This window comes from Halocynthiibacter sp. C4 (assembly GCF_028823805.1).
Taxonomy (GTDB): Bacteria; Pseudomonadota; Alphaproteobacteria; order Rhodobacterales; family Rhodobacteraceae; genus Falsihalocynthiibacter; species Falsihalocynthiibacter halioticoli.
Map to the genome: position 1 here is coordinate 57,672 of NZ_JAPEIE010000001.1, position 56,454 is coordinate 114,125.

The following is a 56,454-nucleotide window of genomic DNA, read 5'->3' on the forward strand; positions in this document are numbered from 1 at the left end:
ACGCCACCTGAAAGCTCTTGTGTTCTCAGTGTTTCTGTTTTGGTGATGGCGTAGGTTAAGTCAGTTTCGGAGGCGTGTTTGGCGCTGCCGATTTGCGATACGAAGTTCGTCGCGAGGTTTGCGAAGCTGGTCGAGCCGCTGCTCATACTACCGGAAGCGATAAGCGTAGAATTTCGAAGAGCGCCAAGCATGCGATTGATGGTATCGGCGTTCCCCACGTCACCTTGAGAAACTGCGCCGATGCCGTCGCGAATCCTCCAAATTGCCCCTCCGGCCTCTGGGATTACTGCGGAGGAAACTGAAATGCGTTGAGAGATTGCGATTTCGTTCAAAGGATCGAAGCTGGCGCCGCCGTCGGTGAATAGACCGCCAGTTGAAGTAGGGTCTAATGCGGGGTCCGAAAATCGCTCGATAATATTACGGGCAATGGAGTCAATTTCGGATTGTGCACTAACGAGCGTGTTGTCTCGAGCCTGAAACAGAGCAGAAAGAGAACCACCCTTGATGGCATTACGTTCCGCGTTTGTATTGATCGGCGTTCCGTTGAGGCTTAGCCCTGAAAGCGCGCCTGAACTGATGGTCATCTCGGGAACAATGGTCGGGGTTGAAGAGAATTCGAATGTTCCGGCTCTGCCATCAACGAGGATCGCGCCCATCTCCGTGAACAAAGCGACTGTCCCGTTGTCTCGTTCAGCAAGCTTTAAGGGGACAATGCTTGAAATCGCGTCAATCGCAACTTGTCGTTGATCAACGAGAGCATTGACGTCTCTATTCGTATTTGAGTGATTTTGAATTTGTTGGTTCAGATATTCGATGTGCTTAAGGCTCTTATTAAGGAAGGAGACTTGTTCGAAAATCTGATTGTCAGCTTGGACACGGAGGTTTTGGATATCGTCTGATATCGCGTTGAACTTACCGGCCAAGTCTTGCGATGCAGTGAGGACATTTTGAAGGCGGACTGTGGAATCCGGCCTGCTGCTGGCTTCAATCAGCGCGTTTTCAAATTGACTGATTGTCGCGCTGAGCGAACCTGCGTCGCCTGGGATTCCGATTGCGCTCTCAAGTTGGCCAAGAAAACCGCTCATTGTTGACGCGCTTCCCTGTTCGGATTGAGCAGAGCGGCGGTCAGCAATGAGGACGGGATCCGCGTGTCTCGTTGTGCCAACGACCGTAACGCCCGCTCCGTTTCTGCCAAGAGTTTGGGAGGAGAGTTCCAGTTCGCGACGGCCATAGCCTTCGGTCATCGCATTTGCGATGTTAGAAGACACGACCTGCGCTGATCGGGCTGAAGCGTTCAACCCGGTCATTGCATTTGCGAGGCTAGATGAAAGGCTCATGGTAAATGCCTAGGCGCTAGCTGGATTTATCGTTTGATGTTGGTTGTTTCTTGCAACATCTCATCGACTGTTTGGATAACCTTGGCATTGGAAGAATAGGCGCGTTGCGTTTGAATTAGGTTGGTCAGTTCGCCAGCGACATCGGTCGTTGACCCCTCACGCGCAAAACCAGAGACCTCGCCCGTTGGACCGTCGCCCGCATCCCAGAGAAAGAAGGATCCGGAGTTTGGAGAGACCTGAAATGCCTGATTGTTGAGTGAAACGAGTGCATTCGGGTTGGCAACATCAACCAGCGGAACTTGATAAATCGTGCGCGTGAAGCCTGTGTCATACGTGGCGTTGATATAGCCGTTCGGATCAATTTCCACTGACGTGAGATTTCCAACAGGTGATCCGTCTTTCGTAATCGATGTTGGCGCGAAGTTATCAGACAGTTGGGTAAGACCATTTGGATCGCCCAATGCACCGATCGCCATTTCTAGAGGGCCGCCGGCAACCGTAAGAGAGAGATTGCCTGTTGCGGGATCGTATGCGCCGCCGCTGACTACAGCTACGGATTGGAGTGTGCCGCCATTTGCGCGACTGTCGTCGAAAGTTAGAGTGTATTCGCCAATCGTTGCGCCACCTAAGGCTGAGTCTGTGATCCTCATTGTCCATTCGTTGGACGAGCCAGAAGCGGGAACGGTTGGAGAGAACGTAATGCCAAGTGTTTCCGAGGTCCCGAGGTTTCCGAAATATTCAACGGAAAGAGGCAGCGTATCGCCCGAAGCACCAACCTCTGTTTCTGTGGCAGGAAGATTGACACCAAGGTTAAGGGCTGTGGTTGGATCACCGGCGGTTTGGTTTACGTTGATGACAACGGGTTCCAAACCTCCTGGAGTGTCGCGAGCGAAGGTTGGAATTGCGCCGTCTGCGTCAGCAGGCCAGCCAAGTAGCACAAGACCGGACTCCGTTTTGAGAACACCGTTTGCATCGGTGCGGAAAGAACCTGTTGTCGTCATCATCATCGGTTCTTCACCAGTGGAGGACAGCGACACTTCGGTCGTTACTGGAAGCATACCGCGCCCTGAAACTGCGATGTCTAGCGGATGGCTCGTTGCCACAAGGGGGCCACGCTCGTCGATCAGACGATTGGTCGTGGCGCGTACGCCGCCGGCGGAATAGGAACCAGAGCCCGCGATACCGTTGATTACGAATGATTGGAAATCGGCCGTCGCGCGTTTGTACCCAAAGGTACCGGAGTTAGCGATGTTATCGGAAATAGTAGCCAGCCGAGTCGCGTTGGCGCTAAGGCCAGCGACTCCTGCGCTGAGTGAGGAAGAAATAGTCATTGTACTGCGCCTTTCTGCTGCATCGACTAGGTGTCAAATGCGATCATTACCGGCGCGGGTTTAACATGCCCCTAACACATAAAATTCGAACTACTTTAGCAGTTTTTCCGAGCGAAGAAGAATAACTTCCACCCGATTATTCCTTATATCCAACGGGTTAACTGTTGTTGGCTTCTGCGATCCAAATCCTGTTATACGTTGAATTCGTTCTTGCGAAGTTCCGAATTTTTCAAGCATTCGACGGGTCCGCATTGATCGGTCGGCCGAGATGTCCCAAGTTTGTTTTTCGCGCGCGACGATTGGCGGTGTCCGCAAATGTCCGTTTATTGCGATCTGGTTGGTCGTCAGGGAAAAGACGCGCGAGATACTGTTTACTAGCTCCTGCATTACCTCTGTGGGGGTGTCAGTTCCGTATTCGAAGAGGGGCGCTCCTCGAATATCGAACAGCTCGACAATTAAGCCTTCGTCGGAAATTTTTGAGACTATGTGGCGCTTGGTGTGATCAGACAATAGGCTTTCGCCTCCGGACCCAAGCAGTGTTTTCTGCACTTCTTGGAGTTTCTTATCTTCGGTCGCTTTTGCGCCACTTGCTTCGGTTTTGTCCGGCCCAGGCTTCGAGACTTCTCCCTGATCGACGCCATTGTTTCCGAGCGAGGGCTTAAGTTCCTCGGGTAACGGGTTGCTGGCGCCAACCCCGTTGTGGGGTAAGGTTTCCTCTGGAAAAGGGCTGTCGCCGCCAAAGAAACTGCCGCCACCACCGGAATTTCGGTTGATCGTGATCGTTGGGTTGAAATAATCCGCAATCGCTTTGCGTTGCTTTTCAGTAGTGGCGCCAAGGAGCCACATAAGAAGGAAGAAGGCCATCATGGCGGTTACGAAATCCGCGTAGGCAACTTTCCACGCGCCTCCGTGATGGCCCGCGGCGATTACTTTCTTTCGCTTTATTATGATCGGTCTTTTGTTGTCTCCAACATCAGCCATTGCATCACCCGTTTGTTCACCCAAGCCCGTTTTAGCGGGTGAAGGTGAAGGCGTGCTTAATCTTTCAAATTCAAGCTATTTTGCTTCGTGTTTCGAAGAGATAGCAGTGCCTGCGGCCCATCCAGATGACCAAGCCCATTGGAAATTAAATCCGCCAAGCCAGCCAGTCACATCAACAACTTCACCGATGAAATAAAGGCCCGGTTGCGTCTTACATTCGAGTGATTGGGAGTTGAGGTCAGCGGTGCTGACTCCTCCGAGCGTGACCTCTGCGGTTCTGTATCCTTCGGTTCCTGTAGGGAAAAGCTGCCATGCTGTCAGGGTGTCGACAATTTCTCGTAGCGTCTTGTCACTTTGGTCCGCAAGGTTTCCATGCAGTTTGAGTTTGTCAGAGAAGTAGGCGGCAAGTTTCGCAGGCAAAAGCATTGCCAAGCCGTTGGCCATTGATTTGCGCCCATGCTCCCCACGCAAGTCTCTTAGGCGGGCAAACAAATCTTCTTCAGGTAACAACTGTACTTCGATTGGATCTGTTTCGCGCCAGTAGCTGCTGGCTTGCAAAATCGATGGGCCCGAGAGCCCTCGGTGTGTAAATAGAAGTCCCTCACTAAAGCCGGTTTTATTCGCAGTTACGCGCGCAGGGACAGAGACCCCCGGGAGATCGGAAAGCTCTTTCTTTACGTCATCGCCGAATGTAAGCGGTACGAGGGCGGGGCGTGTTTCAACGAGCGATAAGCCGAATTGAGACGCTACTGAATAGCCAAATCCAGTGGCTCCCATTTTCGGAATAGATTTCCCGCCAGTTGCAACCACGAGGTTTCTAGCCGCCAATTCCCGGCCATCTACGTTCACTTGGAACAAGCCATTGCTGTGGCTAACCGATGCGACTTTTGCGTTGAGCTGAAGCTCAGCGCCTGTCGCTTTCATCTCCGCAAGCAATAGTGCGATAATTTCCTTGGCGCTGTTGTCGCAGAAAAGTTGTCCGAGCGTTTTCTCATGCCAAGCAATGTTGTGTCGGTTCACAAGGTCGATGAAATCCCATTGGCTATAGCGGCTTAATGCGGATTTAACGAAATGTGGGTTCTCGGAAATGAAGTTTTCCGGACTACAATAGAGGTTGGTGAAGTTACAACGCCCCCCTCCGGAAATACGAATTTTCTCGCCGGGCGATTTGGCATGATCCAGCAGCAAGACCTTTCCGCCGGATTTCGCGGCTTCTGCGGCACACATCATTCCGGCAGCACCGGCTCCAATAATGATTGCATGGTAAGGGTGTTGTTTGTTCATACCTTGCTGAACCATAGTCGTAATGAATGTGCAAGCTTCGGGGCGTTTTGCTTGAGTGCAGTAGTGGAAAAGTAAAAAGCGGACCAAATTGGCCCGCTTTTGCTTTGCAATCGACTAAATTGTCGAAAGAAAAGATTAATCGTCGTCGTCGTTTGCCGCTGCGATAGCAAGAACAGCAAGAATACCGAGGCCGATCAGAACGCCCTGACCGGAAAGGCTGCTGCTGTTTTCTTCAACAACAACTGGCATCGGCTCTTCTTCAACAACAACTGGTGTACCAGCAAATGCGGAAGTTGCGGAAAGTGCGAGAACCGCAGTAAGTGTAGCAAATTTTTTCATCGTAAACTCCTAGTTTGGATTTAAACTGATGTGAATCCTATTTCGTAGAAAGCATCAGGTAAATGAAAAACGGGCCAGAAAAGGCCCGTTTAACTTGATAGTCGGTGACTCTCGGTCACACATTGGTTGCCCAATGTGGATTAATCGTCGTCGCTGTCAGAAGCTGCTGCGATAGCAAGAACAGCGAGGATGCCGAGACCGATCAGAACGCCCTGACCGGAGAGGCTGCTGCTTTTTTCTTCAACAACAACTGGCATTGGCTCTTCTTCAACAACAACTGGTGTACCAGCGAAAGCGGAAGTTGCAGTGAGAGCAACAACAGATGCGAGAGTAGCAAATTTTTTCATTTTTTAGCTCCATTAATGTGCACGTACGCGAATTTTCGTTTAGCCATTATAAAAGGGACCGTAAAGAAATTAAAAAAAAATTATTCGATTATCCGTTGTAGTGACACGTAACCAACAGTTTTAGAGACAAACTGGCGCGATTGGCGCACGATTCCGCGTGAATCTACCCAATAATCGTTGCTGAACTTTGATTCGGAGTTCGAACATTTTTCCCGAAAGTGCTCTGTTTTATAGGATTTTCCGAATACGGGCGTGTCCTCGCTACCTAGTGAACTCCAAGTGCAACTAAACTCTGAGCCAACAATATTTTCATCATCAACAAGATAGTAGTTAATCCGCTGTTTGGTTCCTGTGTTGCGAACAGTAGATGGAACTTTGGCTGCAACCAGATCGTCACCAAATGAAAATGTAGCGGTTATAAAACCATTCTTCTGTACAATCACTGAGTCTATGCTGGACCGCCAAGTTTCATATGGCGCGTTAACTTCTTCGATACCAAGAAAACCGTTGCCCTTGGTGTTTTCGATAAGAGCGAAACTGAGCGGTTTGTCGTAGTTCTCTAGCCATTTCTGAGCAGCAGCGAGGTCAGCTTGAGCTTGCTGCCCTGCTTCTGTGCCGTCACTAGGGTTGATTTTTTCGACATAGGATTTGCCGAGTTCAAACAAAGTCGAGGATATGGTGACTTCGTCCTTGGCAGAGCCGCAGCTTACGAGCGTGGCGAGGCCGAGAATACCGACAAAATATGATTTCGAATTCATCGCCAGAACCTTCCCCAAGTTTCTTCGAGGTTTTCGGCGTGGTTGTCACGCACCTTGTCGTAAAGCCGCTGATCGACACGCAGGCGCGCGGCGCTGTTGCGCGAAGTTGATTGAAGCGCGACAGTTTGTGTGCTTCGTGTAGGCTTGCCGGTGATCCAGTGATACGGCACCTCAAGAACAATACCTTTATTATAGGTACCGTCGCCAGTCGGGTCGTTCTCGCTTTCATTTGTGCGCGAGATAAAGGCCCCGATGCGCCAGCCGGATGCAAACTCGCGGTTGATCGCAAATGTTGCACCATAATCGCCGGCAAGGTAACGCCCAGCGTCAACTCTGAAGTCGAACCCGTTACTTGCTTGATAGTAAGCAGAGACATGTCCGGTGAATGTTTCGTAGTCTTGGAAGCCGAGATAGGAGTCGTAATCACGCTGCTTGACGTAGTTCAGTTCAGCGCCGAACGCATAAGGTGTATCAACCGGTTTCCAAAGAAGCTCGGATGCAATGCCGCCAAACATAGGCTCGAGATATCCAACAGAGATCCGACCGTAGACGTCATTCTGTGGCTCGAAGTAATAGTCCATCGTTAGGTTAGTAAGCGAAACGGGGCTAAAGGCGTCATAGAGTTTCGCGTTGCTCCGTACTGGCGGCAGGTCGGTTGCTACCGGCTGAGGGTCGCCGTCGCCGATCGATCCCACGACCTGAGCATTGATGCCGCCAGAAACTTCCCAACCTCTTGAAATTTCATACTTTGACGTCAAACGCCCACCAATCCCCCACTCCACAGGTTCGTTTGGTTGGAAAATGTCAAAGCGAACGTAAGGCGCGAGGCCCCAAGTGAATTTCGGATAGGTGCCTTCAAAGTAAATAATGTCATCGGAAGGCGGGCCGGCTTCTTCAAATGCAACGGACTGAAGCATTTGATCTTGGCCAGGTGGCCGCGAGACAAAGTTCTCAAGGTCACTTCGGTCAATTACAACGGCAGTGGGGGCAAGCCCGTTGGCTACTGGAATAATGCGGAATGTTTTAACCGACGGCGGCATTGTTTGAGACAATGCCCGTGCGGACCGACCAACTGCTTGCGCGCTCGACATAAAGCTGCGGTTGCGAATGCGCGCTTCTACAACCGTTCCGTCAATATCGAGCCCTTCAAGAACAATGCGATCTGCTTCCATGAACTTCGCTGTGTTCTCGACCAAAAGCTCTTTCACGCCGGCTTGTTCAAGCCAAACCGTTGAATATTGCTCTGGATCAGCAGCGTAAGGAGGACGGGGCTTAACAGCACGCGGCGCGCTTCCAAGTCCAGTGGAGATGATCGGTTTCTTTGGATTAAACCGGAATGTAAGCTGCGCGGCCAACTCCGAGCCATAAAGCGAATAGGCACCAAGTGTGACATACTCATTAAAGGCGTATTCAGCGCCGAAGTTGAACGGGGATTTATGCTCGAATGCGTCTAAACTTTCTGTTTCCAGAATGTGCGCATCAGAGGAATATTCCGCCTTAAGCGTAAGCTTATCGATAGGGCGCCATTCGATACCCGCAAAGCCGGCCATTGAACCACGGAAAAGATCGCGCTCGTCAACTCCGTTCGAAGATCGGCTGTCAAATCCATCGCTAAAGGAGTTGTACGATCCAAGTCGTCCCCACCCGATACCGGCGGTCGCGCGGAACTCTGGCGTGAAGTTTTTGGTCGCGGCGATGAACTCGCTGGAATAATATCCGGTTCCGGAAATATCAGTGAGGCCGATTGTAACCGCAGGAACGAACTGGCTTTCCTTCAGCACATTGAAGCGCAAATCAAAGCTACGATCAAAATAGTCGGTGCCGTCAAGCCAATGATTGTAGCGGGAATAGCGTAGCGTAGCCGACACGCGATCATGAAGCTGGAAGGTTTGGTTGAAGCGCGAAATCCCTGCAAAATAGGACGCGGTTACAGCAAGCTCCGCATCTTCCATTGCTTCACCAGACGGCATGTGGATCATGCCCGCCATACCATCGAGATTGTAAGACGGATCTGCCAATGCGGTTGTTGTGGTCAGGGCTGCGATGGCAACGCCAACGAATGCGCCCGCACTCACGGGGCGTTTAATACATGGGATCGAAATGCGATCCACGCATGCGGAAACTTTGTACTGTCTGCTCACGAAGTCCTACCATCGGCCGTTTTCTTACATAGAACACGCAGGATTCCGCCTCGCAAGTTTGAATTAAACGCGCGCCAAAAGATGCATGAAACCGTTCTTTTTCGGCCACGTTTGCGAAAGACGGAATTTAGGCGGTATCAGCTTTGGTCGCGTGCAGCTTCGACCATATCGATGAGTGTAGGGAGTTGGACCATACCAGGGACAAGTTCGTCACCGATCACAAACGAAGGTGTGCCGCTAAATCCGAGCGACTGCGCCAAGCGATGAGATGTTGCGATGTGTTCGTCAATCTCGGGGGCTTCCATATCGGTGCGCAGCTGATCAACGTCCAAACCTGCGGATTTGGCGATCTTGAAAACGGATTTCTCGTCAAGGCGGCCCTTGGCTGTCATCAGAGCGGTATGGAATTCTTCGTATTTTCCTTGAACGCGCGACGCAAGTGCCGCCCGCGAGGCAACCACAGACCCTTCGCCCAAAATCGGCCATTCGCGATAAACAATGCGAACGTTGGAGTCTTCTTCGATCAAGGCAGTGACCTCTTCGCCAGCGCGTTTGCAATAGGGGCAATTGTAATCAAAGAACTCGATTACGGTTACATCACCGTCCGGATTGCCGAGTACGGGCGCGTTCGGGTCTGTTTCAAGCAGGACGCGCTGTTGGCTCAGGATATCCTTAGCCTGTTCGGCTTGCGCGGCTTCTTCTCGTTCCTGAAGGATTGCCACAGCTTCCATGACGATCTCTGGATTGGACCGGATCGTTTCCAGAACCAACTCTCGCAATTCTTCTTCACTCCACTCTGCTTGCGCAGGTACGGCGGCCGCAGAAAGGGCCAGAACTAGGGCGGCAAAGGAGTGGCGAAGCATGTTGAGATCCTATGAGAAGCGCAGTTGCTCCCCGTTAAAGGCGTTTCGAAGACGATGTGCAAGTGCAACGGGCGCTTTGTTGCACAAGAGATTGTGAATACGGGGCGGATTTGTCGCCTTTTGAAAGCAATTGTTGCAGCGTATCACACCGACCTGATTTGCTTCTTTCTGTAAATGCAATGAGACTGTCGGCAAAGGCATAACGGGGTTTGTATGCGCGCTTTACTTGATAAACGAGAAGCTCAAGGTTTGTTGGCGGCTGGGGCGATGGCTCTTGTGTCTCTGAGCAGCTTTTCTGCCGACGCGGCGCAAAGCGATGTTTACACATCCCCATCGCTCAAGGGCGCCCTGATAACCGCACAGGATGGCATCGCTCCTGGAGCAACGACGGTCTCCGCTGGGTTACACCTTGAAATGGCCGAGGGTTGGAAAACTTACTGGCGCAGTCCGGGTGAGGTGGGCTTGCCGCCGGAGCTTGATTGGTCGGCGTCGGAGAATGTTGCCGACGTTGAGTTTCAATATCCTGCACCAACACGTTTTCGCGCCTTTGGGATCGAGAATTTCGGTTACAGCCACGAAGTTGTGTTTCCGCTCCAGATTACTTTGGAAGACGCTGGAAAGCCCGCGCGCCTATCGGCGGATGTGGAACTTCTCGTATGTGCGGACACATGTATCCCGGATTCATTCTCTGTTTCGCTCGATTTGCCAGAGGGTGTAGGCATTGATGCAGATGCGGCGGGGCTGATCGGTACATATGCCGCGAAAGTGCCGCTTGAGGGCGAAGGCGTGCAGAATATGACTGCGGCTATTGCTGACGACGTTCTGACCGTGGCCTTTCAAACAAATAACCCAATGCAGGACATTGACGTATTCCCTGAATACGGTGAAATTTCAGCGTTTGGCGCGCCTGATATCCGCGTTGATGATAACAGCAAAGAAGTTTGGGCTGCATTTCCTGTTCTGGGGCTTGATGAGGCCGCAACAGAGCTGCGTCTGACTGTTACCGGATCTGAAACGGCAATCTCTTTTCCTGTCGAACTTTCGGATAATCCTGCCACGCCTCCTTTTGACATCGCGCCCGCAGCGCAAGGATCGTCCGTGATTTTGATGGTGTTTGTCGCGCTGTTGGGCGGACTTATCCTGAATGTGATGCCCTGTGTTTTGCCGGTCTTGTCGATCAAGCTCGCATCGGCTCTCAAGATGCGAGACAAATCGCCAGCCCGCGTGCGCGGCGGGTTTCTTGCCACGACGCTCGGCGTTTTGGCCTTCATGTGGAGCTTGGCGATTGTGTTGGTCGCAATGCGCGCGATGGGGCAAACTGTTGGGTGGGGGCTGCAATTCCAAAGTCCGGTTTTCCTGACGATCATGCTCTTTGTGCTGGGTCTGTTTGCGGCGAATATGGTGGGTCTGTTTGAGATACAGCTGCCACAAAGCTGGACAACCAGAATGGCCGCGTCGCCAAATTCCGGCTATTTTGGAGATTTCGCAACAGGTGCGCTGGCGGCTGTTTTGGCAACACCGTGCTCCGCTCCGTTCCTTGGTACAGCAGTAGCTTTTGCTCTCGCTGGCAATGTCTCCGATGTCTTTCTGATCTTCACCGCGCTGGGCGTTGGGCTTTCTATGCCATATCTGCTTTTTGCCGTGAACCCAGCCCTAATCAAAGCGCTCCCCAAGCCAGGTGCCTGGATGGATAAGGTTAAGGTTTTCCTCGGCCTGCTGCTCGCGGGAACGGCTGTCTGGTTGGGGACTGTGCTTTATGGCGTAGTTGGGTTAGTGCCGACTTTGATTGTTGCCGTAGCCATCGGGCTCGCGATTGTGATTGTCGCCGCTCCCGTAAAAATTGCCGGTCTTCTCAAGACAGGCGCAGTCGCGGCACTGTTTGCAGTGTCTATTGTTGTACCGCAAACCATGGCACCGGCAGCGGCCACCACCGTTCAAGCATCATATTGGCAGCCGTTTGACCGCGCCGAAATTCCAAAACTCGTTGCTGATGGGAAAACTGTTTTCGTCGATGTGACGGCGGACTGGTGCCTGACATGTAAAGCGAACAAAAAGATTGTTCTGGAGCGGCAGGATATCTCTGACGCATTGGGCGCGGAAAATGTTGTGGCCCTCATCGCGGATTGGACGCGCCAAGATGAAGATATCGCAAAATACCTGCGGTCGAACGGCCGATATGGTGTGCCGTTCAACATTGTCTATGGTCCACATGCTCCCGACGGCATTCCTTTGCCAGAAATTTTGACGCCTAACCTTGTTCGCGACGCCTTGAGCGAAGCCGCAGGAAGTTAATGGCAGTTTCGGAGTCTCGTCGTTTCTGTGCTTCGTCTGGCACAGTTTGTGAACAACTTGCCGCATTCTCTGTGAAATAGCGCGTTTGAGGCGTTTTTCAGGCTCTCCCCCTAGAATTACGGGCTGTGCATCGCTATTGGCTCTCCGATACGCGAGAACAGGGCCGATACGGCCCGCAAAGGCCGGAGAGACTAATGACCGCTGACTTCATGACCAACGCGCGCCGAGACTGGCTCGGCAATGTTCGCCCTGATCTGATGGCGGGCCTTGTTGTTGCCCTTGCCCTTATTCCCGAAGCGATTGCGTTTTCGATCATTGCGGGCGTTGATCCCAAGGTTGGACTCTACGCGAGTTTCTCAATTGCGGTGATTACGGCGCTGACGGGCGGACGCCCTGGGATGATCTCGGCGGCAACAGCGGCGACAGCGGTTCTCATGGTCACACTCGTGAAAGACCACGGGCTTCAATATCTTCTGGCCGCAACGGTTCTAGCTGGACTTCTGCAAATTCTCGCTGGTTTCTTGAAACTCGGAAGCGTGATGCGGTTTGTCTCCCGCTCGGTGATGACGGGCTTCGTGAACGCGCTTGCGATCCTTATTTTTCTTGCTCAATTGCCAGAGCTTAATCCGGCGACCCTCGGCGTTAACACAATGACCTACATCATGGTCGCGGGCGGATTGGCGATTATTTACTTGTTCCCCTACATCACGACGGCAGTTCCCTCACCGCTCGTTACCATTGTTGTTCTGACAACGCTCGCGCTGGTGCTTGACATCGACGTGCGTACTGTGGGCGATATGGGGGCTCTTCCAGATACACTTCCAGTGTTCCTGATCCCTGACATTCCGCTCAATTTTGAAACGCTTCAAATCATCCTGCCTGTGTCTGCAGCGATCGCTGTTGTTGGCCTACTCGAGAGCCTGATGACAGCGCAGTTGGTTGACGATCTCACAGACACCGTAAGCGATAAGAACCAAGAGTGTATCGGCCAAGGTCTTGCCAATACTGCGACCGGTTTTATCGGCGGTATGGCGGGTTGTGCGATGATCGGTCAGTCAATGATCAACGTAAAATCTGGTGGTCGCGGACGGCTTTCTTGCTTCGCGGCTGGTGTATTTCTCTTGTTCCTGATTGTTGTTCTTGGCGATTGGGTTGCGAAAATTCCAATGCCTGCGCTCGTGGCGATTATGATCATGGTGTCCATCGGGACATTCAGCTGGTCGAGTCTCAAGAACCTGCGCGAGCACCCCAAGGCAAGCTCCATCGTGATGGTCGCGACTGTCGTCGTAACTGTCTACACCCACAACCTCGCGCTTGGCGTACTGACGGGCGTGCTGCTGTCGGGTATCTTCTTTGCTTGGAAAATCGCGGCTGTGTTCCGCGTGACGTCCAAGCTTTCTGAGGATGGCCGCGCGCGTGATTATCTGGTCGAAGGGCAGCTTTTCTTTGCCACGGCGCCGGACCTTTCCTCTGCATTTGACTTTGGCGAGGCACTTGACCGTGTGACAATTGACGTCAGCCGCGCGCACATTTGGGATATTTCATCGGTCGGCGCTTTGGATATGGTAGTGCTCAAGTTCCGCCGTGAAGGCGCAGATGTCGAGATTATCGGCATGAACGAAGCGAGCGAAACCCTGATGGGGCGTTTGGCGGAACATGACAAACCCGGCGCGCTTGAGCGCTTGATGGGCCACTAGGGAGGCAGAAGATGTCTAAGATTATCGCACTTGTCGACGGCTCCGTTTATTCGGAAAGCGTTTGTGATCATGCTGCTTGGGTGGCGCTGCGTAAGGGCTCCACTGTGGAGTTGCTGCATGTCATCGGGCGCCGCGAAGGGTCCACAAGCAACCTTTCTGGCAACATCGGCCTTGGTGCTCGTAGCAAGCTGATGGAAGAACTGGCCGATCTGGATGCCAAGAAAGCCAAGCTTAGCATGGAGCATGGCCGCGCGATCCTAGAGGACGCCGAGAAGCGTATCCGCGAAGATGGCGTGACCGAAGTTGTGACACGCCTTCGCAACGGTGATCTTGTCGAAGAGATGCGCAAGGCAGAAGCGGATGCGGATGTCGTTATCGTTGGAAAGCGTGGCGAAGCGGCGGATTTCGCCAAAATGCACCTCGGCTCCAACCTTGAGCGCGCAGTACGGGCATCAACCAAACCTGTCCTTGTGACCACACGAGAGTTCCGCCCGATCAACAAATTCATGATCGCTTATGACGGCAGCGCCAGCGCGGAGAAAGCTCTTAAGCATGTGGCGCAGAGCAAGGTTTTTGCCGGTTTGGAATGTCTTCTCCTGTTCGCAGGAACAGATACCGAAGCCAACCGCGCCACACTTGAGAAGGGCAAAGCAGAGCTTGAAAAGGCGGGATATACGGTTGATGCGCAATTGCGTGACGAGCAACCTGAGGTCGCAATCCAAGAGGCGATTGGTACGCAAGGCGTAGACATGCTTTTGATGGGGGCATACCGTCATTCTCGGTTCCGGAATCTGTTTATTGGTTCCACCACATCGGAGATGATCCGTTCCTGTCACCTGCCTATGCTTTTGTTCCGCTAAGTCAAATTCACAAGAACATATCGAGTGGCCTACGGGGCGCTCTATTGCGCAGGCCATAAAAATTGCGCCAAGCCCCTTTAACCTAAGGCGCTAGTGCGTTATGAGGCCGCGTCTTTCATGACTCAAACGAAGGAGTCCCTCATGGGCTATAAAATCGTCGTCGTCGGCGCGACCGGAAATGTTGGCCGCGAAATGCTGAACATTCTGGCCGAGCGTCAGTTCCCTGTAGATGAGATCGCTGTGCTTGCAAGCCGCAAATCTCTTGGTACGGAGGTGAGCTTTGGCGACACGACGCTCAAGACGAAGGATCTCGACACGTTCGATTTTGAAGGTTGGGATATTGCGCTCTTTGCTGTCGGCTCCGAAGCAACCAAGACTTATGCGCCCAAAGCGGCTGCATCTGGATGTTTGGTGATCGATAACTCGTCGCTCTATCGCTACGACCCGCAAATCCCTCTGATTGTTCCAGAAGTGAACCCTGATGCGATTGACGAATATCGCAACAAGATGATCATCGCGAACCCGAACTGTTCGACCGCTCAGATGGTTGTTGCGCTTAAGCCGCTGCATGACCGCGCCAAGATCAAGCGCGTTGTTGTTTCGACTTATCAGTCGGTGTCCGGCTCGGGCAAAGATGCGATTGATGAGCTTTGGAACCAGACCAAGGGCATGTATGTGCCGGGTCAGGAAGTCGAACCCAAAGTTTATCCGAAGCAGATTGCCTTCAACGTGATCCCGCATATCGACGTTTTCCTTGAAGACGGTTCCACCAAGGAAGAGTGGAAGATGGTTGCGGAAACCAAGAAGATCATCGACCCAGCCATCAAGGTAACTGCAACTTGCGTGCGCGTTCCTGTTTTCGTGGGCCACTCCGAAGCACTCAATATTGAGTTTGAGGATTTCATCGACGAAGATGAAGTTCGCGATATTCTTCGTGAAGCACCAGGTATTATGGTTGTCGATAAGCGCGAAGATGGTGGCTATGTGACGCCGGTTGAATGTGTTGGCGATTTCGCGACATTCATTTCGCGTATCCGCCAAGACAGCACAATCGACAACGGCATCAACCTCTGGTGCGTGTCCGATAACCTTCGCAAAGGCGCTGCATTGAACGCGGTTCAGATCGCCGAGCTTTACGGTCGTCGCGTCTTGCAAAAGGGATAAGCCCCGTTTGACCTAAAATTTTAAAGGCCTCGCAACCACGCGGGGCCTTTTTCGTTTGGGTGTCGGTGGCCTCTGTGCGGCAACGATGCTTAGCAATACAAGCGCGACACCGGTGATTTGAGTGAATGTCAGGTTTTGCCCAAGGACGACCCACCCCAAGGCAACCGCCGAAACTGGGCTAAGAAAGCCAAGTACAGAGATTGCTGCCGGTGGGATGACTTCGATACCCTGAAACCAAAGAACATAGGAAAGTGCGGCGCCAACAACGCAAAGATAACCTATACCAACGAGGTTCGCGTGGCTAAGGGTTGGTAAGCCTCCCTCGATCCAAATGGATAATGGCGCCAGTAAGAGCCCGCCTGCAGTTAATTGCCATGCCGTGAAAGTCAGGTTTGATACAGGCGGTTTCCATTTGCGGGTAAGCACCGTCCCTAGTGCCATCGATAGGGCGCCGAGTACGCCTGCTGCTACACCAAGGGTATTTGCCTCTGCGTTGGGCGATAATACGATGAGCGCAACGCCCGTGATCCCGACGAAGCTTGCGACAAGCGCATAAGCCTTGATCGGTTCGTTAATGATGAGGCGCGCGGCGAGTATGACAAACAGAGCTTGAACGGCACCTAAAGTCGCAGCGACTCCGCCGGGAAGAAGTTGCGCTGTAAAGAACAGGCAGGTCCAGAAGAGCGAGAAGTTGAGCGCACCGAGGATTAGCATTCTCCAGAGCCAGACGCCGGTCGGTATTTTGCGGACGATGATAAGTAGGGCCACACCGGCGGGGAGTGCGCGGAATAAGGCGATGCTTACGGGGTGCACGTCTTGGAGGAATTCCGTCGTTACCAAGTAGCTGCTGCCCCAGATGATAGGTGCAAGCGCCGCCAGAACTGTGATCCACCGCGGGTGTTGAAAAGGATTTTGCATCGTGTCCTCAAATATCTCTACGTCGAGATAAATGGATATAGTTTGACCTCGAGATAAATACAAGAGATAATCGATGCATGGATGATATTGACCGAATTGCCGCGCAGTGGCGCCGAGAGCGACCAGACCTGGATGTAGAGCCAATGATCTTAATCGGGCGACTGAGCAGGATCGCCGCGATCTTCTCGGCTGAAATGGGAAAAACCTTTGCAAAATATGACCTTAACGGCGCGACTTTCGATGTGTTGGCGACGTTGCGAAGAGCAGGGGAACCTTACAGTCTGACGCCGAACGAGCTGTTGGCGAATATGATGATCTCCTCCGGAACACTGACCAACCGTATCGATCAGTTGGTGAAAATGGGCCTCGTTGAACGGGTCAAAAACCCGAAAGACGGTCGGAGTGTTGTGGTGAGAATCACCCCCTCGGGATTCGCCAGAATCGACCGAGTCGTGACCGAACATGTGGCAACTCAAGCCCGGATTCTCGCGCGATTTCCGGCCGAAAACAGGGTCGAAATGAATTTTTTATTGACCGAGCTGTTGGACGGATTGTCGCAGGGCGATGAAACTAGTTAACTAATTGTTAATTAACGATTTTTTAGGAATTTCAGGCAATATGGCAAGCCTGTGTTTTCTTTGCGAATTAATCGCCATAATTGTGTCTCAATTGTGATGATCCCGCCATAATTGTGGACAATTTCAAATCCGGACTATACCGTTAGCTTATTCGAGTTGCCCAAAAGGGATCGGGATTATCCCTCTGAGTTCTCGAAAAATGTCTAGTCCTGAGTAACACTGGTTTAGCAAGAAAAATCCCGAACTTGAACCAATGATCAACTCTAGGAGATACAAGATGACATTCGCTAACCTTCAAGAAAAAGCTCGCCAAGGCCGCAAAGACGCACTCGCAAAGCGTGAAGAAAATCGCGCTCGCCGCAAATCTCTGGCAATGTTCTTTTCCAACCGTCAGTCCAAAGTTGACGACAGCATCGAAGTACCAGCACCTGTAGCTGCTGAACTGGATACGAATATCGCCGCCTAAACTACGTTAAGTGTAAGCGACGGTTTGTGTTTTACGAGTTGGTTAAGACGCGGGCGTCGGAAGATTACATTATACCGAGGCAAATTCACCGGTATCTTTATTGTAATACTCCAGCCCGCCTTTGCCGATATCGTGCCAAAGTCCATGCAAACTGAGCTTCTGCTGATCAACGGCATCTTTAACAAATGGGAACGACATCAAGTTTTCGAGCGAAACAAGCACAGCTTCTTTCTCAAGCGCACGAACCCGATCTGTTTCTTGTTCTAGCTGAGAGACGCGCTCAAACCCAGGACGAAGGATATCCATCCAACGACCGACAAAGCTTGATTTTTCTTCCAATTCCGGAGCTTTACCAGAACACATATCGTGGCAACCCTTCACACCACCACACCCAGAGTGCCCAAGCACAACGAGGTTGGTAACGTGTAGCGCGGTAACCGCATATTCAATCGCAGCGGAGGTTCCGTGAATATCGCCATCAGGCTTACAAGGTGGCACCAAGTTAGCAATATTACGGTGAATGAAGAATTCGCCTTGGTCGGCTCCAAAGATCGACGTCACATGGACCCGACTATCACAACAAGAGATAATCATCGCACGCGGTCTTTGACCCTCGTCGGCAAGTCTTTGATACCAAACACTGTTTTCGGCATATGTGGTGGCTTTCCACCCATTGTACCGCTTAACAAGATATGAAGGCAAAGGCATCGCGTGTTTCATAAGAGCTCCTGTATCCGTCGTCTTGTACGTTCTAGGGCGCATTTGTCAGAAATTCGAGAGAAATCTGACGCCGTCGTAAAGGCTTTATAAGGATCGTGGCGCAAAATTGTAATCGCCGTGGGGGCATAAAGAAATAACCGGAGGGTGTGGTTTTGGTGGAAACAGTCGATATTCGACCCGATGAGGACGTACGACTTAATCCAGAGAGGCTGACGGAGTTGTTCAATCAGTTGGGCAATCGTGGAGCTGCGGATGTGGTTTGTCGCGCTATGGAAGAGCTGGCAGCAAGGCTCACAAAAATAGAGAAGAGCTTTTGGCAGGGTGAATATCAGGCCGTCAGCAAGGGCGCGCGTAGCCTGATCGCAATTGCAGAGCAAATTGGCCTCAACGGTCTGGCGCAAGTTGCGCGACATGTTTCTGTGACTGCGCGGACCGAAGACAAAACAGCGACGGCGGCAACAGTCGCGCGGCTTCTACGTATGGGTGATCGTTCGCTTTCAGCTGTTTGGAATACACAAAACCTGAGCGGTTAGGCGCTTTGGCTTGCGGCTCGGCGTAGGCGCGGTAGTCTGTGGCTTGAATTGATCAAACCACAGGCTCGAAATGACTCTCAAATTTGCGCAAAACAAAACAAACGCTACTCCAATTCACGTTGTAGAATCTGACGGGCTTTCCAACTTTGTTGAGGGCCTGTCTGAAAGTGCGCGGAACTGGGTGGCTTCACAGGAGTTTCGTGCAGGGCTGGGGCATTTCGTAATTGTTCCAAACGCTGATGGTGGCATTGACTCTGTCATTGCCGGGTACGGAAATGAAACTGCCCGAAAAAGAGGGCGGTTTCATCTCGCTACGGTCGCTGCGGCGCTGCCTGAAGGGAATTATGAGCTCGAAACACTTCCTGCGAGTTTCGATCTAGAGACGGAGCTTCTGGGGTGGTTGCTATCTGGCTACAGTTTTGATCGCTATAAAACCCGTCCTGCCCACAAAGCATCAATCGTTGCGCCCGCAAATTGCGATGCGGCTAAGCTTGAGGCGATTGCAGCAGGCGAAGCCTTAACCCGAGACCTTATTAATACACCGACCTCCGATATGGGGCCGCCCCAACTGCAAGAAGCGTTTGAAACGCTTGCGGCACAACACGGCGCAGAAACCGTCGTGCGTGTGGGGCAAGACTTGCTCGATCAGAATTTTCCGATGATCCATACGGTCGGCCGCGCGTCTGCACAGGAGCCGCGTTTGCTAGAGATGCGTTGGGGATCAAAAGGGCCGAAACTTACTCTTGTTGGTAAGGGCGTGTGCTTTGATACCGGCGGGCTAAACATCAAACCCGGCGCTTCAATGGGGCTTATGAAGAAAGACATGGGCGGCTCAGCGGCGGTGCTCGGGCTTGCGCATATGATTATGTCACTCGGCCTGCCGCTACAGCTTAGGGTTCTGGTGCCGGCGGTAGAAAATGCAATTGATGGCTCGGCGTTCCGGCCGCAAGACGTGCTTACTTCGCGCAAGGGCCTGACCGTAGAAATCAACAATACCGATGCAGAAGGGCGACTTGTGCTTGCCGATGCGCTGGCCTTGGCGGACGAGGAAGAAACTGACCTTATCGTATCTATGGCAACGCTCACGGGCGCCGCACGGGTCGCGGTTGGTCCAGACTTAGCGCCATATTATGTGGATGCTCAGGCAGATGCGTCAGCGCTCGAAGAAGCGGCAACAACGGTTGCGGACCCTGTTTGGCGTATGCCGTTTCATGACCCGTATGAGGCTATGATCGAACCGTCGATCGCGGACTTGGATAACGCTCCCAAAGGCGGCTTTGCGGGTTCGATTACTGCGGCTTTGTTTTTGCGCCGCTTCGTAACCGAGAATGCGCGGTACATGCATTTTGATATTTATGGGTGGCAGCCAAAACCGGCTCCGACGCGGCCAGTTGGTGGCGTGGGGCAAGGAACACGCGCTTTGCTTGAGGCGCTCCCAGAACTGTTGGATATGTAGTGGACCGGCGGGGGTATTTCGCGAACGAGCGTGTTGCGCATCCTGATGCAGAAGACGCTCCTGAAGCTGCGACCGTACAAACACCGATCTTGCGGCAATGCCGTGTTCCCGTAGCTGATGTTTGTGCAAGTTCCGGCGGTGCGCGCGACACGCAATTGCTTTATGGCGAGCAATTTGAAGTTCTTGAAACGATGCATGGCTGGAGCTTCGGCCGAACGCGCAAAGATGGTTATGTTGGCTACGTCGAAGCGGACAACCTCGGCCCTTCAAGCGAAGCGACACATTCAGTTTGCGCGCGTGCGACGCATCTCTATCCAAAGCCGGATATGAAGCAGAAAGAAGTCGCAACGCTATCACTGGGCTCGTTGCTCTCTGTTCTGTCTGAAGAGGGTAGCTTTGCGCAGCTTGCCAGTGGCGCATACATCCCGCTTCAGCATATTCGCCAAGTTAAGAGCGTAAACAATGACCCTGCCAGTGTCGCCAGCCAATTGCTCGGAGCGCCGTACCTTTGGGGCGGTTCAAGTGCATTCGGCATTGATTGCTCTGGTTTGGTTCAAATGGCCTTGATGCAATCTGGCCTAAACTGTCCGCGAGACAGTGATCAGCAAATGGCGTTAGGCCACTCTATCTTAGGCGAAGAAGCTATGATGCGCGGCGATCTTGTGTTCTGGAAGGGCCATGTTGGTATGATGCTAGATGAGGCAAGGCTGATCCATGCCAATGCACATCATATGGCTGTCGAAGTTGAGGCGTTTGCCGAGGCTCGTAAGCGTATCGGAGCAAAGGAATTTGGCGAAGTTCTTGATATTAGGCGCTTAGGTGACTGATCTGATTAGTTTTTTGTCAAGAATGCGCAGCACGGTTTTCAGATCATGGCCGCGTTTTAGGATCTGCCCGTCCATCCCGATAATGGCGTAAAGCCCTTGTTTCTGGCGAAGTTTAGGCCGTTTTTCGATGCGATAGATAGGGTTTTCAGCGCTTCGACGGAAGACTGAAAACACGGCAACATCCTTCAGATGTGAAATCCCGTAATCGCGCCATTCGCCCGCTGCCACCATGCGCCCATATAGAGAAAGAATTATTGCCAGCTCTGTTCTATGGAACGCAACCTGCTGAGGCAGGTTATTTGGAGTAGGAAATTGCGCTGGTGGTTCTAGTGTCATTCTTTGAGATTGCGCCCAAGTCCGGCGAAAATCAAGCACTGCCCAAAGATTGCCTTTAAATGGTTCTCGTTTTGCCGCGACCCTTCCCCTTTCCGACCTCGTTTCGTGCATAGAAACAAAGTGCGAGCAAGCGCTGCCTCCGGTGGTGTGGCAATATCCCCCACCTACCTCCACATCGCCGGAGTCGGTTGCTCGAAGGTCTGAACCCCGCGGGTTGGCGGGTTTTTTGTTGGCCCTCTTCCAGAAACTTATTCGAATTTGCGATGCGGGCTTGAAACTGCGTCTCCAATACCTGACGCTGAGCTCAGATATTTTGGAGGATCAAATTATGCGAACACGTGCTGCTGTCGCGCTTGAGGCGGGTAAACCGCTTGAAGTTATGGAGGTAAACCTTGAGGGACCAAAGGCTGGCGAGGTGTTGGTCGAGATCAAGGCAACGGGTATTTGCCATACAGATGAATTTACATTGTCGGGCGCAGACCCTGAGGGAATGTTCCCTGCAATTCTTGGTCACGAAGGTGCAGGCGTTGTTGTGGAATGCGGCCCTGGCGTAACAAGTTTGAAGCCGGGTGATCACGTTATTCCGCTTTATACGCCAGAGTGCCGAGAGTGTGAGTATTGCCTTAATCCCAAGACCAACCTGTGCCAATCGATCCGTAGCACACAGGGCCAAGGCCTGATGCCTGACGGAACAAGCCGTTTCTCGATGCTCGATGGTACGCCGATCCTGCACTATATGGGATGCTCAACCTTCGCCAATCACACGGTGCTGCCCGAGATTGCGCTTGCTAAGGTTCGCAAGGATGCTCCGTTTGACAAGATTTGCTATATCGGTTGCGGTGTAACCACGGGCATTGGCGCAGTAATCAACACCGCAAAGGTCGAGATTGGAAGTCGCGCAATTGTATTCGGTCTTGGTGGTATTGGCCTAAATGTCATTCAAGGTCTGCGACTCGCCGGAGCGGATCAGATCGTCGGCGTTGATCTGAACGATTCCAAAGTCCCGATGGCAAAGCAATTCGGTATGACAGACTTTGTTAACCCAACTGAGGTGTCTGGCGATCTGGTTGGCCATCTCGTCGAGCTAACCGGTGGTGGCGCAGACTATACGTTCGATGCAACCGGCAATGTTGACGTCATGCGCACAGCGCTTGAATCAGCTCATAAGGGCTGGGGCGAGAGCGTGATTATTGGTGTAGCCCCAGCAGGAGCGGAAATTTCTACGCGGCCGTTCCAGTTGGTAACAGGTCGCGTTTGGCGCGGTACGGCGTTTGGCGGTGCCTCTGGTCGTACTGACGTTCCTAAAATTGTTGATTGGTATATGGACGGTAAAATCGAGATTGACCCGATGATCACGCACACCATGCCGCTTGATGACATCAACAAAGGGTTCGACCTTATGCATGCCGGCAAGTCGATCCGTTCGGTTGTTCTGTACTGATTAAGGTATTGCTCGCGGCGGATTAGCTTTCGCCGTGGGCGCCATAACGTGCGAGGAACATGTCAACCGCACCATTCACAACCTTGTCGCGTTCTTCATGGTTGAAGGACGCTTGCACCCCGCACAAGAGCCGCGGGAAAACGAATGACTTGTTGAGTTCCAGAAATTGCTCTGCGGCAAAGGGGATGTCGTCGATCTCCAAATCGCCCCGATCGCAAGCAACTTGCAGATAGGTCGATAGCCTTTCGCGGGCCAAAGCAGGACCGGATTCATAGAATTGCCTGCCGATTGCAGGGAAGCGGCTGTTTTCCGAGACACAGATTTTAAAAATCGCAATGCCGAAATCGGAGGTCACGAAAGACAGGACTCTGTTTCCGACTTCTGTCAGGACAGCACGAGGTGGCGAAGCGAAGTCAACAACGTGCTCCGCAATTTCTGCCTGACGCAGACATTCGATCTCTGCGATCTTTGCAAACAGCAGCCGTTTGTCCGGAAAATAGCTATAGAGCGTGGCCTTTGAGACGCCAGCTTCCCGCGCAATATCATCAACGCTGGCGCCTTCGAAACCATCACGAAGAAAGACGGTTTTTGCGCCTTCTAGGACTTGATCGAATTTGCGACCGCGTTTGATCACGTCGGTGAGCGCTGTCATTGGGTTCTCCTGCGAGTGCTTCGTCAAAGATAAACCACTCGGTTTAGTTTTTGCAAGGCGAACCCAATTTGATTTGCCGGTCTGTGGCTATCCGGCGTCTTGCTCACAGGCACTTGCCGCCGTCAGATCAGAACAGCCACGAGTGCTGACGCTGTCATCTGCGGGGAAGGTAATTGTGCTGAAATTGAAGGGAATGCCATTTGCGAAAGCTGGCGCAGCCAGAGATGCAAAGAGGATTACGGCAGTTGTTTTTGCAAGCGAAGTCATAGTTCTCTCCTGAAACTAAACTGAACAGTTCAGATATCTAAACTATTCAGTTTAGTTTGCAAGTTGAATCTGCACCGCATCAATGAATAACTGGTTTCGATAGGCGATTGCTTGCGTTGATACCTGTGGCAAGATAGCCCTGAAAGGTAACGGAAAGACAAAAACAGGGTGGGTGCGCGATGAAAATGGTTTCTGAAAACAAGTGCTTTGGCGGCGTGCAGGGTGTTTATTCCGCGCCATCAGCGGCCTGTGGCGTTGACATGACGTTTGGCCTGTTTCTGCCTCAGGAAGCAGAGGACGGCCCTGTGCCGCTATTGTGGTTTTTGGCTGGCCTTACATGTACCCACGAAAATGCAATGACAAAAGCCGGAGCTCAGGTTTGGGCAGCCGAGCAAGGTATTGGACTGGTCTTCCCTGATACTTCTCCGCGCGGAGAGGGTGTCCCGAATGACGAGGCCTATGACCTTGGTCAGGGTGCCGGGTTCTATGTAAATGCAACGCGAGACCCGTGGGCGAAGAACTTCCAGATGTGGGACTATATTTCAGATGAGTTACCCAAGCTTCTTGCAGCAAATTTCGCAATTGATGCGGAGCGCCAGGCGTTAACCGGCCATTCGATGGGCGGCCATGGTGCGCTAACCTTGGCGATGAATTTCCCTGAGCGCTATCGTTCCGTTTCGGCGTTTGCGCCAATCGCCAACCCGACTGAGTCTGATTGGGGCATCAAACAGTTGAGCGCTTATATCGGTGAGAATAAATCCGATTGGAGTGCGCATGACGCTAGTTTGCTGATGCGTGAACGCGGGTTTGACGGCCCTGTACTGATCGATCAGGGAACAGAAGATCAGTTTTGGGATTTGCTCCGCCCAGAGGCTTTGGCGTCGGCGATGGTTGACCGCAGGCAAGATGGCCAGTTCCGTCTTCAAGAAGGGTATGACCACAGCTATTTCATGATCTCGAGCTTCATCGAAGATCACATAACAATGCACGCGGAAGCGCTCTATTCATGACGAAAATATACGTGGATGCGGACGCTTGTCCCGTTAAGGCCGAGATCGAAAAGGTTGCGACGCGGCACAAGATCCCCGTTCTTATGGTGTGCAACGGCGGTTTGCGGCCTTCGAATAATCCATTTGTAGAACTGGTGATTGTACCAGAAGGGCCGGATGTGGCCGATATGTGGATCGCAGACCGTGCCACACAGGGGGATGTCGTAATAACGAATGATATTCCGCTTGCCGATAAGTGCATCAAGGCGCAGGCGCGGGTGCTTCGTCATAATGGAGAAACACTCTCGGAAAAGAATATCGGCGCGCAATTGGCAACCCGTGATTTGATGCAGGACCTGCGCGCGGCTGACCCATTTCGTCAAGGCGGCGGAAAGCCATTTGCCAAATCGGATCGCTCCCGTTTTCTAAACGCGTTGGAGCGCGAACTTCAGGCGCTTAAGCGACAGAGCTAAAACAGAACAAAACTGGAAAGGATTGAAATGCCAGTTGAAGCGGTAATCTACGACATCGGTAATGTCCTCATCGAATGGCAGCCCGAGCGCCACTACGACAAGACAATCGGCGAAAAGCGGCGGCGTGAGATGTTTGAGGCGGTGGACCTACATGCCATGAATGACGAGATCGACCGTGGCGCGGCTTTTAAAGAGCGCATCTATGAGGAAGCGGAGAAACACCCGCAGTTCCGCGCCGAAATTCGCGACTGGTATGATAGCTGGATTGAAATGGCGAGCCCTGCGATCCCGCATTCGGTTAAGCTGCTGCGCACACTGCGTTCAAAGGATATACCGGTTTTTGCCCTCTCGAACTTTGGCGTTGATAGCTTTGCCTACGCAGAGACAAAGTATCCGTTCTTGGGCGAATTCGATCGCCGCTATATCTCTGGCCACATGAAACGGATCAAGCCAGAACCGGAAATCTATGAGATGGTTGAACAGGATTGTGGCATCGATCCAGCTGGCCTTTTGTTTGTTGACGACAGGCAGGACAATATCGACATGGCACGGGCAAGAGGCTGGCAGGCACACCTGTTTGAGGGGCCTCAGGGATGGGCAGATGAGCTTGTTCGTCAGGGCTTGTTGAATGCCGAAGAGGCTAGCGCCTAGTCTCGGCTCTGCCCTGTACGGGCAGATTTACGCCCAATAAATGTCCAGATCAAAAGATAGCTTTGTTGCGTGGGGGCGATACGCCAATTGTGTGGTGTATGGTAGTTTATGTGACGAGGAGCCCTTGAATGGTGTTTGCTGTTTTTCTGCTGATTGTGGTTCTCATCACTGTACCCATTGTTCTTGAACGGCAAAGACAGCCCATCACCCGCGCCATGCGCGCAGAGGCACCTGGGCGGTTTGCCACGCTGTCTAATGGCGTAACCCATTACCAATGGGCGGGAACGTCATCCGGCAGGCACGTCGTTTGTATTCACGGGCTCACTACGCCAGCATTCGTTTGGACAGCGCTCGTCAAAGCATTTGCGCTAATGGGCTTTCGTGTCCTGACGTACGATCTTTATGGTCGTGGGTTCTCTGCGCGGCCAGAGGGCGAGCAGAATGCAGAATTCTTCCGAACGCAGCTCCGTGAACTGATTGAGGACCAGAAGGTTGACGATGATGTGATCCTCGTTGGTTACTCAATGGGGGGTATGATCGCCACGGATTATGCCGCGAACTTCCCTGATAAAGTAGAGCGCATTATTTTGGTTGCGAGTGCGGGCCTTGGCCAGAGGATAAAGCCTCTGGTTCGGTTGATGATTCATATTCCCGTTGTCGGCGACGGGCTTATGTATGCGTTTGGCGGAGTGCTTTTTGGCAAATTCGAAGCCCCTCTCGCCGCTGCGCAAGAGGCCAAACCAGAACTGAAGCCTTGGAATCTCCCAAGAGCGCAGGGGCAGGGATACCTGCCCGCTGTTCTGTCGAGTTATCGGCATATGCTCCCGCAAGATCAGCTCGATCTACATCGCAAGATTGCAGAGCATAAAATTCCTGTCTTGGCCATTTGGGCAGAGGATGACAGCACAATCCCGCTTTCGGCGATGGGGCGGCTTGCCGAGGTCAATCGCGAGGCGAGGCAGGATGTTGTTGCTGATGCAGGACATGGGCTGCCCTATACGAATAGCAAAGACATTGTGCCGATTGTGCAGGAATACCTTCGCAACGTCGTTTAGGCAGTGACCACGCGGTTTTCCTTGATCGGGAGATGCACAATCGCAGAAAACGCACCGACCGCGATGCCGATCCACCAAACAGCGGTGTAATCACCGAAGATATCGTACATCCGCCCTCCGAGCCAAACGCCAAGGAAGCCGCCCAATTGGTGGCTGAAGAAGACGATTCCATAGAGTGTACCCATGTAGCGAAGCCCGAAAATATGGGCGACAAGGCCGGATGTCAGTGGGACTGTCGCGAGCCACAGGCTGCCCATTGCGATAGAGAAGATGATAACGGTGGTTGGTGTGATCGGCAGCAAGATAAACATCGACGCCACGATTGTGCGAGCGGCGTAAATTCCAGCGAGGAGGTATTTCTTGGTGAAGTGCTTACCCGCCCAACCTGCCAGCAGTGTGCCCGCAACATTGGCAAGCCCGATCAAGGAAATCGAAATTGCGCCAAGCGCAGAAGTCGTTGTTATACCAAGCGTATGTAACGTGCCGCCAACGGCGATAGGCCCACACATTTCAGTAATGAGCGCGGGGAAGTGGGCGGTGATAAACGCCAGTTGGTAGCCGCAGGAAAAGAAGCCAAGAAAGATAAGAGTAAACGACGGATCGCGAGCAGCTTTGACGAGGACTTCGCCAAGACTCTCTTCCAATTCCTGCCGAGTTGCGGGCTTTGGAGACCGCATAAAAGGAAGCAAGAGAAGCGTGGCCAGAATTGCAACGGCGAAAATTATGAATACCGATTGCCACGGCATTGAGCGTAAAAGGTACTCTGCAACGGGCGCTCCAAGAACCTGCCCGGCGGAGCCAGCTGCGGTTGCGATAGCCAGAGACATGGAGCGGTTCTCGTCGCTGGATGCGCGGCCAACGACCGCAAGGATGATGCCAAATCCAGTTCCGGCAACTCCAAATCCGATCAAGATTTCAAGGGTTTGATGCGCCAATGGTGTAACGGCATAGGCGCTCCCAACAAGTCCTGCCGCATAAATCAGCGCGCCAGCGACAATTGCGCGTCGGTCGCCGAACTTCTCGGCCAAGGCGCCAAATATCGGCTGCCCGATCCCCCAAGCCAGATTCTGAATTGCGATCGCAAGAGAAAACTCCGCCCGCGCCCAGCCAAATTCTTCGGCAATCGGAATTTGAAACACGCCAAAACTGGCACGTACTGCAAAGCTTACGAGGATAAGGATACAGCCGGTTATAAGCACCGGAGTGATCAGTGGCGCGCGTGTGTCTTGCATAGAAGTCTCCTAATGCCGTTAAACGACTTCGCAAGCACACCCGTCAGTTCATTTATTGTGCCAATACAGTTCAGCTTTTCTTATGGTTCAAGGAGATTTATGGGAAGGCATGGAGCAAACAATTCAATCCATATACGCCGCCCGCGTTGAAAGCGGAGAAATCCACAGCGATCCCAACCAGCTGGCAATTCTGCCCGATTTGGAGCGGCTTCGAAGCGATGTCTTGGAGAATTCGAAAGGCAAAGGGCTTTTCTCGGGGTTGTTTGGCAAGCGCGCTGAAACGCCGCGTGGCCTGTATCTTTGGGGCGGTGTCGGGCGTGGCAAGTCGATGTTGATGGATTTGTTCGTCTCATCGCTTCCTGAGGATCGAATTCGGCGCGTTCATTTTCACGCCTTCATGCAGGAAATACAAAACGCCCTTCATATCGCCCGAAAAGAGGGTGCTGAGGATGCGTTGCTGCCTGTGGCCAAAGACGTTGCTGAAGGTTTGCAAGTCTTGGCGCTTGATGAAATGCAGATCACGGATATTGCGGATGCGATGATTGTCGGGCGCCTTTTCGCGCTACTGGATGAAGCTGGTGTGGCCATCATTACTACGTCAAACCGCCCGCCGGATGACCTCTATAAGAACGGCTTGAACAGAGACCTGTTTCTCCCGTTTATCGCGCACATCAAAGAGCGGCTCGACGTGATTGAATTGGCCAGCGCGACTGATTACCGACAGGACCGTCTTGCCGGCGAGCAGGTCTATTTCACACCTTTGGACGCCGCGGCGCGCGAAGAGATTGATCGGATCTGGGAGCGCTTGACAGGCGGTGAATCTGAGCATCTCACGCTAACCGTAAAATCACGCTCGGTCGAGATTTCGAAATTCCACAATGGCGTTGCCCGTATGGGGTTCTATGACCTTTGCGGAAAGTTTCTTGGCCCCGCGGACTATCTTGCAATTGCCGAGGCCGTTCGGGTGCTGATCCTTGAAAACATTCCCACGCTTGGACGATCGAATTTCAACGAGGCAAAGCGGTTTGTGACCCTGATTGATACGCTCTACGAGGCCAAAACGCGGCTGATTTGCTCTGCTGCGGCGCAACCCGAAATGCTATATGTCGAAGGTGAGGGAACCTTCGAGTTCGAGCGCACAGCAAGCCGTTTGCGAGAGATGCAGGACGCGAACTGGGGTAAGGACGCCTAGCCGTTTTCTCGCAGAATTGCACCTGCAAGATAAAGCGAACCACAGATTAGAATACGAGCGTTTGGCTCATCTTGGAGGATGCTTTGAATAGCGTCTTTCGGATTGGATGCGATCAAAGCAGACATCCCGACGTCTTTAGCAAAACCGGCTGTTTCCTCGGCGGTTAGTGTTGCTGCTTCGCCTGGGATAGATACGGCAAACAGACGCTCAACATGACCGGAAAGTGGGCGCAGATACCCGCCAATGTCTTTTGTGTTGAGCATTCCACAAATCAAATAGGTTGGGCGGTTTGGCAAAGCGGCAAGCGTCTTGGCGATGGCATGTCCTGCCGCTGGATTGTGACCGCCATCTAGCCACAGCTCACTTCCCTGAGCGGCCTCTACCAATGGTCCAGTTTTCAGACGTTGCATTCGCGCGGGCCAAGTTGCCTTTGTAACTGCTGCTTCGCAAGCGGCTTCATCAAACCCGAGCGTGCGCAAACTTGCGATAGCGATCCCGGCGTTTTCAATCTGGTGGTGCCCCGGAAGGGTTGGCAAAGGCAAATCCAACAAGCCGGTCTCGTCTTGATAGATAAGTCGCCCGCGCTCCTCAGATACATGCCAATGCTGACCGAAAACGCTTAAGGGAACGCCAAGACGATGTGCTTTGTGTTCAATAACTTCGAGCGCTTCATCTTGTTGACGGCCAACCACACAAGGAACGCCGCGCTTAAGAATTCCTGCTTTTTCGCCAGCAATTTCCAGCAAAGTTTCGCCAAGGAATTGCGTGTGGTCGATAGAGACAGGTGTGATGACTGTAAGCGCGGGATTGCCGACAACATTGGTCGCGTCTAAACGCCCGCCAAGCCCGACTTCCAAAAGTGTATAGTCTGCATCCGTACGCGCAAACGCGAGAAGAGCGGCAGCTGTTGTGATCTCAAAATACGTGATGTCGGCGTCGCCATTGGCAACGTAACACTCGTCAAGGGTTTCAGTAAGTGCGGGTTCGGAAATGAGTTCCCCAGCAAGCCGTATGCGTTCATGGAAACGCGCGAGATGTGGCGAGGTATAAGCGTGGGCAGTTTTGCCCGCGCCTTCCAATCCAGCGCGGATCATTGCTTGAGTGCTGCCTTTTCCGTTGGTGCCGGCAATGTGAATGACCGAAGGAAGGCGACGCTCGGGATGGTCGAGCCGTTCCAACAGCCTCCACATCCGATCAAGCGTCAGATCGATCACCTTCGGGTGCAACGACATCATTCGTTCAAGAATGACGTCCGAAGATTTTTGGTTCACTTTTCTTCTGCCTTCGGCGCTTCGGACTTAGCTTTAGAAGGTTTCGGCAAATCGCCCGCTACCGCAGGAGGAAGCCCCGTGAGCGCGCGCGTAATCGACGTTAGTTCTGCTTTGAGGTTTTTGCGGTGTGTCACGCGGTCGAGCATACCGTGGTCGAGGAGATACTCAGACCGTTGGAAGCCTTCGGGGAGTTTCTCGCGGATGGTTTGTTCGATCACACGCGTACCAGCAAAGCCGATAAGGGCATTTGGCTCACCGATGTGGATATCTCCAAGCATCGCATAGGATGCTGTAACGCCGCCGGTTGTCGGGTGCGTCAAAACAACGATGAACGGCAGTCCTTCTTCCTTAAGCATCTCAACCGCAACAGTGGTGCGCGGCATTTGCATCAGGGATAGGATACCTTCCTGCATTCGGGCCCCGCCAGCAGCGGAGAACAGGATAAGGGGGCGTTTGAGTTTCACGGCGGTTTCTGCCGCGGCAATGATCGCGTTGCCGACGTACATGCCCATAGAGCCGCCCATAAATGAGAAGTCCTGACAGGCCGCAACGATCGGTGTGCGGTTCATCTCGCCCTGTGCCACCAGCATCGCGTCTTTCTCGCCGGTTTTCTTCTGCGCGGCTTTGAGGCGCTCAGGATACTTTTTCTGATCCTTGAAGTGCAGGGGATCATGAATCACGTCGGGGACGCTGACTTCGGTGAAGATGCCACCGTCGAATAGATCGGCAAACCGGTCGCGCGGCGTGATGTGCATGTGATGATCACATGACGAGCAAACATTCAGATTATCGGCCAACTCGCGGTGGAACAGCATGGTGCCGCATTCGGGGCACTTCTTCCACAAGTTTTCCGGAACTTCGCGTCGGGAAAACAATGAGTTAATTGTGGGGCGAACGTAGTTCGAAATCCAGTTCATCCTGAGCTTGTCCTGCAAGTTGGGGCGCGATGCATTGCGTTTGCCTTCAAATAATCAATGGTAGCATGAATTGCAATCAACGTCGAAGCCCAACGCGGATTGCAAGCCAGCTGACTCCCAAAAATCCAAGCTCGACGGCAAGCTGCATACCCGTCATTTCAATTTCGGTCGGCTCGGCAAGAATGGTGAAGAGCGAGAGCCCGCCTGTTTCATTTGGCAAGGAAACAAGAAGAATGCCTTTGACGTTGTTAATAAAATGAAACGCCATTGCCGCGCCGAGATTGCCGGTTCGGGCCGTTAGATCGGTTGCCACCAGCGCAAATACACCAGCCCAAAGCGCAACCATCCAAGCGCTCTCTCCGTAAATACTTGGGCTGTAGTGACCAACGGCAAAGACGATTGCGGGTAACCCCATCCAGACCATCGGTGATGAAAGCCGTGCCGCAAGCTGTTGTGTCAGATACCCACGAAACAGGATTTCCTCAGCACTTGTCTGTACGAGCACGGCGCAAAGCGAGACAGGCAGTAGCAGAAGCCAAAGCGAAAACGGCACATTTGGTACAAAACGTGCGGTTGCATCCTCCACAGGTGGGCCGGAGGGAATAACGGCCAGCGCGATTGTCAGCCAAAGTAGCGCTTTCGTTGCGATCCAGAAATCACGACGCAATTGGGTGAGATCACCCAGCAGCGTTAACGGCGCGCGACCATGAATAAAACGTGTGGCGATCACCACGCCAATTGCAATGAAGCCGAAAGCATAGAGAATGGTCAGCGTCTGAGCGGTGCTGTAGCACTCAAAGGTTTCATCGCCACGTTCGCAAATCACCGGCCCCTCGATGGATGGTGCAATCAGCGATGACAGAAAAATCGCCAGACCATAAGCCGCGACGAATCCAACGACCGTTCGCCATAGCTCGCTTGTTGGTTTTGCGGGCGCAATAAATCCGTTTAGGGGGGCGTATGACATCAACACTCAAATCTATTTTTGCCGATACGCTATCTGCCGCATCTGAAATGTGCAATCGCGGCTTGTTAAAAAGGCGGTGAACGAATATTCCCATTGGCGACCAAGAAAAGGAAGCTAGACATGACCGCCAGCAAGTTTGACAAAACAAAATTACCAAGCCGCCATGTGACGGAAGGGCCATCCCGCGCGCCACACCGGTCCTATTTCTATGCGATGGGTCTGGACGAGACAGAGATTCACCAGCCGTGGGTTGGCGTGGCGACATGCTGGAACGAAGCCGCACCTTGTAACATCGCGCTCAACCGTCAGGCGCAGTCGGTCAAGCTTGGGGTAAAAGCTGGCGGTGGTACGCCGCGCGAGTTCACAACGATCACCGTGACAGACGGTATTGCCATGGGCCACGAAGGTATGCGCAGCAGCCTCGCCAGCCGCGAAGCAATTGCTGATACGGTTGAGCTGACGATGCGCGGCCACTGCTATGACGCGGTTGTTGGCCTCGCGGGTTGCGATAAATCCCTGCCCGGTATGATGATGGCGATGGTGCGCCTGAATGTGCCGTCTGTTTTCCTTTATGGCGGTTCGATCCTTCCGGGTCGGCTTGATGGCAATGACGTCACTGTTCAGGACGTGTTCGAGGCCGTGGGCAAACAGCAGGCTGGCGTTATGTCCAACGTTGACCTTGAGACGCTCGAAAAAGTGGCATGCCCATCCGCGGGCGCTTGCGGTGGCCAGTTTACAGCGAACACCATGGCCTGTGTGTCCGAGGCGATCGGCCTTGCGCTGATGAACTCCTCTGGTGCGCCAGCGCCCTATGAGAGCCGTGACCAGCATGCTTCTGCTTCTGGCGAAGCTGTGATGAACCTCATCGCAAAAAACATCCGCGCCCGTGATGTTGTGACTCGCAAGAGCCTTGAAAACGCGGCGCGCGTTGTGGCTTGTACTGGTGGCTCGACAAACGCCGGCCTTCACTTGCCTGCAATTGCCCATGAAGCCGGTATCGAATTTAGCCTTCAGGATGTCTGCGACATTTTCCGCGACACGCCGTATTTCGTCGATCTGAAGCCCGGCGGGAACTACGTTGCCAAAGACCTATATGAAGTAGGCGGCGTCCCTGTTGTAATGAAAGAACTGCGCAAAGCAGGCCTTATCCATGAAGACTGCATGACTGCATCGGGCAAGACACTTGGCGAAGAGCTTGACCAGATCGAAGGCGAAGCCGACGGCAAGGTGATCTATCCTGTCGAGAAGCCGCTTTCGAAAACTGGTGGCGTTGTTGGCCTTATGGGCAACCTCGCGCCAGAAGGTGCGATTGTTAAAGTTGCGGGCATGGCTGAAGATCAGCAAGTCTTCACTGGGCCTGCGCATGTGTTTGAGTGCGAAGAGGATGCCTTTGCTGCTGTAAAAGCGCGCGACTACAAAGAAGGCGAAGTGATCGTTATCCGCAACGAAGGCCCCGCTGGCGGTCCTGGCATGCGCGAAATGCTCGCCACTACCGCTGCGCTCTCCGGTCAGGGGATGGGCAAGAAGGTTGCGCTTATCACGGACGGCCGCTTCTCTGGCGCGACACGTGGTTTCTGCGTCGGTCACGTTGGCCCAGAAGCCGCACATGGCGGACCGATTGCACTCGTTAAAGACGGTGACATGATCACGCTCAACGCGATCACAGGCGAAATTTCGGTTGATGTTTCGGACGAAGAGATGGCCAAGCGTAAATCCGAATGGGTTGGCCCGAAACCAACGATCTATGCATCGGGTGCACTCTGGAAATACGCGCAACTCGTTGGCTCGACCCGTCTTGGCGCCGTGACCCATCCGGGCGGCAATGCTGAAAAGCACCAATACTTCGATCTCTAAGACATAAGACTGCCGGAAGGTGGCGTAGGTGCCGCGTTCCGGATTTCTTAACTGTTCCTTTTGCGCCACCTGCTTTACTTAGAACAAAGCAGGTGGCGCAAATCGTTCTAGATCAGAGGTCGTTCAGAAACCAATGCAGAACAGGCTCAGAGACTTTTTCGCGGAGTTGTTCTTTCGCAGGGAGCTGTCCTATTGGACTCGCTGGGCGCGCAACGCTGAAACGATGCGATTGTCAAAGCTCCGCAAACTCAAGAAGCGCGGCAGCCAACTGCGGGCGCGTATCGACAAACTGAACCACACCGCAGAACAGCGGCTTCGGATGCCGCGCATTGGCTCTGATGCAATCCATTCACGTTTGTATTCTGATTGGGCGTGGCGGCCTGCTCTGTGGAAATTACCGCTTGTACCTGCGGGGAAGGCGCCGCTTCACAACAAGGATTCGATAGGCAGCGAAGCCACCATTTTTCACGACAGCAGTAGATCAGAGATTGCAGTACGGCAGGTTCGTAATCGGCAAAGTACGGACCTCGCCCCTTTTGGAATTCAGCTCGATGTGTTCGCCTTTGAGGGCAGCTTCTTGAGCCTTGTTGTAGATCTCCCTGTGGAGGCGGTTGGAGGGCTGAAGCAGAGCCATCTTATCTGCTTGGACACGATCGTTGAGCTTGAACGCCCTATCGTAATTACTGCGCGGCTTAATGTGATGCATGGCCCGAATACCGAGCAAATCGTCCGCGAACTGCCCCTTTACGACTCTGAGGTCATGGTTGAGTTTGATCTTTCTTATACCGATCTAAACGAAAAACGTGTGGAGCGGATGTGGGTCGATCTGATCTTCGAGGAACCAGAGTTCAATCGCATCGAATTGCGAGACCTGACCTTTAGCCGCCGGCCACGCACGCAGATTTAGGAGCCGATGTGAGTAAGCTGACATTAGAGAAAACACGGATTATCGAAGGTGTCTGGGAAGGGCGTTTGACCCGCGATGATGGCTACGACGGCATTCCATTGGTGTCTGTGAAGCATCTTGATCAAGAGATCGAAGGTGTGATGCAAGAAGATGTTCCGGATGATGCAAACTCCTGGACAGTTAAGGTTCCGATCCCGGCGGAATTGCTAGCGGAGGGCGTGCACACCTTTGTTATTTTGGATGCAAAGAGCGGTGAAACGCTGAACAGCTTTAGTGTCATCACTGGCGAAGCTCTGGCAGAGGATATTCGAGCAGAGGTCGATCTTCTGCGCGATGAGCTTGATATGCTGAAACGTGCCTTCCGTCGGCATTGCGCGGAAACTGCGAATTAAGCACCACGATCATTTGGTTTTCCACCAAAACTGACGCGGCGTTTCTGATGACAGTCGCGAACGTAAGCGTAAACTCGCGGCTTCAGGAGGACCAGCCATGAGCCAATATCCAAATCTTTTGTCCCCACTCGATCTGGGATTCACCACATTGAAAAACCGTGTACTCATGGGATCAATGCATACCGGACTTGAGGAAACAAATGACTGGAACCGCGTGGCTAGGTTCTATGGTGATCGGGCCAAAGGCGGAGTTGCGCTGATCGTTACTGGCGGCATGGCACCGAACAAAGAAGGTGGTGTATTCCCCGGCGCTGCGGGCTTGTTCACACCGCAGGACATTGAAAATCATCGTGTTGTTACGGATCGCGTCCATACCGAAGGCGGCAAGATCGCGATGCAAATCCTGCATGCAGGCCGATATGCCTATTCGCCTGACTGCGTGGCGCCGAGTGCAGTGAAGTCTCCTATTTCACCTTTCCCACCCAAGGAACTTGATGCAGAGGGCATTGAGAAACAGATTTCCGATATCGTTACGGCCGCCGCCCGCGCAAAAGAGGCGGGGTATGATGGCGTCGAAATCATGGGCTCAGAGGGATACTTCCTGAACCAGTTCCTTGTTACGCATACCAACAAGCGGACGGACGAATGGGGCGGCTCTTACGAGAACCGTATGCGTCTTCCTGTGGAGGTTGTGCGGCGCGTGCGCGAGGCTGTTGGGGCGGATTTTATCCTGATCTATCGCTTGTCGATGATAGACCTCATTCCAAACGGCAGTACGTTTGATGAAGTGGTGATGCTTGCCAAAGCAGTCGAAGACGCAGGCGCAACAATTATCAATACCGGAATCGGGTGGCACGAGGCGCGTATTCCGACGATCGCAACCTCTGTCCCACGCGCGGCCTTTAGCTGGGTGACCAAAAAGCTGATGGGGCAGGTTTCCATTCCGGTTATCACGTCAAATCGCATCAACACGCCGGATGTTGCGGAAGGAATATTGGAAGCGGGCGAGGCAAATATGGTTTCGATGGCGCGCCCGTTCTTGGCGGACGCGGATTTTGTAAATAAGGCGCGTGACGGCGCGGCCGACGAAATCGCGCCGTGTATTGCCTGCAATCAGGCCTGTCTTGACCATACCTTTTCGGGCAAGCTTACGAGCTGCCTTGTGAATCCTCGTGCCTGTCACGAAACCGAACTTGAAATCTCACCAGCAGCCGTCAGGAAATCTGTCGCGGTTGTTGGCGCGGGTCCGGCGGGCTTGGCATCGGCTCTTGCTCTGTTTGAGCGCGGTCATGATGTGTGTCTGTTTGAAAAATCTGAAGAGCTTGGCGGTCAACTCAATATCGCGAAACAGGTTCCTGGCAAGGAAGAGTTTTTCGGCTTGGTGGATTGGTACAAAACCATGATCGCAAAGTCTGAGATCACCGTAAAGCTCGGCGAAGCGGCATCCGCAACCGAGCTCGCTACATTTGATGAGGTCGTCATCGCAACAGGTGTCACGCCACGCGATCCACAAATTCCGGGGCAAGATCTCCCGCATGTATTGTCTTACATTGATGTCCTGAAGAATGGTGCAGAGGTTGGCAAGAACGTTGCAATTATTGGGGCAGGAGGCATTGGGTTCGATGTCGCGGAGTATCTTGTTCATGACAACACAGATCACGAACTCGATCTTGAGCAGTGGAAACGTGAATGGGGTGTTGGAGATCCTGAGCTAACCCGTGGTGGCCTTGCCAAAGAGGGCCCACAACCGGATGCTCCCGCGCGGAATGTTGTTCTGTTGCAGCGCAAAGCCGAAAAGCTGGGCAAACGTCTTGGTAAGACCACAGGCTGGATCCATCGCGCAGCGTTGCAGATGAAAGACGTTAAGATGATCGGCGGCGTTAACTATGAATCAATCTCGCCGGAGGGTATTCAAATTAGCTTTGGAGAGGCGCGTGAACGCCCACAGCTTATTCCTTGCGATACCGTTGTGATGTGCGCTGGGCAGGTCTCTGAACGGAGCCTCGCCGACGAGTTGGAAGCGCTCGGCAAAGTGCCTCATGTGATTGGTGGCGCGGATGTCGCCGCAGAGCTTGACGCAAAGCGCGCGATTGACCAAGGCGTAAGGCTGGCGGCTACCCTATAGGCTGTTTTATTATTTGAAATTAATGATTTATTAGCGGAGCCGCGGTGGATGCGCGCCTCCGCATTTGTGGCCGTTGTTTTGGAAACGGTTCCACAAAAACCGCCATATTGTCAGTCTATCAGCACAATTCCGCCCAAATTGACGGCCATATATTTCTGGCACGACGTTGATGTAAGGGTAACAAATGGACCGTTTAACAGAGATGGAAGCCTTTGCCACAGTTGTGGATCAGGGCGGCTTCACGGACGCGGCTAAGAAAATGGGGATTTCTAAGTCTGCTGTTTCCAAACATGTTTCATCGCTCGAAGCGCGCCTCGGCGCCCGTCTGTTGAACCGGACTACCCGTCGTGTCAGCCCGACTGAGATTGGCCTTGCGTACTATGATCGTGCTCGTCGTGTTTTGAACGACGCTGGCGAAGCGGATGCGCTCGTCACATCCATGCAATCGGCCCCATCGGGATTGCTGCGCATTTCAGTCGCAACGGACTTCGGCGTTAACCATCTTTCGCCCGTTCTTGGCGAGTTTTTGTCCGATTTTCCAGAAATTACCGTCAACATGGTTCTGAACAATCGCTATGTCGAATTGATTAGCGAAGGTTTTGATATGGCGATCCGAATTGGTGAGCTGGAAGACAGCACACTTCGCGCTCGCAAACTTACAGAAACAACCAAACGTATGGTGGCTTCGCCGAAGTATTTCGAAGAGTTTGGTCGCCCCGCAAAGATTGACGACCTGAACGATCACAAACTTCTTCACTACACGAACCAGTCGAACGGCGCAGTTTGGAAAATCACTGCGCCATCCGGCGAAAAACGACAGGTTCGCACATCTGGCTGGCTTTCTGTGAATGACGGGCAATCATTGTTGAATGCTGCTGTTTCCGGCCTTGGTATCGCGTATTTGCCAAGCTATCTCTATGCGAATGCGCTGAATGACGGCTTGATCGAAGAGGCGATGCCTGATCTTCCTGTTGAAAAACAAGGGATCTACGCCGTCTATCCGCCAGGCCGCTTTACCCAGCCCAAGGTGCGCGCATTTATTGATTTTCTTGTGAACTCGTTCGCAGAAAAAGGCCCAGACGCCTGGTAATCCCCATCGCAACTTAATTAGAGATGCTGATCCAAGTGATTGGCCGCTTAGCCGTTTGTAGAGGTCATGATAACCTCTACCCGACGGTTTTGCGCGCGTCCCTCATTGGTCAAATTGCTCGCGCGCGGTGCGAGAAATCCCATGCCCTCTGCAGACAATTGCGCCTCTGGCACGTCATATTTGTTGACCAGCAGCGTAGCAACAGAACGCGCCCGTTTCTTTGAAAGCGCGATATTGTCGGTTAGCGAACCTTCGGAATCTGTATGCCCCACAAGCGCAACGTTCCGCTCTGGATTTGCCTTGAGGTAGTCAGCGAGGGCCGCAAGAGTTGCGAAATCACCCTCCGCAAGTGCAGATGAACCCGTTGCGAAAACAAGATCGTCCAATACAAAATGCCCTTTGTTCTCAAGGCTTTCGGAAAGGCTTCCTTTGGCAATGGTTTCAGTCGGTCTTGCGCCTTTTGTGGCTGTTGTAAGTGGTAAGCCAAGTGAAGGATCGCCTCCGGCCTGAACGATTTGAACGTATCCAGCGCTTGCCGATTTGCTCACGACAAGACTTGCATATTGAGGCCCGTCTTCTGTTTCTTTTTGGGCAGCAAAATAGCGGAAATCGCCAAGATCGACATGCATTATGGGTTCGGGGAAAATATCAACCGAGAACCGGAAATCAAATCCACCGCATGCTGCGGTTTCGCATTCATAAAGGCGCGTATACCCGTTTTCGACAAGTTGATCGCGCATCATATCGAGAAGTCCCAGCGTCGTGACGCGCGAAGAGCTTATCTTCCAAGCTTGTTTCTCGACGCGCCCTTCCGCAGAAACAGAAGCAACATCTTCACCAGTCCAGCCGCCAGTTGGAAGGCGATAGCTGCTAGAATTTTCAAGCGCTTCAGCAACCAGTTGAGCACCATTCGGCAGCTTCAGGTCCATGGCCGTCGACGCCATAGGCAGGCAGGCAAGCACACCTGCAACGATATGCTTGGCGCTTTTCATCTGTTCTGGCCGTGATACTCGGGGTTTGGTTGCATCTGCGTGCCGGAGGCGACGCAATTTGTCATGTTGAAAAACGCGGCGACATTCACAATGTCCCAGATATCGGCATCAGAGAATCCAGCGCCACGAAGTAACTCGCGGTCTGCCTCTTCTATGTCCGAACTGGATTTCGTCAATTTCACGGAAAAATCGAGCATGTGCCTTTGTTTATCTGTGAGTGGTGCCACTTTATAGTTCATGACAAGTATTTCACCAAGAGTGGGATCACCCGACAGTGCGCGGACTGCTTGACCATGCGCAACAAGGCAATAAAAGCAACGGTTCTGGGCAGACACAACAACGGCGATCATCTCACGCTCAAGCTTGCTCAGATTGCTATCAGCCAGCATGAGTTCGTTGTAAAGGCCGGTAAATGCGTTGAGCTTCTCGATGCTAAAGGCATGGGCCTTTAATACGTTCGGTACAAAGCCAAGTTTCTCTGTGCAGATTTCAAAATACCTTTGGGTCTCCGCTGGAAGCGGATCCACCGGAGGTAGGTTCAACGCAGTTGGAGATTCTAGGGCTGTGCTCAATCGATCCTGCTGTTTTTTTGTTTAATCCTATAGTGATAGTGTCCCACAGGTTTCATATTCAGGAAAGTGTATAGTTTATTTGCAGCAGTATTTGCGTGCGTAACAACAACAGAAAGTTGTTCTGCCCCATGATCTTGCGACCAGTTGGCAGCAGCATACATCATATTGACGGCAACTCCTTGCCGACGAGCGCGTGAAGACACCTCAAGTGCGTGTAACATAGCGATTTTTCCGTGCAATCCGACAAAAGCAGCCCCCGCAGCCCTGCCTTTTGCACGCCCAAGGAGCGTTGTTTTGGCAGTTTGTGCGCGGTGCATAACGTTGAGCCGTCCTTCGGTAATGCCACCTTCTGCCCAAATCTCCTCCATGATGGCGAGTGGTGGAAATACCTCGAAGCATGCGAGCGGCTCAAGCTCACGGATAAGCGTCGAAACAGGCGCCGAAAGAATGTGTACCGGATCGACAATATCGTAGTCTCGTTCGTTCAGCTTGGCGTCGAGTTCGTTATCCTCCTCGCGGATCATGAAGAGCGGCGTTTGGTTCAGGGCAAGCATTCCTGTCTCGGCTTCTTGGATATCCGCAGCGGAAAGCGATGTGTTCAGAGTTGCGCAACATACGCGCTTGCTATCGCTGCCGCCTCCGTCACGAAGCAGAAAGCCGCCGCGCTCGATAATGTTTAGCGGCGGCCATGTGGCGTCAATCGTGTCGAAATACGCCTTGCTCATGAATCTGCAAACAGCCGTTCAAGTTCAGCGAAACCCTCTGAGAGCATATCGGAATTTTCCCCGCGCAGAACGATATTGGCGCCGTAGAGCCCGTTCTCCTGAAACGGGTAAGAGCCAATTGAAAGCTTCGGAAACCGAGCGGCGAGTTTGCCCAAGGGGCCGGCGATATCGCCCTCGCCCCGCTCAATACGCAAGGATTTACTATGCAGCGGCGCGCCAGCCGAAAGTTGCGGCAATACCGCCTCGACCATTGCTTGAAAGACGCTCGGCACCCCAGCCATCACATGGGTATTCTGAACGGTAAATCCAGGCGCAACAGAGACCGGATTGTCGATCAAAGTAGCGTGTTCCGGTATGCGCGCCATGCGTTGCCGCGCAGCGTTAAACTCCTTGTTGGTGCGCTCGTAATGCGCCGCAAGTAGTGCGTAGGCATCTTCGCGAATGTCGATGCTTTGGCCGAATGCTTCGGCTATACAGTCAGCAGTAATATCATCATGGGTCGGGCCGATGCCGCCTGATGTAAACAGGTGATCATAGCTTTGGGAGAGGGATTTGACGGCGGATACAATGCTGCCTCTGTCATCGCTCACAATCCGAACTTCACGCAGATCGATGCCATGTTTGGTAAGCGCACCAGCTAGAAAGTGCATATTGGCGTCTCGTGTGCGTCCAGACAGGATTTCGTCGCCAATTACCAGCATCGCAGCGGTCGGGTTTGCCATCTTCTGCTCCTTGATCGAGATACGTGCATTGTATAGGTCTGCGCTATGAAATTTGACAGCCCCCTTGTACCTGCAACGCTCATCCGACGATATAAACGATTTCTCGCAGATATCCGACTTGAAGATGGCCAAGAGGTTGTTGCGCATTGCCCAAATCCAGGCTCGATGATGGGGCTTGCCCAAGAGGGCGCGCGCATCTGGGTCGAACCAAATGAAGATCCGAAAAAGAAGCTTAAATTCGGTTGGCGTTTGGTAGAGCACGCGCCCAATCATTTTACAGGAATCGATACCGGTCGCGCCAATCGCATTGTTGCCGAAGCCCTCAACGACAAGAAAATTGAGGCGCTGTCACATTATGAAACGGTTAAACCTGAAGTTAAGTACGGCGAGGGATCGCGCGTTGATTTCCTACTCTCAACACAAGAGCAACGTTGTTATTTAGAGGTCAAGTCGGCCACCCTGTGCCGTAAGCCAGGTTTCGTTGAATTTCCCGATAGTGTGACCGCGCGCGGGGCGAAGCACCTTGCCGAATTAAGCAGTATGGTCGAGAACGGAGATCGGGCGGTCATGCTATTTCTTGTTCAAGACACCTTGGCGAAAAGCGTAAATGTCGCGCGTGATATTGATCCGACCTATGCAAACGCCTTCGAACACGCTCGTGCGCGTGGCGTTGAAATGATGGCCTATCGTGCCAATATCACACCAGATTGTATTACGCTTGGGCACGAGTTGCCCGTAGGATAAAGAATTGCGGGTCATACCTCTGGCCCTTTTTGCGCGCCTCGCTTATTTAGAGGCAGAATTATGAACGGAGAACCGGTTTGGACGAGACACGCGGTCGCCTGACAAAAGATGGAATTCGGATTTACGAGGACGCAGATTTTGCGGGCATGCATAAGGCTGGCCGATTGGCTGCGGAAATCCTCGATGAGATCGCCGAACATGTTGTTCCGGGCGTTACAACAGGTGCGCTTGATGAGCTGATCACTGATCGCATTGATCAGGCAGGAGCGAAATCCGCTACGATTGGGTACAAGGGCTATAAACACGCAAGTTGTATCTCGGTGAACCACGTTGTGTGCCACGGCATCCCTGGCGAGAAGGTCATCAAAGATGGCGATATTCTCAACATTGACGTCACGGTTATCGTTGATGGCTGGTTCGGCGATACAAGCCGGATGTATGTCGCGGGCAAAAGGTCCAAGAAAGCCGAGCGCCTAATTCAGGTCACGCATGATGCGTTGATGGCTGGAATCGACGCTGTGAAGCCGGGCAATACATTTGGCGATATCGGTGCAGCAATTCAGCGGTATGCCGAAGGGCATCGAATGTCGGTTGTCCGCGACTTTTGTGGGCATGGCCTCGGGCGCGTTTTCCACGCGCCGCCCAACGTTTTGCACTACGGCAAGCCAGGAACGGGCGCGGTTCTCGAGGAAGGCATGTTCTTTACGATCGAGCCGATGATCAATCTCGGAAGGCCGGAAACCAAAGTGCTTGCGGATGACTGGACCGCCGTAACACGCGATAAATCACTGTCTGCCCAGTTTGAACACTCGGTTGGCGTAACTGCTGACGGCGTGGAGATTTTCACGCTTTCGCCAAGTGGTCGTTTCCATCCAACTTGGGCTGAGTAGTCAGTACCGTAGCACTTAATTTTTGACCATTTGTTCCAGTTGCGAATGATTTGCAATTGGTGGTCTTGGTGTTAAACACGGGTTGATATTACATCCAAGTTAGAAAAGGACGCCGCGCGATGATCAGAATATTGAAGTCGGCCACCTTCGCCTTTGCGGTTTCTGCTCTGTCGCTTTCAAGCGCTGCAGCGCAGGAAGTTACCCTGCGTTTTCAGCACTTTGTGTCACCAAAGTCAGCAAACCCAACCTATTTCATGCAGCCATGGGCTGACAAAATCGAGCGCGATTCCGGCGGTCGGATCAAAGTCGAACTCTACCCGTTCATGCAACTCGGTGGCAAAGCACCGAGTCAGTACGATCTGATTAAAGACGGCGTGGTTGATGGTGGTTGGGTTATCCCTGGTTATCAGCCAGGGCGTTTTCCAGAAGCGGAAGCCATGGAGATGCCGTTCATGGTCCCAAAAAACGGTGAAGAGGCGAGTAAAGCCGCTTGGATTTTCACTCAAAAGCACCTGATGGATGATTTTGCGGATGTCCATTTGATTACCGCGCATATGCACGGTCCGGGGATTGTGCATAAAAAAGGCGCGCCAATTTCAACGATCGAAGATTTTTCGGGTGTTAAGCTTCGTGGCCCATCACGCGCAGCTACTCTTTTGTTGAAAAAACTTGGCGCCGAGCCGATTGGCATGGCGGTTCCCGCTTTTCCGGAAGCCTTGTCCAAAGGTGTGGTCGATGGCGGCGTAATCACTTGGGAAATGTCGCCTTCTCTTAAGCTTGATGAGCTCACAGACAGCCACACGGATGTTTATGGTTCCAAGTCGCTTTATAATCTCTATTTCATCTGGGCGATGAACAAAGATGTTTACGCTGGGCTTCCTGATGACTTGAAAGCCGTTATTGATGCGAACTCCGGTTTCGCTGCCGCTGCTCTTGCAGGCCGCGCGCACGACACGGGTGATCTTGAAGGGCGCGAATTGATGGCAGAAGCTGGCAACGACATCGCGCAATTAAGTGAAGACGAAACCAACAAGATTAAGGCGCTGGGCGACGAAGTGATCAATGAGTGGATCGAAGAAGTCACAGGCAAGGGACTGGATGGCGCGGCACTGATTTCAGATGCGCGGGCCGCGGTTCAAGTGACCGAGGGAACAGCTGCACCCATTAAGTAGCGCATGTACATCGGGCCGATCTTTCTCGGCCCGATTACGCAGCTAGGCTCCGTAGCGAAGGAACGTGATGTGCGTTCCTCCGTATTTCCGCGTGTCGATCCGCTGAAACCCGTTTGGCGCAAGCACAGGGCCGCTTTCTTCCCAAACGATGAGCGCATCTTCTGCAAGCCATCCATTAGCGGCGGCAGAGCTAAGAGCCGCGACACCCAAGTCTTGGCCATAAGGCGGATCAAGAAAAACGAGCGAACAGGGCTCTTGAGCTTCGGGCAGGGAACTCGCCTCACACTTAAGCACACGCGTTTGATCCTGCCGTCGGGCCAGACGAATATTTTCGCGAAGGAGTTTCTGAGAGACTCGACCATTGTCGACAAAACTGGCGAAGCGCGCGCCACGACTTAGCGCTTCAAGCCCCAGAGCACCGGTGCCTGCAAAAAGATCCAAGACGTTTGCATTTTCAATCGGACGCCCGAATGCACCACCATTAAGCACGTTAAACAGACTTTCCCTTACCCGATCCGAGGTTGGGCGCAGCCGAGCCTCAATGTCGCCACCGCCGATATCGACAAGTTTCAGGCCTCTATTTGCCCCCGCAATGATCCTCATTTCAGCAATGCCTTTAGATTGCTGTCCGGGTTTTGAATGGTTTCAACGGGCGCTGACTTTCCAGCTTCGATGAGCCGTTTGCCGATCATATAGGCTCTAGGTTCGTTCATCGCATCGACAGCAAGGAGCTTGTTTCCACATAAATACCAGTGGCTTACGGCGTTTGGAGTGCTGCCTGGGCGCACGACCACTTGATCATATCCAACATTGAGGCCCGCGATTTGCAGCTTAATGTCGTATTGATCGCTCCAAAACCAGACTTTTGGAACATATTGCTCGTTTTCGCCCAGCATATTCCGAGCAACCGTCTCGGCTTGGTCAATTGCGTTCGGCACACTCTCAAGGCGAATACGTCCGCCCAAATGAGGAAATGATGCGCAGTCTCCGGCGGCCCAAATCAACGGGTCACTCGTTTGTCCGAAACTGTCGGTTTTAATACCGTTCTCAATCTCTAGCCCCGCCAATGCGGCGATTGCCGTATTCGGCTCAATTCCGATACCGACAATGATGAAATCGAATTCTTGGCGTGTTCCATCGCTGAATTCCGCGCCTGATACGACATCGTCGCCAAGAAGTGCTTTGAGGCCAAGGCCTTCTCGTATTTCGACGCCGTGATCGGTGTGAAGCGCGCGGAAATAATCGGCTGTTTCGGGGGCTGCTACGCGCCCAAGAATGCGATCGGCCATTTCAACGAGCGTAACGTCTACGCCTTTTTTGCGCGCCACAGCTGCGGCTTCTAACCCGATGTAGCCACCACCGACGATCAAAAGGCGTTTGCCGGGTTGAAAAAATTCTGACATCGCGTCGGCGTCTGCGAGGCTGCGAACCGTAAATACGTTCTGAAGGTTCCCTCCGATCGACGGCGGAAGTTGGCGCGGTGTGGCGCCTGTGGTTATGGCGAGTTTGTCATAGCTTATCGCCTCGTCGCCGACGGTGACGATCTTGGATTGTGGATCAATTGCGCTCACGCTTTCGCCCAACACAAGGCGAATATTCTGATCGTGATAGAAAGACTCGGGGCGCAAGAAAAGGCGCTCTTGGCTCAACTCGCCCAACATGTATCCCTTGGAGAGCGGTGGCCTTTGATACGGAGGAACAGGCTCTTCACCGATCAAAGTGATCTCGCCTTCAAATCCGGAATTTCGCAATTCGGCTACCAATGATGCTCCAGCTTGCCCTGCTCCGATCACAACAAAATGCGCCATTGTTCATACCCTTTTGCATTGAAATTCAAGCTGCAGAGTATAGGTGAGAACTGTGAGTTGCAAATACAGTTGGAGACGCGAAATGAAACTCGAAGTCGGGACAAAAATCCCAGTAGAAACTTTCCCAATTTTGAAGGATGGAGCACCAGATTCAGTCGATCTAAAAGACAAACTACAAGGCCGTAAGGTTGTTATTTTTGGCCTTCCTGGTGCGTTTACAGGCACATGCTCCACCAAACATTTGCCAAGCTTTATTGAAGCCAAAGACGAATTCGCGGCCAAAGGTGTGGATGAAATCATTTGCGTCGCGGTCAATGACGTATTCGTAATGGATGTTTGGGCAGATCAAACTGGCGCTAAGGACGCTGGGATCACGATGTTGCCAGACCCCGAAAGCAAATTCACAAGCGCAATCGGTATGGATTTTGACGTACCAGAGCTTGGATTTGTTAAGCGTTCAAACCGCTACGCAATGCTTGTAGAAGATGGTGTTGTAACTGCATTGCAGGTTGACGAAGCTGGCCAATGTGACCTGTCGACAGGCAACAGCTTCCTAGCGGCGATTTAATCGGTCTCGCCTGAATTTTTGAATGGGCCATAGGCGGTCAGAATTTCGATCTCTTCGCCTATGGCTTGTGCTTCTGCATCAAGAAACTTTGCAACAGCATCTCTGAAACCCGGATCTGCGATATAGTGAAGCGAGTGCGTTTCAACGGGGAGATACCCTCTTGCAAGTTTATGCTCTCCCTGCGCTCCAGCCTCGACTGTCGAGAGCCCATGCGCGATAGCGTAGTCAATCGCTTGATAGTAACAGAGCTCGAAGTGCAGAGCCGGGTAATGCTCAGTGCAGCCCCAGTACCTGCCGAATAAGGCGTCTGCTCCAATAAAATTTAGAGCTCCTGCAATGGCTTGGCCTTCACGAATGGCAAGAACAAGCAAGATATCATCGCGCATTCTTTCATGGGCCAGATCGAAGAATGACCGCGTCAGGTAGGGAGTTCCCCACTTCCGCGCACCGGTGTCTTGGTAAAACCTCCAGAATGCATCCCAATGCTCCGGTTGGATTTGGTCACCGGTCAGTTGAACAATCTCGCCACCAAAGCTTTGGGCTTGCTTGCGTTCTTTGCGAATGTTTTTGCGTTTGCGGGAAGAGAGGCCGTCGAGGAAATCGTCAAAACTCTGGTAGCTACTGTTCTTCCAGTGGAACTGTTGGCTTTTACGTTTGAGAAGCCCGATTTTCTCGCCCTCTGTCGCCTCGTCTTCGGCGCAGAAAGTGATATGTGCGGAAGATATTTTGTTTTCTTGTACAAGCTGCACCAGACCTTGAATAAGTGCCGCGCGCCCAACCTGTTCATGCTCTGGCTTGGTTAGCAGACGCCGTCCGGTAACGGGTGTGAATGGCACCGCGACCTGAAGCTTAGGATAATATCGACCTCCGGCGTTTTCGTATGCATGCGCCCAATTGAAATCGAAAATGTACTCGCCTTGACTGTGGGATTTGCCATAGACGGGAGCGGCGGCAATCATTTCGTCGCCTTTGTGAACGGTCAAATACTCCGCTTGCCAGCCTGTGCCGGGGCCGATTGATCCGCTTTCTTCGAGCGCTTTTAGGAAGCGGTAGGTGGTGAATGGATCTACGGCTCTCTCACTTTCGCAAGAAGTAGATCCAGCGCAACTGTCCCATTCACTTGGGTCGATATTCTCGAAACTTGTGTGAACCCGTATCTCAAACGAAGCGCTCATCTTAACCCTTTCTTCCGGCGCAGCGTCGCATTTTATGCAATAGGGTCAAGCGGGAAGATAGCCTTCGAACGTAACATTATCGGCAACGCGACGTGCGCGGATATCGGATTTTGCGGACTTAACAGTCCAGCAAAGAACGGGCACGCCGCGTTTTTTGAGAGCCGAAACATGCGGGTTGTCCAGATCTTTTACGGAATGGCTGATAAAGCTGCATCCCGCTTTTTCAAACATCTCTATTTCATAGAGTGATCGAAGGTCAGCGGCGCTTATCCCATCCGCATCGGAATCATTCCAAGCATAGGTTGTAAGCCCGCGTGGAACATTTGGGGCGAGTTCTTTCATAGCCAAGATCGAGTGAGGGTTGAATGACATGACGGCCACATGGCCAGAGTAGGCTGCAATGTCGGTTGCAATGTCCCGCTCGATTGCGCCGATGTTCTTGCCCATTTTGCCATCCTGATCCTTAATTTCGATGAGAATAGGAACACGGCCGTTTACCTGATCGAAGACTTGTTTCAGGCTGGGGATTTTTTGCGCTTCATTGCCTTTAAGGGATATGCTCGCAAGCCTTTCTAAAGACAAGTCTCTTACGCGCCCGCGCTCTGGGGTTAGTCGGCCAAGGCGATAGTCGTGGAAAACAACAGCCCTCTCGTCGCCGGTGACTTGAAGGTCGAGCTCAATTCCGTAGCCGCGATCTATTGCTGCCTGAAACGCGGCAAGACTGTTCTCGGGTATTCCCGCGCGTTTATCATGAAGCCCGCGGTGCGCTATCGGCCGTTTCAGAAAATCGACCGATAGTTGAGGGACAGTCGGACTATTCGGGTTCATTCGACTTCGAATATCCCTTCGATTTCGACAGCAACGCCAAATGGAAGCGATGCAGCCGAAACCGCGGAACGAGAATGGCGGCCTGCGTCGCCAAGTGCTTCGACAAGGAAATCAGAAGCGCCGTTGATTACTGCTGGTTGTTCCCCAAATTCGGGCGTTGAGTTTACAAATCCTGTAAGCTTTATAACGCGTACAAGCTTGCTCAAATCGCCGCCGCAGGCAGCTTTAACTTGAGCCAGAAGCCCAATCGCGCAAGTTTTGGCCGCTTCTGCGCCCTCTTCAACGGAAAGCTCTTTGCCAAGTTTTCCGGTAATGAAGCTGCCATCTTTCATTGAGACTTGACCGGATACATAAAGGGTATTGTCGGTTTTCACGAATGGAACGTAGTTTGCCGCAGGTGCCGGCGCGTCAGGAAGCGTGACGCCAAGTTTCTCCAGATTTGCTTCAAAATTCGTGCTCATTCTTCTCTCCTGAATTTGACTCGCGCAACGGTAGCGAAGATGAGTTTGAGGCGAAAGTGAATTCGGCGGGTGCAGGTAATCCTAGGGCCAGAACCGCTGAAAAGGCTGCCAACTATTGCCAGACGGCGCCTCATCAAAACTTACAGTTATCGGCAATGAAGTTAGCAAGTTTTGAAGACCCACAGCCAATCTCTCCTTATCTGATATCTTTGGGGAGAGTTTGACTTTGTAAACTGTAGCACCGTTTTCAAGAGAAATTGGCCTTGGCGAAATATACGTGATCTCCGCCTGAATGCGGGCAGACCCTGTTGTAAGGTTTGCTGGAAGCAGCAGTGTCGCAACCTGCCCAATCGACAGCGATTGGGCATCTAATGGTGGCACCAATGTCGTTACAAAGCGTGCGTCAATTTCGGAAGCGATCGAGAGTATGTGTTCGCCCATGGCAACAAGTTCTTCCGACCCTTTTGTATTAATACTATGAGCGATACCGGATGCAGGGGCACGTAAAGAAAGCTGATCGATCTGACGTGACAGATCTTCTGACTTTGCTACCAGCGACGACCGTTGAAAACGCAACGCTTGAATTTGCGTTTCAATATCAAATTCGCGTTTGAGAATGGCCAACTCGTATGAAGCTTTGGTTAATCGCAGCCCGTTCATATTGGCCAATAACAGTCCGTTGAGTTTAGCCAACTCGCCAGAAAGTCGCGCGTATTCGCGCTTAAGTGCTTGCGTTCGGGTCTGCCTCGCAAGCCCGCGCTCTTCGAGTTGTTTTTGGGCAGATAGCTCATACTCAAGATGCTCTTGTTGGGCAGAGATCGCCTGTAGTTGTTTCTGAATCGACTCCTTTTCAGAGATTATTTGCTCAACTTGAATATCGTGCTGGCGAGCCTTCAACCGTCGTTCCTCTCGCATTCTCGCTGCCAAAGTAATGTGAGGAGAGCTTGATTGGGTGCCAGAAAGAGACTCCAATAAGGAAAGTGTAGACGTGACCTCCTCGAGTTCGATTTTGTTCAACTTTGCTTGAAGATGCAGGTCTGGCGCAGCGAGTTGAGCGAGAAGCTGCCCGCGCTTAACCTCCTCTCCCTCTCGCACAAATACCTGAGAGATGATTGTCGTGTGGGGGCTTTGAATGGTGTGGTCGACGCTCGCCGTTTCGATATAGCCCACGGTTTTGAGATGAGAATTATTCAATGCGAAATTGACCCAGGCAGCGGCAGCAATCACAGCGACCAGAGAGGCGCATACTCCCAAGTGCGCAAATCGAATTCGCCGTTTTGGCACTGTTGGTTCGGCACGAACTTGGTCAAAAAGTGCGTGCTTCATTGAGCCACCATTGGCTCTTGGTGTCCGCTAGGTTTTTGCTTTAGCAGGCTCCGCAGAACGATTTCTCTCGGCCCTGAGGCGATGATGTTTCCTTTGCTGAGCTGGATAATATGGTCGCATTCATGAACGGCAGATGGTCTTTGCGTTGCAATCACGACGGTTTTTCCTTCGGCTTTAAGTGCGCGAATTGAAGCGTTTAGAGCGTCTATTCCAAGATGGTCTAAGCCAGCGTCTGGTTCATCGAGCAGTACGATTTCAGGATTGCCATAGATAGATCTTGCGAAAGCAACGCGCTGAAGTTCGCCTCTAGAAAGTGTGGCGTGATCAGGCTTAATATTGGTTTCGTATTTGAAGGGCAGGCTCAGGATATGATTGTGAATACCTGCAACCTTTGCTGCATGCTCGATTTTTGTTTGCTCAGGCTCTTTTTCAAATCTTGATATGTTCTCGGCGATGGTTCCCGGAAATAAAGTGATCAGTTGTGGCAGATATCCGATCGCGGCTGACGGTTCTGCGAAATTTTGATTTGGCGCGTAGTTCAATATTCGACCGCTGTCTGGTTCGATTGATCCCGTCAAAAGTTCAATGAGAGTAGATTTTCCAGACCCGTTTGGCCCAATAATGCCAAGGGTACTGCCTCTTTTTAGTTGAAACGAGATACCATTCAGTCGGGCTGCCGTGCAAGCATCTCCTAAAACAGTGACGTTTTCTATTTTGATGGCATCTTTGAGGTCGGCAATCTTTGGCAACATCTTCGGGCCAACTGGCATATGCGAGAGATTGCTCAAACTGTTCCGTGCTGAAACTGCGTAATTCCAGCCCGATATTACGGATTCAAGAGGTGCGAGAAAGCGGGCGATGAGTATTGAACCGGCAACCATCGCTCCGGCGGAAATTTCCTCGGCAAGAACTAATACAGCGCCAAGCGCAATCATACCGGATTGAAGAATCTGCCGCAGAGAGAAGGTTGTTGATTTGAAGGCCTGTGTTGAAGCCTTGCTTCTGCTCGACTCTGAACTCGCTTCATCCTCTTGCTCAGCCCAACTCTTATAGCAAGCTCGCCCCATATTGAGCGAGCAAAGCGTTCGAGCTCCTCTGACGAAATGTTCCAAAATGTGATCAGATTTTTGCTTCGAGCGTGCGGAGTTTTCGAGACTCTGGCGTGTGTGAGATTGATGAAGGAAGGCGACGGTTAGTAGGATGATGCCACCGAATGCAGCAGCAACGGCAAACCATGGGTGCAGCACGTAGAGCGCGATCAGGAACATCAGAGACCACGGCGCGTCGAAAAGTGCGCCAAGGGTTCCGGATGCGATGAATGACCTTAGCGTTTCCAATTCGAATATCGCGTGTTGAGCAGGTTGCCCCTTAAGCTTTTTGCCGTGGGCCAGAATGGTCGCCTCAAACGCTTTTCGGCGCAGGGCTTTGTAAATCCTGTCACCCTCGTTACTCAAAATTCGAGCACGCACGAAGTCGAGCACCCCCATACAGCAGAACAAAACGAGCGCGAAAATTGAGACGATTACAAGCGATCGAATTGATCCGCTCGATAAGACGCGATCATAGACGAAAAGCATGAAAAACGGGCCGGTTAAAGCCAGCAGGTTTGTGAAGCTTCCGAAGATGATCAGCGCAATGATCGCGCGGCGGTTCACGAGAATGGATTTCAACGTGCAAAGGCGCGATTTCGGAGTGTGCTTGGATACGCTCAAATTTCAGGTCGCTCATTATTAACGTGCGCGCTGTATCCGACATGATACACTACACAAATGCTTACTCATGGGCGCTGAATTCTGGGCCCGTAGTTATTATGTGAGCCAAAAGTACAAATTATTCGTTGAGATTTTTTCGTGACCTCAAAGTTCTGTCTGAAACCAATTCCAACTCGCGCCATTGCTCTGTTGAGTGGCGCGTTGCTGCTGTCTGCATGCGCGAGTCCCGAAAAGACTGGCGAGATTTATGATCCGTATGAAACTGAGAACCGTGCGCGGCACGAAGCGGCAAAACGTGCAGATCAAAAGTATGTTGAACCAATTGCCCAAGATTATGGCGAGTGGCCAGCACCGATCCGCGATGGTGTGACGAATTTTTCACGCAACCTTAGCCTCGCGCCAATGATCGTGAACAACCTTCTTCAGGCGGATATCAAAGGTGCGGGTCAAAATACTGCGCGGTTGCTCGTCAATTCGACTTTGGGAATTGCCGGACTGATCGATATTGCCGGAGATATGGAAATCTACGAAGACACGACCGGATTTGGCGATACATTGGCCGTCTGGGGTGTGGGCGAGGGGGCGTATATGGAAACGCCGCTGATCGGACCTTCCACCGAGCGTGATACTGTAGGAAGCGTTGTTGATTTGGCAACGAACCCCATTTGGTACATTAGCGGTGGCAGCTATGCCGCTCTTGGGGTCATCGGCATTGTGGGCGAAAAACTTGATGAACGTCAGAAATACGCGACCACAATCGATGCCGTGCTCTATGGCAGTGCGGACAGCTATGCGCAGGCGCGGCAAATCTACCTTCAAAACCGTCGCTTTAATTTGGGGCAGGAAGTTGCGTTTGAGTCGCCTGATTGTGATGAGGGTGGCGTTGCTGATCCTTATGCCGACCCATATGCTGATCCTTACGCCGATCCCTATGCCGACCCTTATGCAGAACCAGAGGCGTCGACTGACCAAAACTCTTGTAACTCCGAGGAGATACAATAATGCGAGACCTTACGAACCGACGCCAGTTTATAGGCACAATCGCCGCGGGTGCGCTTGCCGCGGCAACGCCACTTCCGCTGCTTGCTCAAAGCGCAGGTGAGGCAAAGCAACTTGTTGATCGCGCAGTAGCGGATATCAACAGGGCCATCAGCTCGGGCAAGTCTGAAGCGGCCATGTACAAGGATTTTGAGCGCATTTTCGCGACCTACGCGGATGTGCCTACGATTGCGCGCTATGCTCTTGGGGTTGAGGCGCGCTCTGCCAGCGCAAGCCAGTTGAAGGAATTTACGTCGGCATTTCAGGGATATATGGCGCGCAAATATGGCTCGCAGTTCCGCGAGTTTATTGGCGGGCGCATTGAGGTAAACAGCGCGCGTCAGGTAAAGAGTTTCATCGAGGTCAAAACCACAGCGCACTTGCGTGGTGAGGCGCCGTTTGATGTGACGTTCCTTGTTTCGGATAAATCAGGCAAAGCCCGCTTCTTTAACCTGTTCATCGAAGGTGTGAACATGTTGTTGGCCGAGCGGACAGAAATTGGCGCGATGCTGGATAAACGGCGCGGCAATATTGACCAAATGATCTCGGACCTGAAGAAAGCGGGTTAATTAACCACCCCCACCAAAAAGCTGAATGAGCAGGTTTTCGATTGGATTGCTGCTTTTTTGGCGCTGGTTGTTGCGCGATGGGCTGTCGTTGCCAACATAAGGCGCGGCTGGTTGTCCGTTAATCATGGGCAACGGAGTTGCTGGCAATCCGTCCATGACGCGTATCATTGTCTCGTGCCAAATCTCTGCTGGAAGGCCGGAGCCCGTTACGCCTGTGAGCGGGGTATTGTCGTCATACCCCATCCACACACCCGTTACATAATCCGCAGTGAAACCGATAAACCATGCGTCGCGCGCGGATTGTGATGTGCCGGTCTTACCTGCGGCTTGATATCCGCTGAGCTTGGCGCGGCGGCCTGTTCCGGATTCGACAACTTGATGCATCATATAGGTCAACTGCTCGGCGGCGTTGCGCGAAATCACGCGCTCGCCCATACCACCTTCCTGACCGAACATCGGTGTATCATCGCCCTGAAGGCGCAATTCAATCATGCCGTAAGGAGTCACGCTCTGGCCGCCGTTTAGGATGCCGGCATAGGCGCCGGTCATCTCAAGGAGCGTGCTTTCGGAAGCGCCAAGAGCGAGGGCAGGGCCTGCAGCGAGATCGCTTTGGATACCAAACATACCAGCAACCGTCCGAACATTTTCGCGGCCAACGGCTTCAGACACCTTAACCGCAGGAATGTTGAGCGAGTTCTTGAGTGCTTCGGTTAAGGTAACCATACCACGGTATTTGTGATCGTAATTGTCTGGCGACCATGGGCCGGATCCAGGGATATTGATTGTGAGCGGTTCGTCGCGGACGTAATCATTATAGTTATAGCCTAGGTCCAGAGCGGTTGCGTAAACGAACGGTTTGAACGCCGAACCGGTTTGACGGTAGGCCTGCGTTGCGCGGTTAAACGCACCCGTTACGCGGGTTTCGCGTCCGCCGACCATGGCGCGCACAGCACCGTCAGACGACATCACAACAACAGCGGTTTGCGCCTTGGAACCCTCGCGGACCTTGTTGGTGAATATGTAGTCAATTGCTTCCTCTGCGGCGCGCTGGATGCGTTGATCAAGCGTTGACTGGATGATTACATCCTCGGTTGTCTCACGGGTGAGGAAGCTTGGAGCCGTCGACATGACCCAATCAGCGAAATAACCGCCTGCATGAGCGTTGGCTGCCTTCGATAGAACCGCCGGATTGGCGCGGGCATTCGCGGCCTCTGCGCTGGTGAGGTAGCCTTGCTCTTCCATCAGCTTGATCACGGTAAGAGAGCGATCCTGACTACGCTTCAGATTGTTCGTTGGAGCATATCGAGATGGAGCCACGAGCAAACCGGCAAGCATTGCGGCTTGCGCTGGCGAAACCTGATTGGCGGAAATGCCGAAGTAGCGCTGGCTCGCCGCTTCAAAACCACGCGCACCCGCGCCAAGAAACGCACGGTTCAAGTAAATTGTCAGGATTTCGTCTTTGGTAAATTTGGTCTCGAGCGCCATCGCATAGACAGCTTCTTTAGCTTTGCGCCAAATCGAGCCCTGCCGGCAATCGGCCTCATATTCGCGCTCGGTCATCTGCTTGGGGTCATGTGGTACACCAAGGCAAAGCAGTTTCGCAGTTTGCTGGGTGATGGTCGAGCCGCCGTGGCCCGATAGCGCGCTGCGACCCTCAGAGAGGTTGATCCGCATCGCGCCGACAATGCCGCGCGGCGACAACCCGAAGTGCCGGTAGAATCGTTTATCCTCTGTCGCAACCACAGCATTCTTGAGGTGCGGAGAAACGGTTTGTGCGGTGATCATGCCGCCAAACTGATCGCCGCGCCATGCAAAGACCTTTTCGTCACGGTCAAGGATCGTCACGGAGCCGCGAGTCCGCCCGTCTACCATCTGCTCCATATCCGGCATCGTGGACACGAAGTATAGAATTCCGATGGCAAGCATGATGCCAAACACAACGCTCACACGCCACGTGATGCCCCAGAATGCACGCACCATCCAACGGAAGAGGCGGCTAACTGGGTTGCGCTTGACCGTCTTGCGGGGAGAGCGGCGCTTTTGTGGCTTGCTGGTTTTGCGCGCCGTTTTCTTGGCCGCAGCTTTTTTCGCTGGAGCCTTTTTCTTGGTGTAGCGTTTCTCGGCCACGAGATTTGGCCGCTTGCGTCCTGAACTGCTCATTTCACACTCTTTTGGCGCTGATTTCCGCCACAATACTCCTGTGCGCTCTGAATGTAGAGAGGCAACTCGGCGTCGATTCGCCTTTTTTGTGTGCTTACTTTTTAATCAAGTCGCCCAATTTGTATAATTTTTGAGCAGTTTTGCGGGCATGCCCCCCCTTCCTTAAGAGCCAATTTCTTGAATTGCCCGTTTTCTACGCGCTTTGTGGCTTCGTGTAAGTGCAGACATCGGGCCGTTGCCCATCGTCTGTGAAACGAAGGGGAACGACGTGAAACTGATTATTGCTGCA

At 52.6% G+C, this 56,454-nt stretch carries 57 protein-coding genes (2 of these 57 running past the window's edge); 27 read left to right on the forward strand and 30 right to left on the reverse strand.

Translation table 11 applies throughout. The annotated features are described in order from the left end of the window. The 9 genes from flgK to OU789_RS00300 form a co-directional block, all read right to left on the reverse strand. Window positions 1–1,337 carry the 5' portion of a flagellar hook-associated protein FlgK gene (gene flgK, locus OU789_RS00260; protein ID WP_274652290.1) on the reverse strand. Its footprint begins 112 nt before the window's first position, so the window shows 1,337 of its 1,449 coding nt (coding positions 1–1,337); it begins with the start codon at window positions 1,335–1,337; the stop codon falls past the left edge of the window. Window positions 1,338–1,363: 26 nt separating this feature from the next. Then, window positions 1,364–2,668 carry a flagellar hook protein FlgE gene (locus OU789_RS00265; protein ID WP_274652292.1) on the reverse strand — a complete coding sequence of 435 codons (1,305 nt, stop codon included), beginning with the start codon at window positions 2,666–2,668 and terminating at the stop codon, window positions 1,364–1,366. Window positions 2,669–2,758: 90 nt separating this feature from the next. Further along, a complete protein-coding gene (locus OU789_RS00270) occupies window positions 2,759–3,649 on the reverse strand; it encodes a flagellar motor protein MotB (protein WP_274652294.1) in 891 nt (296 codons plus the stop codon). Window positions 3,650–3,724: 75 nt separating this feature from the next. Further along, complete coding sequence (locus OU789_RS00275; RefSeq protein ID WP_274652296.1) at window positions 3,725–4,933, reverse strand: NAD(P)/FAD-dependent oxidoreductase; 1,209 nt, start codon at window positions 4,931–4,933, stop codon at window positions 3,725–3,727. Window positions 4,934–5,068: 135 nt separating this feature from the next. Continuing rightward, complete coding sequence (locus OU789_RS00280) at window positions 5,069–5,272, reverse strand: hypothetical protein (RefSeq protein ID WP_263954798.1); 204 nt, start codon at window positions 5,270–5,272, stop codon at window positions 5,069–5,071. Window positions 5,273–5,412: 140 nt separating this feature from the next. Next, the gene (locus OU789_RS00285) at window positions 5,413–5,619 is read right to left on the reverse strand and encodes a hypothetical protein (protein ID WP_274652299.1); all 207 of its coding nucleotides are present in this window, start codon (window positions 5,617–5,619) and stop codon (window positions 5,413–5,415) included. Between the two features lie 80 nt (window positions 5,620–5,699). Further along, a complete protein-coding gene (locus OU789_RS00290) occupies window positions 5,700–6,377 on the reverse strand; it encodes a YjbF family lipoprotein (RefSeq protein WP_274652301.1) in 678 nt (225 codons plus the stop codon). After that, window positions 6,374–8,518 (reverse strand): YjbH domain-containing protein, encoded by a 2,145-nt coding sequence (locus tag OU789_RS00295; RefSeq protein ID WP_274652303.1) that lies wholly within the window; start codon window positions 8,516–8,518, stop codon window positions 6,374–6,376. The genes OU789_RS00290 and OU789_RS00295 overlap by 4 nt, the downstream gene beginning before the upstream one ends. A gap of 137 nt (window positions 8,519–8,655) precedes the next feature. Further along, on the reverse strand, window positions 8,656–9,381 hold the full coding sequence (locus OU789_RS00300) for a DsbA family protein (protein WP_274652305.1): 726 nt from the start codon (window positions 9,379–9,381) through the stop codon (window positions 8,656–8,658). A 213-nt stretch (window positions 9,382–9,594) separates the two neighbouring features. Here OU789_RS00300 and OU789_RS00305 point away from each other — a divergent pair, with 213 nt between their 5' ends. From OU789_RS00305 to OU789_RS00320, 4 genes are all read left to right on the forward strand, one after another. Further along, window positions 9,595–11,673: a protein-disulfide reductase DsbD family protein gene (locus OU789_RS00305; protein ID WP_274652307.1), complete on the forward strand. Its 2,079-nt coding sequence runs from the start codon at window positions 9,595–9,597 to the stop codon at window positions 11,671–11,673. A 209-nt stretch (window positions 11,674–11,882) separates the two neighbouring features. Then, on the forward strand, window positions 11,883–13,370 hold the full coding sequence (locus OU789_RS00310) for a SulP family inorganic anion transporter (RefSeq protein ID WP_274654476.1): 1,488 nt from the start codon (window positions 11,883–11,885) through the stop codon (window positions 13,368–13,370). 11 nt (window positions 13,371–13,381) lie between these two features. Continuing rightward, window positions 13,382–14,230 carry a universal stress protein gene (locus OU789_RS00315; RefSeq protein WP_274652309.1) on the forward strand — a complete coding sequence of 283 codons (849 nt, stop codon included), beginning with the start codon at window positions 13,382–13,384 and terminating at the stop codon, window positions 14,228–14,230. A gap of 141 nt (window positions 14,231–14,371) precedes the next feature. Continuing rightward, window positions 14,372–15,394 (forward strand): aspartate-semialdehyde dehydrogenase, encoded by a 1,023-nt coding sequence (locus OU789_RS00320; RefSeq protein ID WP_263954806.1) that lies wholly within the window; start codon window positions 14,372–14,374, stop codon window positions 15,392–15,394. 12 nt (window positions 15,395–15,406) lie between these two features. Here the strand turns inward: OU789_RS00320 and OU789_RS00325 are convergent, their stop codons facing one another. Beyond that, window positions 15,407–16,312, reverse strand: coding sequence for a DMT family transporter (locus OU789_RS00325; protein WP_274652312.1), 906 nt, complete (start codon window positions 16,310–16,312; stop codon window positions 15,407–15,409). Window positions 16,313–16,389: 77 nt separating this feature from the next. Here OU789_RS00325 and OU789_RS00330 point away from each other — a divergent pair, with 77 nt between their 5' ends. Both OU789_RS00330 and OU789_RS00335 read left to right on the forward strand, forming a co-directional pair. Beyond that, entirely contained in the window at window positions 16,390–16,890 is a 501-nt protein-coding gene (locus tag OU789_RS00330; protein ID WP_274652314.1) for a MarR family winged helix-turn-helix transcriptional regulator, read from the forward strand. Between the two features lie 277 nt (window positions 16,891–17,167). Then, on the forward strand, window positions 17,168–17,356 hold the full coding sequence (locus OU789_RS00335) for a hypothetical protein (protein WP_263954809.1): 189 nt from the start codon (window positions 17,168–17,170) through the stop codon (window positions 17,354–17,356). 69 nt (window positions 17,357–17,425) lie between these two features. On the opposite strand, the gene OU789_RS00340 is transcribed toward OU789_RS00335, so the two are convergent. Continuing rightward, window positions 17,426–18,076 (reverse strand): carbonic anhydrase, encoded by a 651-nt coding sequence (locus OU789_RS00340; RefSeq protein WP_263954810.1) that lies wholly within the window; start codon window positions 18,074–18,076, stop codon window positions 17,426–17,428. A gap of 155 nt (window positions 18,077–18,231) precedes the next feature. Between OU789_RS00340 and OU789_RS00345 the strand changes: the two genes are divergently transcribed. The 3 genes from OU789_RS00345 (at window position 18,232) to OU789_RS00355 (ending at window position 20,892) form a co-directional block, all read left to right on the forward strand. After that, complete coding sequence (locus tag OU789_RS00345; RefSeq protein WP_263954811.1) at window positions 18,232–18,609, forward strand: hypothetical protein; 378 nt, start codon at window positions 18,232–18,234, stop codon at window positions 18,607–18,609. A gap of 70 nt (window positions 18,610–18,679) precedes the next feature. Continuing rightward, entirely contained in the window at window positions 18,680–20,065 is a 1,386-nt protein-coding gene (locus OU789_RS00350) for a leucyl aminopeptidase family protein (RefSeq protein WP_274652317.1), read from the forward strand. Next, the gene (locus OU789_RS00355) at window positions 20,065–20,892 is read left to right on the forward strand and encodes a C40 family peptidase (protein ID WP_274652319.1); all 828 of its coding nucleotides are present in this window, start codon (window positions 20,065–20,067) and stop codon (window positions 20,890–20,892) included. The genes OU789_RS00350 and OU789_RS00355 overlap by 1 nt, the downstream gene beginning before the upstream one ends. Here the strand turns inward: OU789_RS00355 and OU789_RS00360 are convergent. After that, window positions 20,881–21,228: a DUF2794 domain-containing protein gene (locus tag OU789_RS00360; protein WP_263954815.1), complete on the reverse strand. Its 348-nt coding sequence runs from the start codon at window positions 21,226–21,228 to the stop codon at window positions 20,881–20,883. The genes OU789_RS00355 and OU789_RS00360 overlap by 12 nt on opposite strands. A gap of 328 nt (window positions 21,229–21,556) precedes the next feature. Between OU789_RS00360 and OU789_RS00365 the strand changes: the two genes are divergently transcribed. Next, window positions 21,557–22,669 carry an S-(hydroxymethyl)glutathione dehydrogenase/class III alcohol dehydrogenase gene (locus OU789_RS00365; protein ID WP_263954816.1) on the forward strand — a complete coding sequence of 371 codons (1,113 nt, stop codon included), beginning with the start codon at window positions 21,557–21,559 and terminating at the stop codon, window positions 22,667–22,669. Between the two features lie 22 nt (window positions 22,670–22,691). Here the strand turns inward: OU789_RS00365 and OU789_RS00370 are convergent, their stop codons facing one another. Together OU789_RS00370 and OU789_RS00375 are read right to left on the reverse strand one after the other, a co-directional pair. After that, the gene (locus OU789_RS00370) at window positions 22,692–23,321 is read right to left on the reverse strand and encodes a TetR/AcrR family transcriptional regulator (protein WP_274652322.1); all 630 of its coding nucleotides are present in this window, start codon (window positions 23,319–23,321) and stop codon (window positions 22,692–22,694) included. A gap of 87 nt (window positions 23,322–23,408) precedes the next feature. Continuing rightward, window positions 23,409–23,588 carry a hypothetical protein gene (locus OU789_RS00375; RefSeq protein WP_274652324.1) on the reverse strand — a complete coding sequence of 60 codons (180 nt, stop codon included), beginning with the start codon at window positions 23,586–23,588 and terminating at the stop codon, window positions 23,409–23,411. 179 nt (window positions 23,589–23,767) lie between these two features. On the opposite strand from OU789_RS00375, the gene fghA reads away from it, so the two are divergent. From fghA to OU789_RS00395, 4 genes are all read left to right on the forward strand, one after another. Beyond that, on the forward strand, window positions 23,768–24,598 hold the full coding sequence (gene fghA / locus OU789_RS00380; protein ID WP_274652326.1) for an S-formylglutathione hydrolase: 831 nt from the start codon (window positions 23,768–23,770) through the stop codon (window positions 24,596–24,598). Next, window positions 24,595–25,050, forward strand: coding sequence for a YaiI/YqxD family protein (locus tag OU789_RS00385; protein ID WP_274652328.1), 456 nt, complete (start codon window positions 24,595–24,597; stop codon window positions 25,048–25,050). The genes fghA and OU789_RS00385 overlap by 4 nt, the downstream gene beginning before the upstream one ends. Before the next feature lie 27 nt (window positions 25,051–25,077). Then, window positions 25,078–25,701 (forward strand): HAD family hydrolase, encoded by a 624-nt coding sequence (locus OU789_RS00390; RefSeq protein WP_274652330.1) that lies wholly within the window; start codon window positions 25,078–25,080, stop codon window positions 25,699–25,701. 128 nt (window positions 25,702–25,829) lie between these two features. Further along, complete coding sequence (locus tag OU789_RS00395) at window positions 25,830–26,756, forward strand: alpha/beta fold hydrolase (protein WP_274652332.1); 927 nt, start codon at window positions 25,830–25,832, stop codon at window positions 26,754–26,756. Here the strand turns inward: OU789_RS00395 and OU789_RS00400 are convergent. Further along, the gene (locus tag OU789_RS00400) at window positions 26,753–27,988 is read right to left on the reverse strand and encodes an MFS transporter (RefSeq protein ID WP_274652334.1); all 1,236 of its coding nucleotides are present in this window, start codon (window positions 27,986–27,988) and stop codon (window positions 26,753–26,755) included. The two genes, OU789_RS00395 and OU789_RS00400, sit on opposite strands and share 4 nt — an antisense overlap. A gap of 109 nt (window positions 27,989–28,097) precedes the next feature. Between OU789_RS00400 and zapE the strand changes: the two genes are divergently transcribed. Further along, window positions 28,098–29,180: a cell division protein ZapE gene (zapE, locus tag OU789_RS00405; RefSeq protein WP_274652336.1), complete on the forward strand. Its 1,083-nt coding sequence runs from the start codon at window positions 28,098–28,100 to the stop codon at window positions 29,178–29,180. Here zapE and OU789_RS00410 read toward each other — a convergent pair. The 3 genes from OU789_RS00410 to OU789_RS00420 form a co-directional block, all read right to left on the reverse strand. After that, on the reverse strand, window positions 29,177–30,415 hold the full coding sequence (locus OU789_RS00410; protein WP_446719160.1) for a bifunctional folylpolyglutamate synthase/dihydrofolate synthase: 1,239 nt from the start codon (window positions 30,413–30,415) through the stop codon (window positions 29,177–29,179). The genes zapE and OU789_RS00410 overlap by 4 nt on opposite strands. A 32-nt stretch (window positions 30,416–30,447) precedes the next feature. After that, window positions 30,448–31,368, reverse strand: a complete 921-nt coding sequence (gene accD / locus OU789_RS00415; RefSeq protein WP_274652340.1) for an acetyl-CoA carboxylase, carboxyltransferase subunit beta — start codon at window positions 31,366–31,368, stop codon at window positions 30,448–30,450. A 76-nt stretch (window positions 31,369–31,444) separates the two neighbouring features. Beyond that, window positions 31,445–32,335: a CPBP family intramembrane glutamic endopeptidase gene (locus tag OU789_RS00420; protein ID WP_274652342.1), complete on the reverse strand. Its 891-nt coding sequence runs from the start codon at window positions 32,333–32,335 to the stop codon at window positions 31,445–31,447. Window positions 32,336–32,455: 120 nt separating this feature from the next. Here OU789_RS00420 and ilvD point away from each other — a divergent pair, with 120 nt between their 5' ends. The 5 genes from ilvD to OU789_RS00445 all read left to right on the forward strand — a co-directional run bounded on the left by ilvD (window position 32,456) and on the right by OU789_RS00445 (window position 38,703). After that, window positions 32,456–34,189, forward strand: coding sequence for a dihydroxy-acid dehydratase (gene ilvD, locus OU789_RS00425; protein WP_274652344.1), 1,734 nt, complete (start codon window positions 32,456–32,458; stop codon window positions 34,187–34,189). A gap of 133 nt (window positions 34,190–34,322) precedes the next feature. Next, window positions 34,323–35,096 carry a DUF6478 family protein gene (locus OU789_RS00430; protein WP_274652346.1) on the forward strand — a complete coding sequence of 258 codons (774 nt, stop codon included), beginning with the start codon at window positions 34,323–34,325 and terminating at the stop codon, window positions 35,094–35,096. An 8-nt stretch (window positions 35,097–35,104) separates the two neighbouring features. After that, window positions 35,105–35,488: a hypothetical protein gene (locus OU789_RS00435; RefSeq protein ID WP_274652348.1), complete on the forward strand. Its 384-nt coding sequence runs from the start codon at window positions 35,105–35,107 to the stop codon at window positions 35,486–35,488. A 97-nt stretch (window positions 35,489–35,585) separates the two neighbouring features. After that, window positions 35,586–37,613 (forward strand): NADPH-dependent 2,4-dienoyl-CoA reductase, encoded by a 2,028-nt coding sequence (locus tag OU789_RS00440; protein WP_274652350.1) that lies wholly within the window; start codon window positions 35,586–35,588, stop codon window positions 37,611–37,613. 184 nt (window positions 37,614–37,797) lie between these two features. After that, on the forward strand, window positions 37,798–38,703 hold the full coding sequence (locus tag OU789_RS00445) for a LysR family transcriptional regulator (RefSeq protein WP_263954835.1): 906 nt from the start codon (window positions 37,798–37,800) through the stop codon (window positions 38,701–38,703). Between the two features lie 47 nt (window positions 38,704–38,750). Here OU789_RS00445 and OU789_RS00450 read toward each other — a convergent pair whose 3' ends face one another. The 4 genes from OU789_RS00450 to OU789_RS00465 are packed head-to-tail and all read right to left on the reverse strand — an operon-like array spanning window position 38,751 to window position 41,714. Continuing rightward, window positions 38,751–39,695 carry an OmpA family protein gene (locus OU789_RS00450; RefSeq protein WP_274652352.1) on the reverse strand — a complete coding sequence of 315 codons (945 nt, stop codon included), beginning with the start codon at window positions 39,693–39,695 and terminating at the stop codon, window positions 38,751–38,753. Then, window positions 39,692–40,267, reverse strand: coding sequence for a peroxidase-related enzyme (locus OU789_RS00455; protein ID WP_274652354.1), 576 nt, complete (start codon window positions 40,265–40,267; stop codon window positions 39,692–39,694). The genes OU789_RS00450 and OU789_RS00455 overlap by 4 nt, the downstream gene beginning before the upstream one ends. Next, window positions 40,264–40,992, reverse strand: a complete 729-nt coding sequence (locus tag OU789_RS00460; RefSeq protein ID WP_274652356.1) for a GNAT family N-acetyltransferase — start codon at window positions 40,990–40,992, stop codon at window positions 40,264–40,266. Before OU789_RS00460 ends, OU789_RS00455 begins: the two co-directional genes overlap by 4 nt. Next, window positions 40,989–41,714, reverse strand: coding sequence for a competence/damage-inducible protein A (locus OU789_RS00465; protein ID WP_274652358.1), 726 nt, complete (start codon window positions 41,712–41,714; stop codon window positions 40,989–40,991). Before OU789_RS00465 ends, OU789_RS00460 begins: the two co-directional genes overlap by 4 nt. Before the next feature lie 45 nt (window positions 41,715–41,759). Between OU789_RS00465 and sfsA the strand changes: the two genes are divergently transcribed. The 3 genes from sfsA to OU789_RS00480 all read left to right on the forward strand — a co-directional run bounded on the left by sfsA (window position 41,760) and on the right by OU789_RS00480 (window position 44,520). Beyond that, a complete protein-coding gene (gene sfsA / locus OU789_RS00470) occupies window positions 41,760–42,458 on the forward strand; it encodes a DNA/RNA nuclease SfsA (RefSeq protein WP_274652360.1) in 699 nt (232 codons plus the stop codon). 77 nt (window positions 42,459–42,535) lie between these two features. Next, entirely contained in the window at window positions 42,536–43,348 is an 813-nt protein-coding gene (gene map, locus OU789_RS00475) for a type I methionyl aminopeptidase (RefSeq protein ID WP_274652362.1), read from the forward strand. A 119-nt stretch (window positions 43,349–43,467) separates the two neighbouring features. Beyond that, the gene (locus OU789_RS00480; protein ID WP_263954845.1) at window positions 43,468–44,520 is read left to right on the forward strand and encodes a TRAP transporter substrate-binding protein; all 1,053 of its coding nucleotides are present in this window, start codon (window positions 43,468–43,470) and stop codon (window positions 44,518–44,520) included. A 42-nt stretch (window positions 44,521–44,562) separates the two neighbouring features. Here the strand turns inward: OU789_RS00480 and rsmD are convergent, their stop codons facing one another. After that, on the reverse strand, window positions 44,563–45,123 hold the full coding sequence (gene rsmD, locus OU789_RS00485; RefSeq protein ID WP_274652364.1) for a 16S rRNA (guanine(966)-N(2))-methyltransferase RsmD: 561 nt from the start codon (window positions 45,121–45,123) through the stop codon (window positions 44,563–44,565). Beyond that, window positions 45,120–46,328, reverse strand: coding sequence for an NAD(P)/FAD-dependent oxidoreductase (locus tag OU789_RS00490; RefSeq protein ID WP_274652366.1), 1,209 nt, complete (start codon window positions 46,326–46,328; stop codon window positions 45,120–45,122). The genes rsmD and OU789_RS00490 overlap by 4 nt, the downstream gene beginning before the upstream one ends. 82 nt (window positions 46,329–46,410) lie before the next feature. Here OU789_RS00490 and OU789_RS00495 point away from each other — a divergent pair, with 82 nt between their 5' ends. Then, window positions 46,411–46,896: a peroxiredoxin gene (locus tag OU789_RS00495; protein WP_274652368.1), complete on the forward strand. Its 486-nt coding sequence runs from the start codon at window positions 46,411–46,413 to the stop codon at window positions 46,894–46,896. On the opposite strand, the gene OU789_RS00500 is transcribed toward OU789_RS00495, so the two are convergent. The 5 genes from OU789_RS00500 to OU789_RS00520 all read right to left on the reverse strand — a co-directional run bounded on the left by OU789_RS00500 (window position 46,893) and on the right by OU789_RS00520 (window position 52,341). Beyond that, on the reverse strand, window positions 46,893–48,071 hold the full coding sequence (locus OU789_RS00500) for a GNAT family N-acetyltransferase (RefSeq protein ID WP_274652370.1): 1,179 nt from the start codon (window positions 48,069–48,071) through the stop codon (window positions 46,893–46,895). The genes OU789_RS00495 and OU789_RS00500 overlap by 4 nt on opposite strands. Window positions 48,072–48,116: 45 nt before the next feature. Next, window positions 48,117–48,899, reverse strand: coding sequence for a glycerophosphodiester phosphodiesterase family protein (locus OU789_RS00505; RefSeq protein ID WP_274652372.1), 783 nt, complete (start codon window positions 48,897–48,899; stop codon window positions 48,117–48,119). Next, window positions 48,896–49,360 (reverse strand): RidA family protein, encoded by a 465-nt coding sequence (locus OU789_RS00510; protein ID WP_274652374.1) that lies wholly within the window; start codon window positions 49,358–49,360, stop codon window positions 48,896–48,898. The genes OU789_RS00505 and OU789_RS00510 overlap by 4 nt, the downstream gene beginning before the upstream one ends. 81 nt (window positions 49,361–49,441) lie before the next feature. Further along, window positions 49,442–50,686: an HlyD family efflux transporter periplasmic adaptor subunit gene (locus OU789_RS00515; RefSeq protein WP_274652376.1), complete on the reverse strand. Its 1,245-nt coding sequence runs from the start codon at window positions 50,684–50,686 to the stop codon at window positions 49,442–49,444. Then, complete coding sequence (locus OU789_RS00520; protein WP_274652378.1) at window positions 50,683–52,341, reverse strand: type I secretion system permease/ATPase; 1,659 nt, start codon at window positions 52,339–52,341, stop codon at window positions 50,683–50,685. The genes OU789_RS00515 and OU789_RS00520 overlap by 4 nt, the downstream gene beginning before the upstream one ends. 195 nt (window positions 52,342–52,536) lie before the next feature. Here OU789_RS00520 and OU789_RS00525 point away from each other — a divergent pair, with 195 nt between their 5' ends. Together OU789_RS00525 and OU789_RS00530 are read left to right on the forward strand one after the other, a co-directional pair. Continuing rightward, window positions 52,537–53,400 (forward strand): MlaA family lipoprotein, encoded by an 864-nt coding sequence (locus tag OU789_RS00525; protein ID WP_274652380.1) that lies wholly within the window; start codon window positions 52,537–52,539, stop codon window positions 53,398–53,400. Next, window positions 53,397–54,005 carry an MlaC/ttg2D family ABC transporter substrate-binding protein gene (locus tag OU789_RS00530; RefSeq protein WP_446719161.1) on the forward strand — a complete coding sequence of 203 codons (609 nt, stop codon included), beginning with the start codon at window positions 53,397–53,399 and terminating at the stop codon, window positions 54,003–54,005. The genes OU789_RS00525 and OU789_RS00530 overlap by 4 nt, the downstream gene beginning before the upstream one ends. Here the strand turns inward: OU789_RS00530 and OU789_RS00535 are convergent, their stop codons facing one another. Beyond that, window positions 54,006–56,165: a transglycosylase domain-containing protein gene (locus tag OU789_RS00535; RefSeq protein ID WP_274652384.1), complete on the reverse strand. Its 2,160-nt coding sequence runs from the start codon at window positions 56,163–56,165 to the stop codon at window positions 54,006–54,008. Between the two features lie 268 nt (window positions 56,166–56,433). Between OU789_RS00535 and OU789_RS00540 the strand changes: the two genes are divergently transcribed. After that, on the forward strand, window positions 56,434–56,454 hold the start of the coding sequence (locus OU789_RS00540; RefSeq protein WP_263954860.1) for a P-II family nitrogen regulator. Its footprint extends 318 nt past the window's final position; 21 of the gene's 339 nt are visible here — the first part of the coding sequence; the start codon lies at window positions 56,434–56,436; its stop codon lies off the right edge, out of view.

Coding starts and splice junctions, on each gene's coding strand:
- OU789_RS00365 (WP_263954816.1), top strand. CDS start 21,557: ATGCGAACACGTGCTGCTGTCGCGCTTGAGGCGGGTAAACCGCTTGAA.
- OU789_RS00350 (WP_274652317.1), top strand. CDS start 18,680: ATGACTCTCAAATTTGCGCAAAACAAAACAAACGCTACTCCAATTCAC.
- ilvD (WP_274652344.1), top strand. CDS start 32,456: ATGACCGCCAGCAAGTTTGACAAAACAAAATTACCAAGCCGCCATGTG.
- OU789_RS00515 (WP_274652376.1), bottom strand. CDS start 50,686: ATGAAGCACGCACTTTTTGACCAAGTTCGTGCCGAACCAACAGTGCCA.
- OU789_RS00495 (WP_274652368.1), top strand. CDS start 46,411: ATGAAACTCGAAGTCGGGACAAAAATCCCAGTAGAAACTTTCCCAATT.
- OU789_RS00420 (WP_274652342.1), bottom strand. CDS start 32,335: ATGTCATACGCCCCCCTAAACGGATTTATTGCGCCCGCAAAACCAACA.
- OU789_RS00360 (WP_263954815.1), bottom strand. CDS start 21,228: ATGACACTAGAACCACCAGCGCAATTTCCTACTCCAAATAACCTGCCT.
- rsmD (WP_274652364.1), bottom strand. CDS start 45,123: ATGAGGATCATTGCGGGGGCAAATAGAGGCCTGAAACTTGTCGATATC.
- OU789_RS00335 (WP_263954809.1), top strand. CDS start 17,168: ATGACATTCGCTAACCTTCAAGAAAAAGCTCGCCAAGGCCGCAAAGAC.
- accD (WP_274652340.1), bottom strand. CDS start 31,368: ATGAACTGGATTTCGAACTACGTTCGCCCCACAATTAACTCATTGTTT.
- OU789_RS00430 (WP_274652346.1), top strand. CDS start 34,323: ATGCAGAACAGGCTCAGAGACTTTTTCGCGGAGTTGTTCTTTCGCAGG.
- OU789_RS00440 (WP_274652350.1), top strand. CDS start 35,586: ATGAGCCAATATCCAAATCTTTTGTCCCCACTCGATCTGGGATTCACC.
- OU789_RS00450 (WP_274652352.1), bottom strand. CDS start 39,695: ATGAAAAGCGCCAAGCATATCGTTGCAGGTGTGCTTGCCTGCCTGCCT.
- OU789_RS00400 (WP_274652334.1), bottom strand. CDS start 27,988: ATGCAAGACACACGCGCGCCACTGATCACTCCGGTGCTTATAACCGGC.
- OU789_RS00410 (WP_446719160.1), bottom strand. CDS start 30,415: ATGATGTCGTTGCACCCGAAGGTGATCGATCTGACGCTTGATCGGATG.
- zapE (WP_274652336.1), top strand. CDS start 28,098: ATGGAGCAAACAATTCAATCCATATACGCCGCCCGCGTTGAAAGCGGA.
- OU789_RS00390 (WP_274652330.1), top strand. CDS start 25,078: ATGCCAGTTGAAGCGGTAATCTACGACATCGGTAATGTCCTCATCGAA.
- OU789_RS00370 (WP_274652322.1), bottom strand. CDS start 23,321: ATGACAGCGCTCACCGACGTGATCAAACGCGGTCGCAAATTCGATCAA.
- OU789_RS00510 (WP_274652374.1), bottom strand. CDS start 49,360: ATGAGCACGAATTTTGAAGCAAATCTGGAGAAACTTGGCGTCACGCTT.
- OU789_RS00310 (WP_274654476.1), top strand. CDS start 11,883: ATGACCAACGCGCGCCGAGACTGGCTCGGCAATGTTCGCCCTGATCTG.
- OU789_RS00265 (WP_274652292.1), bottom strand. CDS start 2,668: ATGACTATTTCTTCCTCACTCAGCGCAGGAGTCGCTGGCCTTAGCGCC.
- OU789_RS00480 (WP_263954845.1), top strand. CDS start 43,468: ATGATCAGAATATTGAAGTCGGCCACCTTCGCCTTTGCGGTTTCTGCT.
- fghA (WP_274652326.1), top strand. CDS start 23,768: ATGAAAATGGTTTCTGAAAACAAGTGCTTTGGCGGCGTGCAGGGTGTT.
- OU789_RS00305 (WP_274652307.1), top strand. CDS start 9,595: ATGCGCGCTTTACTTGATAAACGAGAAGCTCAAGGTTTGTTGGCGGCT.
- OU789_RS00445 (WP_263954835.1), top strand. CDS start 37,798: ATGGACCGTTTAACAGAGATGGAAGCCTTTGCCACAGTTGTGGATCAG.
- OU789_RS00275 (WP_274652296.1), bottom strand. CDS start 4,933: ATGAACAAACAACACCCTTACCATGCAATCATTATTGGAGCCGGTGCT.
- OU789_RS00270 (WP_274652294.1), bottom strand. CDS start 3,649: ATGGCTGATGTTGGAGACAACAAAAGACCGATCATAATAAAGCGAAAG.
- OU789_RS00280 (WP_263954798.1), bottom strand. CDS start 5,272: ATGAAAAAATTTGCTACACTTACTGCGGTTCTCGCACTTTCCGCAACT.
- sfsA (WP_274652360.1), top strand. CDS start 41,760: ATGAAATTTGACAGCCCCCTTGTACCTGCAACGCTCATCCGACGATAT.
- OU789_RS00395 (WP_274652332.1), top strand. CDS start 25,830: ATGGTGTTTGCTGTTTTTCTGCTGATTGTGGTTCTCATCACTGTACCC.
- OU789_RS00325 (WP_274652312.1), bottom strand. CDS start 16,312: ATGCAAAATCCTTTTCAACACCCGCGGTGGATCACAGTTCTGGCGGCG.
- OU789_RS00300 (WP_274652305.1), bottom strand. CDS start 9,381: ATGCTTCGCCACTCCTTTGCCGCCCTAGTTCTGGCCCTTTCTGCGGCC.
- OU789_RS00315 (WP_274652309.1), top strand. CDS start 13,382: ATGTCTAAGATTATCGCACTTGTCGACGGCTCCGTTTATTCGGAAAGC.
- OU789_RS00535 (WP_274652384.1), bottom strand. CDS start 56,165: ATGAGCAGTTCAGGACGCAAGCGGCCAAATCTCGTGGCCGAGAAACGC.
- OU789_RS00490 (WP_274652366.1), bottom strand. CDS start 46,328: ATGGCGCATTTTGTTGTGATCGGAGCAGGGCAAGCTGGAGCATCATTG.
- OU789_RS00460 (WP_274652356.1), bottom strand. CDS start 40,992: ATGAGCAAGGCGTATTTCGACACGATTGACGCCACATGGCCGCCGCTA.
- OU789_RS00285 (WP_274652299.1), bottom strand. CDS start 5,619: ATGAAAAAATTTGCTACTCTCGCATCTGTTGTTGCTCTCACTGCAACT.
- OU789_RS00290 (WP_274652301.1), bottom strand. CDS start 6,377: ATGAATTCGAAATCATATTTTGTCGGTATTCTCGGCCTCGCCACGCTC.
- OU789_RS00320 (WP_263954806.1), top strand. CDS start 14,372: ATGGGCTATAAAATCGTCGTCGTCGGCGCGACCGGAAATGTTGGCCGC.
- OU789_RS00500 (WP_274652370.1), bottom strand. CDS start 48,071: ATGAGCGCTTCGTTTGAGATACGGGTTCACACAAGTTTCGAGAATATC.
- OU789_RS00375 (WP_274652324.1), bottom strand. CDS start 23,588: ATGACTTCGCTTGCAAAAACAACTGCCGTAATCCTCTTTGCATCTCTG.
- OU789_RS00385 (WP_274652328.1), top strand. CDS start 24,595: ATGACGAAAATATACGTGGATGCGGACGCTTGTCCCGTTAAGGCCGAG.
- OU789_RS00505 (WP_274652372.1), bottom strand. CDS start 48,899: ATGAACCCGAATAGTCCGACTGTCCCTCAACTATCGGTCGATTTTCTG.
- OU789_RS00465 (WP_274652358.1), bottom strand. CDS start 41,714: ATGGCAAACCCGACCGCTGCGATGCTGGTAATTGGCGACGAAATCCTG.
- OU789_RS00330 (WP_274652314.1), top strand. CDS start 16,390: ATGGATGATATTGACCGAATTGCCGCGCAGTGGCGCCGAGAGCGACCA.
- OU789_RS00340 (WP_263954810.1), bottom strand. CDS start 18,076: ATGAAACACGCGATGCCTTTGCCTTCATATCTTGTTAAGCGGTACAAT.